The organism is Pectobacterium versatile, from assembly GCF_020166435.1.
GTDB classification, from domain to species: Bacteria; Pseudomonadota; Gammaproteobacteria; order Enterobacterales; family Enterobacteriaceae; genus Pectobacterium; species Pectobacterium versatile.
The window spans coordinates 519042-576712 of the sequence record NZ_JAINZP010000001.1 but is presented as its reverse complement, the minus strand read 5'-3'; the positions used below and the strand labels follow the sequence as shown (position 1 = coordinate 576712).

Genomic DNA, 57671 nt, shown 5'->3' with positions numbered 1-57671 from the left:
CCGAAATTAATCGGCAAATCGCTTCCCGAATCGCAAACGGAGCGCCAGCATCCCACAGTAGCACCCGTGCGTCGATAGCGCCTTTGCGTGAATGTCCCGGTTGACCAATCTGACCCGTTACCGGGTCAATTACCGTCGTGCGGTACTTTGCAACGTCATGCAGCAACGCAGCAAAAAACAAGATTTCCTGTTGCTCACGCGTAGCGTTCTGGTAATCGGGAAGCTGCAATAGCGACTCGACAACCATGATGGTGTGTGTCCAGACATCGCCTTCGCCGTGGTAGCGCGGCTCCTGCGGCGTCTCTTTGGCGCGTTGAAGCACCGGGAACGCATCCAGACAATCAGCAAAATCTGGCTGTGTGCCAGAGGCAGGGACCAATCCCCTGATGTTATTCCAATCCATGATAATCATACTCCTTACTTATCGGGCATGGCGGCGGCGAGCGCGTCCAAAGAACGCAGCGTATTCAGCCCCAGCATTTCCCAGGATACTTGTGGACAAGGCGCGTACAGATCAACGCCTTCAGCCAGTTGGTTCGGCAAAATTGGGCGTCGGGAATGATGCGATCCGCTGTCCAAAATGGTCTGGATGAAGTCATGACGTACCAGCTTGTAGCGTGCCAGTACCTGTTCATCATCTTCAACCTTCAGATACAGGCCTTCCGAACGATCCGATTTATCGGTTTGTTGCCAGCACAACGCGAGCGGTAAACCTTCACGCTGTACGGTGGATTCAAACGCTGTCTTCCAGTTCTGGCTTTTCGCCAGCGAACGGAACACCAGCTTCCACAGCCACGCCGGATTCGTTGGCATTTCCCCAGCATAGAGCACCGGAACGGACAACACGGGTGAACCGGCCAGCATCGCGTGTCGGCGCGCCGTCGATAAAAAAATGCCGTCACGACGATCGTAAAGATCAAATTCGTGAAAGTAGTGCGGCAACCGGTCATAAAACACGGAATGCTTGCTGTACGCCCATTCGCCGTACATCACGAAGCGGTCTTCCAGCAGCTCAAGAAAACGCATTTCGTGCGCGGTGGCCCAGAGCTTGAACTGATTGAACTGCCGTTCCCGCGAACCGCCAGCCAGATAGTGGCCGCGCGATTGAAGCAAAAGCTCTGCCGTTTCATTGAAGGATACGCCGCTGTTTGCGCCATCGATCTTTTCTTCGATCACGACGTAACGGCCTGCCAATGCTTTCAGTGCAATTTGATCCGACGCATCATCGCCGGGCTGTAAACGCGAACCTTCCAGATGAGGAGTACGCGGGTACTTTACTAACGGTATTGAATGTAAATACATGTTTTTCGCCTGCTGCGTTATTGGCGCAGCTAGGCTCATCAATGAAAAAAAGAGGGCCGACGAACGTGTTCTGGCGCGAGTCTATAGGCTGTCCACTGGTATTCCAGAGGTCAGAGTCGCGGGGGGAGGAAGCGGGAGGTTCGTTTTCTGCTCCGCACAATAGCGGGGAAAACAGGGGACTCGTACCGCAGCCAACGCTGGCGCAGACTGCGCCGAATCGAGGCTGCTTAATGCAGTCGTCGGCGGTTAGAGGGGGGCTGACGTAAAGGGCACTTTGGGGGCTCCACATGACACATTGGGGGGGTGAGTAAACGGCGCGATTTTAGCGAAGGAACCTTACGAAGACAAGCTTTTATATAAAATGTGGCTGTGTTATGAGTAGGGGGACTGTCATTACTGGGTGATGCCTTAGAGTGCGTTGTTTAAAACGCTAACGTTTTATCATGTAACTAAATAGCTTCGCACATTGATGCTTCACCTCTCATCGTGCGAGGCCACCTCTGGCGGGCGGTCGCAAATGTCCAAGTGTAGCGCTATTACGCGAAGCTATTTAGAATTATTTATGGTGTATATATTAAATTGTAAATGATTTAATTTTAATATCATGTTTTTTAAATATGATATTGATTTATGTTAGGTAATGAAAGAGTTTTTTTAATTTACCGATGGTTAAGGGTAAATATAGATTTCTTCATTGATTATTAATTTTATCTATACATAATAATACCAATTAAAGTTGTTGTGTATTTTATGTCAAATCAATGAGTGCGAGGGGTTTATATGAATGAGTGTTTTACAAATTTAAATTTTTTAAATGGAAAGGATATAGCGCAATCATAACTAAATGATGCATTGAACGTAAATAATTACATTTATATTGATTTATATGATGCACACTGGTCTCCAAATATCTTCATTCCAGATGAAGTACCATTTAGTGGCGGGATTATACATCTTACGAGTAAAGAAAAATACAAATCAACTCTATATGTGTATAACAAACAATACATTATATCTGAAAATGAAGAATTAGTTGTTTTAGGTAGCCCAACTAAGGAGTGGTCTGTCGTTATATCAGCACCTTAATATCTGGTAAAAATCTAATAAATAAAATATGAATCATTTTGATTTGCAAACGATAATGCTTAGCCACACTTACGCAATGCATCCTTCTGCACGAAGGTTTTTTTTATGATCTTAGAAGCGACATACGGCGTAAAGGATTTTAAGAGCAACGAGGCCTCAACGCATATAATAGGGCTTCAAATGGCTACAAAATTTGGGGTCTCCGGAGACGTGCTGCTGCTTGGCGAGAACGATACAGCGGGGTATTTTCGCTGTAACGGTTTTACGCCGGATGGGGTAAGCATCTGGGGTGGCAATTGCCTGACAATTGTGTGACTTCATTATTATGATTAGGCGTCTACCTTCTCGCCAAATTCACATAAATCCTCAATCAGGCAGGAGCCACAGCGCGGTTTACGGGCAATACAGGTGTAACGACCATGCAGGATTAACCAGTGATGGCAGTCGACTTTAAATTCTGCCGGAACGACTTTCAGCAGTTTTCCCTCTACCTGTTCGACATTTTTACCCGGTGCGAATCCTGTCCGGTTACTGACGCGAAAGATGTGAGTATCAACGGCAATCGTCGGCCAGCCAAATGCGGTATTCAGAACGACGTTTGCTGTTTTTCGACCTACGCCGGGTAAGGCTTCCAGCGCGGCGCGATCTTCAGGAACCTGCCCCTGATGCTTTTCCAGCAACAAACGGCAGGTCTTAATGACGTTTTCCGCTTTGCTGTTAAACAGGCCAATCGTCTTGATGTAGCCTTTAACGCCGTCTACACCGAGTTCAAGCAGGGCTTCCGGCGTGTTGGCGACAGGATAAAGTTTTGCAGTTGCTTTATTGACGCTGACATCGGTTGCCTGTGCGGAAAGCAGTACGGCGATCAGCAGTTCAAACGGCGTGCTGAAATGTAATTCAGTCGTCGGATGGGGATTGTTGTCGCGTAAACGCGTTAATATCTCAATCCGCTTTGCCTTGTTCACAGCGATTCCCCTACGGCACCCGTCACCGGTGCGGTTTTCCCTTCGGCAACAGCAGCACGGGCTCGGCGTTGTTTCATTTTCTCATCGATCAAATATTTCACGGCCAGCAACAGTCCCAGACCGATAAAGGCGCCCGGCGGCAGCATCGCCAGCAGGAAAGGGGAATCAAGGTGGACAACCTCAATGCGGAGAACCTTAGCCCAACTGCCCAGCAGCAAATCTGCGCCATCGAATAGCGTGCCGTTACCCAGAATTTCACGTAAAGAACCGAGTACCACCAGTGCGCTGGTTGCTCCTAACCCCATTGCCAGGCCGTCGATGGCGGAAGGGAAAACCGCACTCTTGGAGGCAAAGGCTTCTGCCCGACCGATAACGATACAGTTCGTCACGATCAGCGGGATAAAAATTCCCAGCGACTGATATAACCCGTAGGCATAGGCGTTGATCAACATTTGCACGGTACTGACCACCGAAGCGATGATCATGACGTAAATTGGAATACGGATTTCCGCGGGTACCCAGCGGCGTAACGCGGAGACAGCCATATTGGTACAGGTGAGAACCAGCGTGGTTGCCAACCCTAATCCCAGCGCGTTAGTCGCGGTTGATGACACGGCCAGCAGGGGACACAGGCCCAGCAATTGAACCAGTGCTGAGTTGTTTTTCCATAACCCTTCAACGAAAAGTGCTTTGGTTTGACTCATTGGTTCTCTCCACAGGCGGACAGCGTATTGATTTGTGATGGCAGCGTTTGCAGGTAAAGGGCGCTGCGTTTTACGCTATTAATAACGGCGCGCGGCGTAATGGTCGCGCCGGTAAATTGATCAAACATTCCGCCTTCCTTTTTCACTGCCCAGCGGGCGTCATGCTCGCCCTGTACCATTAGCCCATTAAACCGAGTGATCCAGTCAGAAATTCGCACTTCGATTTTATCACCCAGCCCCGGCGTTTCATGGTGTTCGGTCACGCGGACGCCGAGTACCTTACCGTGAAAATCGGCACCGACCAGCAGCCGAATAGCACCAGAATAGCCATCTGGTGCGGTACTTTCCAGTGCGGCGGCGACCGGTTCACCATTCTGACGGGCGATGAAAACGCGGTGCGGTGCTGACGATCCCAACGCCGGATTGGTGACAACGTAACACTCTTTCTGAATGTCACTATTGTATAACTCGGCGGGAACGACCTGATCCAACAGCATCTTTTGTTGCAGCATCGCCTGATGCGAAATTGTGGGTTCCGTTAACATGTTCACGATGGCTGTGATTGCCGTCGTGAATGCCGCAAACAGAGCCAGTGTCATCGCGTGGCGGCGCATAGTGGTAAACATTATCTGCTCCTTAGCGATGATGGCCGTAAGCGCGAGGCTTGGTGTAATAGTCGATCAGCGGTACGGTGATATTTGCCAGCAGAACAGCAAACGCGACGCCATCTGGGTAGCCACCGTAGGTACGAATCAGCCAGACCAGTAACCCAATCTGCGCCCCGAAAATCAGACGACCCTGGTTTGTGGTTGACGCGGTAACGGGATCGGTCGCAATGAAAAATGCGCCAAGCATGGTGGCCCCGGACAGCAGATGTAGCATCGGTGGCGCGAATTTCTCCGGTGCGATGATCCAGCTTAGCGCGGCGCAGAACATCAGCGACAGCAGGAAACTGACCGGAATATGCCAGCGAATGGTGCCGCGCATCATCAAAAACAGTCCGCCGATGAGAAAACCGATATTCACCCACTGCCAGCCAATACCGGACAGTGATTGGGCAAACATCGGCTGTTGCAGAATGTCCTGCGGCGTTTGTCCTGAGCGCTGGTTGGTTTTAAACGTATCCAGCGGGGTAGCTTGACTGACGCCATCAACATTGTGCATCAGTTGCTGCATGGTGTGTCCGTCAGGCGTGTGTCCGGTAAAGATGATCGCTAGCGCATCATGAAAATCGACGGAAATGGTTTGCAGCGGCACAGGTGGCAGCCAGCTTGTCATCTGGACAGGGAAAGAGATCAGCAGCACCACATAGCCAATCATCGCGGGGTTAAACGGGTTTTGCCCTAAACCGCCATACAGCTGTTTGGCGATAATGATAGCGAAGACGGTTGCCATGACCACCATCCACCAGGGCGCAAGCGGTGGCAGACTGATGCCGAGCAGGACAGCGGTCAATAGTGCGGAATTATCAGCCAGCGTGGTGCGTACGGCGAACTTTCTCAGTGACAGTGTCACGCCTTCTGCGATAAGCGCGGTGGCGGACGCCAGCCCGACCTGAATCAGGTTACCGTAGCCAAAGAAGTAATACTGCGCCAGCATACCCGGCAGACAGGCCAGAATGACCAGCAGCATGATGCGTTGCGTGCGCTGCTGGTTATGTGTGAACGGTGAACTCGCAATTCTAAAAGCCATTTATTCCTCTTGATATGACGATGCCTGCGCGGCTTTACGGGCTTTAACGCGAGCGATAGCGGCAGCCACAGCAGCCTTACGCGGATCTTCCGGCTCTTGTACTTCAACGACGGCGACAGGCTCTGCCACCGCGTCAGGGACAGCCGACGGAACAGGCTCCTCCGTGTTTGTTGCAGGCTGCTGCGCTGCTTTACGGGCTTTAACGCGCGCGATAGCGGCGGCAACGGCAGCCTTACGTGGATCTTCTGGCTCTTGTACTTCAACAACGGCAATCGGTTCTGCCACCACGTCAGGGGGAGCCGATAAAACCGGTTCTTCCGTATTTGTTACAGATTGCTGCGCGGCTTTACGGGCCTTAACGCGCGCGATAGCGGCAGCTACGGCAGCCTTACGCGGATCGTCCGGCTCTTGTGCTTCCACGACGGCGATCGGTTCTGCCACCACGTTGGAAACGGTAGGCGTCGCCGCTTCTTCCGTACTTTCCGGGCTAACCTCAGACTGCTGTGCAGCCTTACGCGCTTTAACGCGTGCAAGGGCGGCAGCCACCGCCGCTTTGCGTGGGTCATCAAGCTCGGCAGAAGGAACATTGGCCGCAGGCGTTTCCTGCTGCGCCCGTTCTTCACGTGCTAAGGCTTTGCGGGCAGCGCGCGCGGCGATGGCCGCGCTGTTATCCGGCTGTGCATCGGGGATTACCTCGATTGGCGAACCGACCTCTGTTGCGGCGGTTTGCTTACGGCGTACGCGCTCCAGTGCGGCCTGAACAGCATCTTTATCCGTGGTTGATACGCCAGCCGCCGCCTGTTTATGGCGCAACTCGCGAGCGGCTTTTTCTCGTTCCAGACGGGCTTGTTTAGCGTCAAAGCGCACTTTGGCCTGTGCAGCACGCTGTGCCTCTTCATCGATGGCCCGAATTTCAGCCTTTTCCTGACGGTAATACTGCACCAGCGGAATATTGCTAGGACAGACATAAGCGCAGGCACCGCATTCGATGCAGTCAAACAGATGGTGATTGCGGGCTTTTTCGTGTTCCTGCCCGCGGCTGAACCAGTAAAGCTGCTGCGGCAAGAGTCCCGCCGGACAGGCATCGGCACATTTGCTACAGCGAATACAGGATTGTTCTTCAGCAACTGGCTCCATTTCTGCATGTGACGGCGCGAGCAGGCAGTTGCTGATTTTGACGATAGGCACATCCAGCGACGGCAGGGTAAAGCCCATCAGCGGACCACCCATCACCACCATCGGCTGCTTATTGACGTGGAAGCCACCCTGTTTGAGCAGGTGGCGTACCGGTGTCCCTAGTCGTGCCCAGATGTTGCCGGGCTGGCGCAAGGCTTCACCGGTCAGCGTCACCACGCGTTCGGTGAGTGGTTCGCCGTCGATCACGGCACGTTTGATAGCAAAGGCCGTGCCGACGTTCTGCATCAGTACGCCAATGGCGGCGGAGTGTTTACCGAACGGGACTTCCTTGCCAGTCAGAATCTTGGTGAGCTGCTTGGCACCGCCTGACGGATACTTGGTTGGGATGACGCGCAACTGCATGTCGCTGCGTTTACCCAAGGCCAATCGCAGGGCGCTGATGGCTTCCGGTTTGTTATCTTCGATCCCAATCAGAATGCGTTTTGGCTGCAACAGGAATGACAAAATCTCGACGCCCTGAATAATCTCCTCGGCGCACTCCTGCATGAGTCGATCGTCGGCGGTGATATAGGGTTCACACTCTGCGCCGTTGATAATCAGGGTTTCAATCCCGCGCATCCCGCCTTGTAACTTGGCCGCGGTAGGGAAACCGGCGCCGCCCAATCCCGCAATGCCAGCCTGATGCAGATGGGCAAGCAGGGTATCGATGCTCTGTGCACGGTAATCCGTAAAGGTTTGGCGCTCGCACCAGCGATCGTCGCCATCCGGTACGATGATGATACTTAGTTCGGACAGACCAGACGGATGTGCCGTCGTGTGCTGGCGAATCGCGTTCACGGTTCCCGATGTCGGTGCGTGAACAGGCAAGGTGCGGCCTTTTCCCCGCGTTAACGGCTGACCGCGCAGGACTTTATCGCCGACGCTGACGCAGATCTCGCCTTCCGGCCCAAGATGCTGCTTGAGGGGAATAATGAATTGTTCTGGCAGCGGGATCTGGCGCAGTGGTATCTGGCTGGACTGCGTCTTCATTTCCGGCGGATGAATGCCTCCGTCGAAATCCCAGATCCTGTCTTTTTTAAAGGCGGAAAACAGCTTAAGCATGTCGTTCTACTTGAATAACGCGTACTGGAATCGTATCGAGATCCCATTTCCAGTTAGCGGGAGTCGGCGCGATAGGACGTAATTCGATACAGTCCGTCGGGCAAGGGGAGACGCAGAGATCGCAGCCGGTGCACAAATCGCTGACGACGGTGTGTACCGCTTTGGTACTGCCGATGATGGCATCAACCGGACACGCTTGAATACACTTGGTGCAGCCGATGCAGTTGCTTTCATCGATCCAGGCAACATGGCGTGCGGGAGCTTGAATGTCGGCATCACCTTCCAGCGGCTGCGGATCGACGTTGAGTTTTTGAGCCAGCTTCAGCATCATCGCTTCGCCGCCGGGGCCGCATTTATTAATACTTTCGCCATTCAGCGCGACCGCTTCGGCGTAGGGCCGACAGCCAGGGTAACCGCACTGGCCGCACTGGCTTTGTGGCAGCATGGCTTCCACTTCTTCCACGATCGGATCGTTTTCGACTTCAAACCGGCGGGAGGCGTAGCCGAGCACCAGACCGAATGCCAGCGCGAGAGCGCTTAATGCCGCAATGGCAATCCAGATAGCGATCATCAGAATTTCACCAGTCCGGTAAAGCCCATGAACGCCAGCGACATGAGGCCCGCGGTGATCAGCGCGATAGACGATCCTCGGAAGGGCGCGGGAATATCCGACACGGCGAGACGTTCCCGAATGGCGGCAAAGAGCACCATTACCAGCGAGAAGCCCGCGGCACCGCCAAAACCATAAATCGTCGATTGTAGAAAACCGTGTGACAGATTGATGTTGAGTAAGACAACACCAAGTACCGCACAGTTGGTCGTAATCAGCGGCAGGAAAATCCCCAGCAGGCGATATAGCTCAGGGCTGACTTTGCGCACGAACATCTCGGAGAACTGCACCACCACGGCGAGCACCAGAATAAAAGCCATGGTGCGTAAATAGAGAATATCGAGCGGAACCAGAATAAATTCGTTGATCAGCCAAGAGAACATGGAGCCCAACGTCATAACAAACGTGGTCGCCATTCCCATGCCAATCGCCGTCTCCAGTTTTTTAGACACGCCCATAAAAGGGCACAGCCCAAGAAACTTCACTAAGACGAAATTATTTACCAGAAGGATGCTAACAAAGAGCAATGCGTATTCGGTCATTACGGTGCCTAGAAAACAAAACCGGACTATTATCAGGCATTATTGGGTTTTCGACAACATACCTAAAGTAGGGTTATCACCGTCCCCTTCAAGAGGGAGAGGGTTGGATTCTCTTAATTAAGGGCAACGCCGAGCGACCAGGCAGCAGCACGTGGTGCATTTTGAGCAATAGTCAAAAAGGGGATTGTTGCATAATTATTCTTTTTGTCGTAGGTACTTTATTGCTAATAACTACAGAACATGACGCCAGATGGATTTCGGCACGCAGCCCAGATCAAACAGACGTCCGCCAGATACCAATTCAGCACGCCGATGGTCAGCAGCTCGATACATGTTGATGATTTCCTGACTGTCTGTCAGAGAGTAGTTGAGGTGATCGAAAAGTTTTTCCAAACTTTCTGTTGAGCTGACTTTCCTGAATTTGAGCAAATAGTCATGAGCGGTCATGGTGATTAATCTAATAGTTATGTGATTGAGATGACTAAGTATATTCAAGCGAAATTCCCTGTCTAGAGGGGGATGGGAAAAGTACGCTTATTTGTTAATAACAAACGAAAGAAGATGAAAAATTACGGATTGACAGGAAAATACCGATATTTTTAAGACGACGTCAGGTCGCAGGGGATGATAAGTTAGAGGCTAGGAAAGGTTGAATCCTATAAGAAAGGGCAAGTTATGCGAGGATGGTTAACGCATAATCTGCCCCTGAAGATGGTGTCTAGCGACTACACAGTTTGTAGTACATCTCGTTCCAACGCAGAGCATCTTTGAATTCGTGGAGCCGGGTTTCGTTGTCGATCACCAGCAGTTCAATGTTCTGCATCTCGGCGTAGAGCCGCATGTGTTCGAGATCCAATGCCTGACTAAAGACGGTGTGGTGCGCGCCGCCAGCCAGAATCCAGGCTTCTGCCGCTACTTCCAGCGACGGTTGCGCTTTCCAGATGGCACGGGCAACCGGCAATTTCGGCAGCGGGCGCGGCTGTTCGATGGTATCCACCAGATTAACCAGCATCCTGAAACGGTCACCCATGTCGATCACACTGGCGTTGAGGGACGGCCCAGCCGGCGTTGAGAAAATTAAACGGGCAGGGTCAGCTTTGCCGCCAATGCCGAGGTGTTGCGCATCCAGAATCGGTTTCTGCTCTTTCGCAATCGTCGGACAGACTTCCAGCATGTGGGAGCCGACGACCAGATCGTTACCGTTCTGGAAGTTATAGGTGTAGTCCTCCATGAAAGACGTACCACCCGACAACCCGCCGGCCATCACTTTCATAATGCGCAGCAACGCGGCGGTTTTCCAGTCGCCTTCACCACCAAAACCATAGCCTTGCTGCATCAGACGCTGTACCGCTAGGCCCGGCAGCTGTTTCAAACCGTACAGGTTTTCAAAATCGGTGGTGAACGCGTGATAGCTGCCTTGCTCCATAAAGCGTTTCATCCCGAGTTCGATCTGGGCCGCATCCAGCAGGTTCTGGCGGTTAGCGCCGTTGAGTTTCACCGCGTCCGTTAACTGGTAGCTGACTTCGTATTCTTCGACCAGCGCATCGATATCGCCTTTGGATACGGCATCGACCACGGCGGTTAAATCGCCCAGACCCCAGGCGCTAACAGAGTAGCCGAACTGGATCTGTGCGCCGACTTTATCGCCTTCGGTGACGGCGACTTCACGCATGTTGTCGCCAAAGCGCGCAACTTTCAGCTGTTTACTTTCCTGAATGGCGGCGGCAACCCGCATCCATTTGCCGATACGGGCATGGGCGTTCTTATCCTGCCAGTGGCCGACCACCACCTGATGCGCTTGTCTCATCCGGGCACCGATGAAACCAAATTCACGTCCACCGTGCGCAGTTTGGTTCAGGTTCATGAAATCCATGTCCATGGTGTCCCACGGCACTTCGGCATTGAACTGCGTGTGGAATTGCAGCAGCGGTTTACTGAGTACGCTCAGGCCGCCAATCCACATTTTGGCAGGAGAGAAGGTATGCAGCCAGGTCAGCAGGCCGATACAGTTATCCTGATAGTTAGCATCGCGACACAGCGCCAGAATTTCGTCCGGCGTTTTCACCAGCGGTTTCAGCACCAGCTTAACCGGCAGGTTGGCCTGTTGATTCAATCCGGCGACGACTTTTTCTGCGTTCTCTTTTACCTGACGTAGCGTTTCCGGCCCGTAGAGATGCTGGCTACCGATGACGAACCAGACTTCAAGCTGCTTAAAATGATCCATGATGACTCCTGTAACGTGATCCCTAGAGGGATAAAAATTAGTTTTTTGCCGTAGACGCTGGGCTATAGGCCGGTTCCGCAAGGCGGCACCATTGCTGATAGCGTTCATAAAGCTGCTGATAACGGGCGACGCGCTGGCTGTCCGGCATTAAGGTGCGCTCTATGCCGCTGGCCATATGCTGCTGTGCCGTTGGGATATCGCCGTGAACGCCAGCGGCGACGGCGGCAAAGATCGCGGCACCCAGTGCACAGCACTGATCGGAGGCGACAATCTGCAAGGGGCGATTCATCACGTCGGTACACACCTGCATGATGACGGGGGATTTCCGCGCGATACCGCCCAGCGCCAGCACGTTCTCGACGGGAACGCCCTGATCTTCAAAGCACTCCATAATGGCGCGCGCGCCAAAGGCCGTCGCAGCAATGAAACCGCCGAACAGCGTGGGGGCATCGGTGCCCAGATTGAGATCGGTAATCACGCCTTTAAGTCGCTGATTGGCGAACGGCGTTCTGCGGCCGTTGAACCAGTCCAGCACGACAGGCAGGTGATCCAGCGTGGGGTTTTCCGCCCAGCTGTGCGTCAGTCGCTCCAGCAGTTTGGCTTCCATCGCCTGTAATGACGTTTTGAGTTCAGGATGGTCTTTCGCTGCTTCCTGTAACGACCAGCCCAGCAGCCGTCCAAACCAGGCGTACATATCGCCAAAAGCGGACTGCCCGGCTTCGAGGCCGATATAACTGGGAACAACGCTGCCGTCGACCTGCCCACAGATACCGGCGATAGTGCGATCGGCAATGCGAGCGTCGTCGGCGATCAGAATGTCGCAGGTGGACGTGCCAATCACTTTAACCAGCGTATACGGCTGTGCGCCCGCGCCGACGGTGCCGACGTGGCAGTCAAACGCGCCGCCCGCCAGAATGACCGTTTCGGGGATGCCGAGCCGCTGCGCCCATTCCGCAGTGATGGTGCCGACTGGTTGTTCGGCAGTCCAGGTATCGGTAAACAGCGGGTACTGCAATGTTTCTGTCAGGCAGGGATCGAGCGCGTGCAAGAAATCTTTTGGCGGCAGTCCGCCCCAGCTTGGATGCCAGAGTGATTTGTGTCCGGCGCTGCACCGTCCACGGCGAATATTTGCTGGCGCTTGCGTACCAGAAAGCAGGGCGGGCACCCAGTCGCACAGTTCTATCCAGGAAACGGCGGCCTGACGCACCGCCGCATCGTCGCGCGAGACATGTAGAATTTTGGCCCAGAACCACTCGGACGAATAAACGCCGCCGATATAGCGGGTGTAATCCGGGAACTGGCCGCTGCGGCACAGTGCGTTGATGGCTTCCGCTTCTTCTATTGCCGTGTGGTCTTTCCACAGCACGAACATTGCATTGGGGTTGTCGGCAAACTCGGGGCGTAGTGCGAGGATCTGACCTTGCTCATCAATTGGTGCGGGGGTTGATCCAGTTGAGTCCACGCCAATACCGATGATGCTCTGCCGCTGTTCGTCCGTCAGGCGGGAAACCACGGCCTTAATCGCCTGCTCCAGCGATTCGATGTAGTCCAGCGGATGGTGTCGGAACTGGTTGTTGGCAGGCTGACAATATTTCCCCTCGCGCCAGCGGGGGTAGTAGACCACTTCTGTTTCCAACTCTTGCCCGCTTTGGCAGTCAACGGCTAAGGCGCGTACCGAATCACTGCCGAAGTCGAGACCAATCGTAATAGCGCCCGCACTCATGCTTTGCTCCTCATTAATCCCAGATCGTTGGTGTTTACGATGGCAGGGATAACGAGAGGCGGTGAGGAGCGGTTAGCTGGAAGTATGTATTTTTCTGTCACCAGCAGCCATTTTGTGATGCTGGTCAAAGGTTAATGATTGGTTAAATTCGCTAAATGTATGCACAAACCTGTCATTGTTCCGGACTGTGATAAAGCTCTACATTCTTACCGAGAATAACGACTAAAACATAAAGCGTCTGAATGCTACTGAGTAAAGGAATCGTGCTAAGTCTGTGTTTTTCCTTTATCCAGACCGGAAATACCCTACCAGGAACTCGAACTCGTTTCAGCGTCGCTGACGAATGAAAAGATAATTACACCGGAGAACATCATGCATAAATTCACTAAGGCGCTGGCAGCAATCGGGTTGGCCGCTGTTATGTCACAATCAGCTATGGCAGAGAACTTAAAGCTGGGCTTTCTGGTTAAACAGCCGGAAGAACCCTGGTTCCAGACGGAATGGAAGTTCGCTGATAAAGCAGGGAAAGACCTTGGTTTTGATGTGATAAAAATCGCGGTTCCTGATGGTGAAAAGACCCTGAACGCGATCGACAGTCTGGCGGCCAGTGGCGCGAAAGGCTTCGTTATCTGTACGCCGGATCCGAAGTTGGGGCCAGCCATTATAGCGAAAGCGCGCAGCTACGATCTGAAAGTGATCGCGGTTGATGACCAGTTCGTGAATGCCAAAGGCCAACCGATGGATACCGTGCCGTTGGTGATGATGGCGGCCACCAAAATTGGCGAGCGTCAGGGTCAGGAACTGTATAAAGAGATGACCAAACGCGGCTGGAAAGTAGAGGAAACCGCCGTGATGGCGATTACCGCTGATGAGCTGGATACCGCACGTCGCCGCACGTCTGGCTCCATGGATGCGCTGAAAACCGCAGGGTTCCCAGAAAAACAGATCTACAAAGTACCGACCAAATCTAACGATATCCCCGGAGCGTTTGACGCCGCTAACTCCATGTTGGTTCAGCACCCTGGTGTGAAAAACTGGCTGATTATCGGCATGAACGACAACACCGTGCTGGGGGGCGTGCGTGCAACGGAAGGTCAGGGCTTTAAAGCCGCAAACGTCATTGGTATCGGTATCAACGGTGTGGATGCGGTGAGCGAGTTGTCTAAAGGTCAGGCAACGGGCTTCTTTGGTTCACTGCTGCCAAGCCCGGATATCCACGGTTACAAGAGTATCCAGATGTTGAACGACTGGGTCACCAAAGGCGTGGAGCCGGAGAAATTCACCGAAGTGACCGACGTGGTGCTGATCACTCGTGACAACTTTAAGGTCGAACTGGAGAAAAAAGGCCTGATGTAATCACGCCTGATTTCGTAAAGACGCGGATAACGCCGGTCAGCATGACGCTGGTCGAGGTTATCCGCGCTCTACCTGCATCGTTATGAGGAAACAGACATGACAGCACAGTCACCCTATTTGTCGTTTCATGGGATTGGTAAAGAATTTCCCGGTGTTAAGGCGCTTTCGGATATCAGTTTTTCCTGCCATGCCGGCCAGATCCATGCATTGATGGGGGAAAACGGGGCGGGCAAGTCGACGCTGTTAAAGATCCTGAGCGGTAACTATTCACCGTCAGCAGGCGAAATTCATATTCAGGGCAAACCCGTGCAGTTCAACAACACGATGGATGCCCTGAATGCGGGCGTTGCTATCATTTATCAGGAACTGCATCTGGTGTCGGAAATGACGGTCGCCGAGAACATCTACTTAGGTCAGCTGCCGCATAAATACGGCATGGTGAACTATTCGCTGCTGCGTTATGAAGCCAAACTTCAGTTGCAGCATCTGGGGTTAGATATCGATCCTGATACCCCGCTGAAATACCTCTCTATCGGGCAATGGCAGATGGTGGAAATCGCCAAGGCGCTGGCCCGTAACGCCAAGGTTATTGCTTTTGATGAACCGACCAGTTCACTGTCTGCCCGTGAAATTGAGCAGCTTTTCCGCGTGATTAAGGAATTGCGCAGTGAAGGCCGGGTCATTTTGTACGTTTCGCACCGGATGGAAGAAATTTTTGCGCTGAGCGATGCCATTACCGTGTTTAAAGATGGCCGCTATGTGCGCACGTTCGACGATATGCAGCAGGTGAACCATGAGTCGCTGGTACAGGCGATGGTAGGGCGTAACCTGGGGGATATCTATGGTTATGCGCCGCGTCCGCACGGCGAAGAGCGTCTGACGCTGAAAGACGTGAAAGCGCTGGGCGTGAAATCCACAGTTTCCCTGAACGTGAAGCGGGGAGAAATTGTCGGGCTATTTGGTCTGGTGGGGGCGGGTCGCAGCGAACTGATGAAAGGGCTGTTTGGCGCGACCAAAATCACCAACGGTCAGGTGCTGCTGGATGGCAAACCGCTGGTAGTGAATTCCCCCATTGATGCGATTCGTCAGGGGGTGATGCTCTGCCCGGAAGATCGCAAGGCGGACGGTATCATTCCGGTGCACTCGGTGCGTGACAATATCAATATCAGCGCAAGGCGTAAGAGCCTGAAAGCTGGTTTTATTATTAATAATCAGTGGGAAGTGGATAACGCCGCGAAGCGCATTGCGGCGTTGAATATCAAAACACCGTCCGATGAACAGTTGATTATGAATCTTTCCGGAGGAAACCAGCAGAAAGCCATTCTTGGCCGCTGGCTCTCCGAAGAGATGAAGGTCATTTTGCTCGATGAACCTACGCGCGGCATTGACGTCGGCGCGAAGCACGAAATTTATCATGTCATCTATGAACTAGCGAATCAGGGGATCGCGGTGCTGTTTGCCTCCAGCGATTTACCAGAAGTGCTTGGGCTGGCCGACCGGATTATCGTCATGCGCGAAGGTGCCGTCTCCGGCGAACTGCTGCATACCGATGCCACAGAGCAGAAGGTGCTCAGTCTGGCTATGTTACGAACCCCCGATATCGAATCTGCGGTTGCCTGACCGCGAAGGAGCAAAATAATGTCAACGGTTACGTCTGCAACCTCAGAAAAGAAGAAAAACGGCGCGGGGTTATCTCGCATTTGGGATAACTACGGCATGCTGGTGGTGTTTGCCGTGCTGTTTCTTGGCTGCGCGATTTTCGTCCCCAACTTCGCCTCGTTTATCAATATGAAAGGGCTGGGACTGGCGATCTCCATGTCCGGCATGGTGGCCTGCGGAATGCTGTTCTGTCTGGCTTCCGGTGATTTTGATCTGTCGGTCGCGTCTATCATTGCCTGTGCTGGCGTGGCGACGGCGGTGGTGATCAATATCAGTGAAAGCCTGTGGATCGGCGTCAGTGCTGGGCTGCTGCTGGGTGTGGCGTTCGGCTTGCTCAACGGTTTTGTGATTGCCCGTCTGAAGATTAACGCGCTGATCACCACGCTGGCAACGATGCAGATTGCACGCGGTCTGGCATACATCATTTCCGATGGTAAAGCGGTAGGGATTGAGGATGAGCGCTTCTTCGAACTGGGCTATGCCAACTGGTTGGGTTTGCCAGCGCCAATCTGGATCACTATCGGCTGCATGATTCTGTTTGGCCTGCTGCTGAACAAAACCACCTTTGGCCGCAATACGCTGGCGATTGGGGGCAATGAAGAGGCGGCGCGTTTGGCTGGGGTGCCCGTAGTTCGTACCAAGATTATCATTTTTGCCTTGTCCGGTCTGGTCTCGGCGGCGGCAGGGATCATTCTGGCATCGCGTATGACTAGCGGCCAGCCGATGACCTCCATCGGGTATGAACTGATCGTGATTTCTGCCTGTGTGCTGGGTGGCGTGTCGCTGAAAGGCGGGATCGGTAAGATTTCTTACGTGGTGGCTGGCGTGCTGATTTTAGGTACGGTAGAGAACGCGATGAACCTGCTGAATATTTCTCCGTTTTCCCAGTATGTGGTGCGTGGTCTGATTCTGCTAGCAGCGGTTATCTTCGACCGCTACAAACAGTTGGCGAAGAAAACGGTATAAATGCCCGTGCGGCAGATGAATAACTCTGCCTCTTTCCCTCATTACTCACGTGTACCGGAGGCTCGATGTATCACCGTATGGCGCATGAATCTCAGTCTAACCCGCTGCTGCCGGGATATTCGTTCAACGCTTATCTTGTGGCAGGTATGACACCGATTCTGGCAGAAGGGCCGCTCGACTTCTTTATCGATCGTCCCGATGGCATGAAAGGCTACATCATTAACCTCACCATGAAAGGTCAGGGTCAGGTCTTTGATGGAGATGAGACCTTTTTCTGTAATCCCGGTGACCTGCTGCTGTTCCCGCCGAAATCGAAGCATTTTTATGGTCGTTCATCTGGCAGCGACTGCTGGTATCACCGCTGGGTCTATTTTCGCCCGCGTGCCTACTGGGCTGACTGGTTAGAATGGCATACCAAAAGCAGCGGTATTGGTCGCATGAGCCTGCCGAATAACCAACTGCTGCTGGAATTCGACAGGCTGTTTGCCAATATCGAGCAGACGCAGCGTTCCGGGCGTCGTTTTTCAGAAGAATTGGGGATGAATCTACTGGAGCGGTTGTTGCTCAGAGCTATGGAGGAAGATCCACAGAGCCCGCAGAAGATCATGGATCCGCGTGTGATAGAAGCCTGCCAGTTTATTACCAGCAATCTGGCTGGAGAGCTGCGTATTGACGAAGTGGCGCGGCACGTTTGTCTGTCGCCTTCGCGGTTGGCGCATCTGTTCCGTGAACAGGTGGGTATCAATATTTTGCGCTGGCGTGAAGATCAGCGCGTGATTCGCGCCAAGTTGTTATTACAGACGACGCAGGAATCCATCGCCAATATTGGTCGCGTGGTGGGGTATGACGATCAGCTGTATTTCTCACGCGTGTTCCGTAAGCGGGTCGGCGTCAGCCCCAGCGATTTCCGCCGTCGCAGCAGTGAAATCAACTATCCGGCGGCCAAAACGCTGCCTGTCACGTGGGGGGAGTGTATGCACAATGCGGTGAGCGGATGATATATCAAAATACGTGACAAATTCCCCTTGGCTATTATCCCATCAGTACTCTGACGAATAGTGGGTATATAATGAACAAGAAGCTATAAATAAAAAAACCAAGGGAATCGCATGAATAAAGCCTTTGTATTGAGCATACCATTATGCCAGTAAGACCCCATTGATGCTTCACCTCTCATCGTCTGAAGTCCTGTGCTGATGACATACCAGACTATTAAATGTAGCGAAGGGCACAAATTAAGTATGTTCAAAATTATGGGCTGGTTATTGTTAACTCTGCTGTCTGGCTGCGGGGTGATAGCCTACTTTCTGCATCAGCAATACGAAGAGAAAAGTGCAGGTTTTCGCATTATCTACCGCGATGTAACGGTGAAATTATCGCAGCATGACGCGATAATGCCACTTTTGTCAGTGAGCCGACATGGTTGGGAAGTACAGAACATTTTTCCACAAATCATCCGCTGGCGGCCGCACTCAAACATTGAGCCGCGGCGACCGATCGTCATGGAGCAGAATGGTCGATATTGGCTCAATGCAGATAACCAATCGTTGTTGATCGATCTGAACAAGCTGATTGGAGATGTAGCGGAGAAAAACGCTTTCAGCCACCTGACCATACTGTGGAACAACAAGCCATTATTCGAACGAGGTGTAGCAAACCGCACGTATTATTGGCAGTGGAATAAGGTAATCGCCAGCCAGTCGCAGCCATTTATGTTAGTGGCAAGCGATAACCCTAACTGGGTGGCGCTGCCTTGGATTATTATTGTGTCACCTGCGCTGTTTTGGGGAGGGGCGCTGTACCTGATTGGTCAATACCGTGCTAATAAACGCCGGCACGATATTGCTGATTTACGTGCTCATTACGCCGAACTAACACGACTGAATACTCTGGGAGAGTTGACTGCCGGTATAGTGCATGAGCTTAACCAACCCCTCACCGCCATTTTAAGCTATAACCAAACCGCTTTACGCTTGCTGCAGCAACAGCGCACCGAATCGTTGCCGCTATTGCTCGAATCCGCAGTTGTACAGATTAAACGCACAGGGGCGTTACTACAGCAATTCCGCCAGAAATTGGCTAGTGAGCAGGCAGACTATCAACCCGTTGCGCTGAACCAGCTTTGGATTCGTGTACTGATGTTACTGGACAATGAAATTCGCCGCGCAAAAGTTAAAGTCAGTTGCCGCATCCCAAATAACCTACCCGTGTTGGTTGTTCCTCCGCTATGGGTAGAACAAATTTTACATAATGTTGTTAATAATGCGCTGCAGGCGCAACTTAGTAATAGCCCCAACACCGCATGGATCAGACTAGAGGCTGATGCGACAGATAACGGTATAGCATTAACCATCACTGATGGCGGCCCAGGGTTATCAGAACAGGCTTTACAACAGGTATTCATGCCATTTTTCACTACGCGTGCCAATGGTATCGGGTTGGGAATGGCTCTGACTGATTCGTTGGTACAACGCCTTAACGGTACGATAGATGCCTCCAATAGTACGAAGCAGGGCGCCTGCTTCAAGATCTGGTTGCCGATACCTTCTCAGGAGTGATAATGACACAGTATGTTCATTTGGTTGATGATGAGCCGGAGATCTGTTCTTCGCTTAGCGTGTTATTAGGTACTGTCGGTTGGATGACGAAAACCTATGACAATGCCCAATCCTTCCTACAGAGCACGGAGGAATTGCATACGCTTACTGGCTGCATGTTACTTGACATTAGGATGCCTGGTAAAACAGGGCTCATGCTGTTGGACGAATGGAAACAGCAGGGACTGGAAATTCCAGTGATTATCATGACGGGGCACGCTAATATTGATCTCTGTCGACGAGCCTTCAAAAATGGGGCTTTCGAGTTTCTAACCAAGCCAATTGATGCGGATTTACTGTTTGAAGTAGTCGGTAGTGCATTGGAACAGCAAGAGAGATTACAGGAAAGACTGCAAAAAATGCGGTTGATGCAAAGTCGGCTCGTCACGTTGACTACCCGTGAGAATGATATCTTCGAGCTGATTATGCAGGGGCGTTCAAGTAAAGAGATTGCTCGAATATTTTCGCTTTCACCGCGTACTATTGAGGCGCATCGCGCTAATCTATTTGCCAAGCTCGAAGTTAATTCATTGCCTAAATTGATGAGTATCTATGGAGAGCTTGCGTTGCTGCAAAAGGCATAACGTTGCTCGGTCACTGCGTCACTTAGGTATAATCACCTAGTTCGATGAGTAATCACACTAATGGTCTGTCGAGGTTGTACCTTCTATTATTCTTAATTCCCGTAAGGAATAAATAAGGATCAAACTCAAGTGAAACGCATAATTTCAGTAGCCATTTTAATTGGTGGCATGATGTCATTTTCCAGCGTGGCCAGTGGCGTTCTAACCCAGAAGAATCTTTCCCTTGATGTAGCAGATAAGCTGGCGCAAAGCGCTATTCAGGCATGCAGCGTGAATAATTATAATGTCGCGGTGACTGTCGTCGATCGCGCGGGTATTCCTCTGGCCATCAAACGAATGGACAACGCTGGTCCGCATACGGTGGAAGCCAGTCGATTGAAAGCATTTACCGCACTCACTATCCGCAATACTACCGAAAATGCCATGAAGAGCGCCCAGGCCAACGCCGGTGCAGCCAACTTGCGTGACATCCCTGGTTTTTTGCTGCTGGCTGGCGGTGTACCAGTGAAATTAGGCGAAGAAACCATTGGCGCGATTGGTGTGGGTGGTGCGCCTGGCGGAAATTTGGATCAACAATGTGCACTTGATGCATTGAAAAATAACCCGAATGGCCTAAATGCTGGTTAATAGTGATCACTTTTTTTAGCGAGAAACGAATGAATATTAAACCTATTTTACTGGTATTCCCGCTGGTTTTAACCTCTGGCAGTGTAATGGCTGACAATTTCTCTGCTGGCTATTACGCTACAGCGAAATATCTGCAGTTCGAACAGCGTGCTAAAGAAATGGATACTAGCAGCCGGCCAGGCGTCGGGCAGTTTGTCAGCGGTGAGGAAAAGGAACATTTGGGTACAGCCGCCATTGCCGCAGGGTATCAGTTTGGTAATGGTTGGCGAACAGAAGCTGAGTATGCCTTTAAGCAAAAAACAGAGTACACCAGCGGCTCTACCACATTTTCTAACAGTTTCAATCATTTGAAAACCGATGCCGAACGTATGATGTTCAATATCTACCGTGATTATTCGTTGGGTTATAATATTTCTCTGTATGGCACGCTAGGGCTTGGTGTCAGTAAAATCAAAGCAGGTGGCTGGCAGGGGACTACGGCACGCGAATATGCCTCTAGTACTAATAGCAACCTGACCTATGCTATTGGTGCGGGTGTAAGCTATGCACTGTTGGAGAGTCTTAGTATCGACTTGGGCTATCGTTATGTCGATATGGGAAAAATCGAAAGCGGCTACAACAACTTCACCAATGCTCGAGGTTTGAAAGACGAACAAATGAAAGCACGTCTGGTCTCCAATGAGTTCGCCTTGGGTGCGCGTTATCTATTCTGAATAAGTCAGGAGTCTGAAGCTGCTGTAACTAAATCCTCCCCCCGCTTTTAGAAGCGGGGGGGGCATAAAATCAACTGAAAAACCAACTAAAATAGAAAGTTGCGCTCAATGGCGTGTTGCTCTGTCATTACACTAACCGCCTGCTAAGTGACAAGCATGACAACATCTGAATGGTACGCGCTTACTGCACTCTGATAGATGATAAGTATATACTGAGTGAGAAATCACAAAGTCAAATAAGCTAAGGGGAATCGTCATGAGTGAGACCGTTCGTGTTGGGCTACTGGGTTACGGTTATGCCAGTAAGACATTCCACGCGCCGTTAATTACCGGTACGGCAGGTATGGAACTGGTGGCTGTGTCCAGTAGCAATGCTGAAAAAGTGCATGCGGATTGGGCAAATCTGCGAGTAGAGCAAGAACCTCAGACGTTATTTAACGATCCCGATATTGACCTCATCGTTATTCCTACCCCCAATGACACACACTTCCCGCTGGCGAAGCAGGCGCTGGAAGCGGGCAAGCATGTCGTCGTCGATAAACCTTTTACGGTGACGTTGTCACAAGCATACGATTTGGGTGCCATAGCCGACCGCGTCGGAAAAATGCTTTCTGTTTTCCATAACCGCCGTTGGGACAGCGATTTTCTGACGCTGAAACAGCTGCTGGCGGCGGGAACGTTAGGAAATGTGGTGTATATGGAATCGCATTTCGATCGTTTCCGTCCAGAAGTGCGCCAGCGCTGGCGGGAAGACGGCAGTGAAGGTAGTGGGATTTGGTACGATCTTGGGCCGCACTTGCTGGATCAGGCGCTGGAGTTGTTTGGCTTGCCTGTGGCGATTCAGGTAGATATGGCACGGTTGAGGCCTGGCAGTAAGGCAATAGATTATTTTCATGCGACGCTGATTTACCCGCAACGTCGAGTTGTCCTGCATGCCAGTATGCTGGTGGCGGCCGCGTCTGCACGCTACACCGTGCATGGCACGCGCGGCAGCTTTGTCAAATACGGTCTCGATCCACAGGAAGATCGCCTGAAAGCGGGCGAACGTCCACCGCTGGCCGACTGGGGGCAGGATAAGCACGATGGCGTGTTGACGCTGTCTCGTGACGGCATAACGGCGGAACAAACCATCGCCACGATTCCGGGTAACTATCCGGCTTACTATGCGGCAGTGCGCGATGCGCTGCTCGGCAAGGGGGAAAACCCCGTCAGCGTGCATCAGGCGATTCAGGTGATGGAACTGATCGAGCTAGGGCTGCTTTCCCACGAACAGAAAAAAGCCGTCACGCTGAAAAATAGCTAGATTTACCGCGTTTTATTCCAGATAGTTAATGGCTTGTTTAAATGGGCGATCTTAGGGTCGCCCGTCTTGTTAGGGTGTTAATTCGGCTGATAACAGACTAGGGGAAAGGTGTTGGGCATGGGGTGGTTACAACGGTTACGCATTGATAAGTTCTTATTGGTTCTGATTCTGGTGGTGGTGACGGCGTCGATTCTTCCTGCTGAAGGTTCCGTGAAGGTTTTCTTTGAGCACCTGACAACCGCGGCCATTGCTCTGCTGTTCTTTATGCACGGCGCGAAGCTATCGCGTGAAGCGATTACCACCGGCATGGGGCACTGGCGTTTGCACCTGGTGGTATTTGCCAGCACGTTTATTCTGTTCCCGCTGTTGGGAATAGGCATGAGCCTGCTGTCGCCCGTGGTGCTGACGCCGACCTTGTATCTGGGTTTTCTCTATCTGTGTGCGCTACCGGCGACAGTGCAGTCGGCGATTGCTTATACCTCAATGGCCGGTGGTAACGTCGCGGCGGCGATTTGTAGCGCCTCGGCATCCAGTATTTTGGGCGTATTTCTCTCGCCGATTCTGGTCGGTTTGCTGATGCATACGCAAGGGGGAGAAACGGATACGCTGCACGCTATTGGCTCTATTATCATGCAGTTAATGGTGCCTTTCGTGATGGGGCATCTGTCTCGCCCATTGATTGCCAAGTGGGTTGAACGTAACCGTAAGCTGATTAATATTACTGACCGGTCATCGATTCTTTTGGTGGTGTATGTCGCCTTCAGCGAGGCGGTTGTGCAGGGAATTTGGGGGCAGATCAACGTCTGGTCATTGCTTGCCGTCGTTGGTTGTTCGATAGTGCTGCTAGCGATTGTGCTGGTGGTGAATACGCTGGTTGCTCGTAAGCTGGGCTTTAATACGGCCGATGAAATCACTATCGTATTCTGCGGTTCGAAGAAGAGCCTGGCGAATGGGATTCCGATGGCAAACGTGCTATTTCCTGCCGCGGCTGTCGGTGCGATGGTGCTGCCGCTGATGATTTTCCACCAAATTCAACTGATGGTCTGTGCTGCGTTGGCGCAGCGTTATGCGAGATCTGAAAACCAGTTGAACGAAAAAAAATGTTAAGCACGCTCGGGTGGGAATAGTGTTTATAACTGCGGTTGCTTTGCAGCCGCATTTTTACTGTAGGTATTCGATTGTGAATTTTTGAATTTTTTACCTATAATTTCTACTTTATCGAGAGGTTCGGATGCTTGTCTTGGTGCCATTATCTGGACTCATGATGAGACCGGAACACTGGTCAAAGGTGGTTTCAAATAATCCTGATCTTTCATCACTCATACATACAATTTATAAATTTTCTGGCGTCCAGCAAATGGGGTACGGATGCGCAGGTCTCCACTGTGCGGCCCGAATCTAACTGATTGTTAAACAATACCCTGATTTCAGCAGGTTTTGCATCAAACTGCGCTACCATATCCTTCAGTCGATAATCATGTTGTGTGAGCGTCAGTTTCAGGTCATGCAACTGACGTAACAGCACGGATTTAATCAGCGTGGCGGTAATCGGTTTTTCACCTGCCTAATGCCCTACTTCCATCGCCAGCGTCAGGTGCAACTGGACCTGCAGCAGTGTCCTAAGTTTCATTGCCCGCAGGTCGAATTTGAAGTACATGAAAAAATCAGCAGTACTTACATTAAAAAACACCATTACAATGCATTTGCGCCATAACCTAAAATTGTTATTACTCAATGCGTTTTAGAATCATTTAATAGATCGTAATTAAATGTTTAATCATAGAAAAGTCAAATAAATCACAAACTATCATGACAAGGGGGAAATGATGTTATCAATCCTGAGTAATTATTCTTTATCTCAAACTTTAAATCAACCAATACATACTGTAAATTCTGCTTCTCCGCCCCTTAGTAATATCTCTCGAGATATAAGAAGCATTCGAAATACTGACACCCATTGTGTAACAGTTTCTCACCTAGACAAATCATATGGTTCTATCTCTCATGGTCGTGGACGAAAAATACAAAGTGTAAAAATTCACGTTAAAGACAACCTAAAATCTTTAAAAAAATACAATGTAAGCATCAATACAAAATATTATACGCAAGTAGGTCCATCTGGGCAGAAAGAAATAGAAAAAGCTATAAATAAAGGAAACTTGTTTTTTGAGAACGGCTCCCAAATTGGAAAAAAACATGAGCACGCTTTACGTTTTAATCTTTTAAAATATGAAGATAATTTCAGAGTCGAGCTTGCGCATAGAAATAATTTGAATATGAACACCGATTCTATTTATGGCTTTCAGATGAAAGTAGATTATGCTGCCAATAGTGTTATTTTTTTTCAGGTAAAAGAGAGCGGAGGTAATATGAAGATCAGCGGTCGAGGACGACCTCCAGTCTCTTTTAGTTTAAAGAATGAGAATGAAATATATATTTCAATTAACTCGGAGAATGGGAATGTGTTAAGGAAAAAAATAGCGACTCTTAGTTGCCCTCAAGAATGGTATAAATTCAAAATCAGGATTGTCTGGAACAGACATCACCCGAATATTCAGGTGGCTATCAATGGAGAAATTTTGTTTGAGACAAATGTTTCATTTGGCGCACATAATTCTAAAAACCATTATAGCAAGTTTGGTATATATATACCTCAACAGAAAAGTAAGGAAGGGGTGAAAAATACATCAATATTATTTAGAAATGTTAAAGAGAATCATCGCGTTTTCAGCGCTAAGACTCAGCCCAATAAGGTAAAAAAATCATGATTAATTTAATCAATGCATCAACTTATGATAAATAATTTTTATTCATTATTGAGCACGATTAAGAAAGTTTTTTGAGTTGCGTGCAGTTACTGTGAGCCCAGCGAAATGGGTAATGCATCCAATTAGTTGATTGTGATATATAATGCTCGCTTTTAAGGTTTTCTCATGGCCTACGTTAATGTTCATTGTCCCCGTTGTCAGTCTGCTCAGGTTTATCGCCATGGTCAGAACCCTAAAGGTCGTGACAGATTTCGCTACCGTGACTGCCACCGCGTGTTTCTACTCACTTATACCTACGAAGCCCGCAAGCCCGGCGTAAAAGAGCAGAGCTCCGAAATGGCCTTCAACGGCGTGGGAGTTCGCGATACCGCAAGGACGCTCAACATTGGCATAAACACCGTCATTCGCACGTTAAAAAACTCGCGCCAAAGCGAATAACGTCCTCATCGGTCGCTCATGCTGACGTGGCACTTATCTGCGAACTCGATGAGCAATGAAGTTTTGTCGGCAGTAAAGCGCGCCAGCACTGGCTCTGGTACGCATACAATACCAAGACCAGTGGTGTACTGGCCTATACTTTTGGCCCCCGAACTGATGAAATTTGTCGTGAGTTATTGGCACTCCTTACGCCGTTTAACATCGGAATGGTAACCAGCGATGAGTGGGGTAGCTATGCTAGAGAAGTGCCGAAGGATAAGCATCTGACAGGAAAAATCTTCACTCAACGTATTGAGCGTAACAACCTGACATTGAGGACGCGCATTAAACGTCTGGCCCGGAAAACAATTTGCTTCTCACGCTCGATTGAATTGCATGAAAAAGTCATCGGTGCGTTCATCGAAAAACACATGTTCTACTCATTGGAGGCACTACCAGAGAGATTTCCAAGCTTTAAATAAGTGCCACGGCCTGGGCTGGAACTTAGCCCGACTGTACGGAAACGAATGCTATATTTATTTTGACAGACTAGGGCTTTAAATCTTTTTGCTATTAAAATATGAATTGCCTCCATCTAAACGGCTAACAAGGGTTAGCCGTTTTTTCGTGCGCTATCGGTTTGACGCTACTGTACGGCACCGCGTTTACGCAGAACCTTTTCACGCAGCAGTTGCTTTTCCTGCTCGCTGATAAACGCAATGTTCAGGCCGTTTTCCTGCGCTTTGCGAGTTTCTACCGCTGTCAGGCCAGCAAGTGGGGCCGCGACTTCATATTCGTGACGGATCTCTATGCCCTGAACGGCAGGATCGTCCGTGTTGATGGTGGCGGGGATTTCATAGCGCAGGAAGTGGACGAGCGGGTGCTTATCCAGTGATTCCACGGTGCTGGTTTGAATATTAGAGGTCAGACAGGATTCAATGCCGATCCCATGCTCCGCCATGTGTGTCATGAGGCGGGGATCGATAATGGCGGTTACGCCGTGTCCGATGCGCTCTGCGCCCAGATGGTTAATCGCCTGCCAAATACTTTCCGGCCCGGCCGCTTCACCTGCGTGAACCGTGATGTGCCAGCCAGCATCGCGGGCTTGTCGGAAATGAGAAGTAAACTGTGCGCCGGGGTAACCCAATTCATCACCTGCCAGATCGAGCGCGACGATGCGATCGCGCTGGGATAGCAGGGCGTCCAGCTCTTGCTGGCAGGCCTCGGTGCCGAATGTCCGGCTCATTATGCCAATCAGACGAATGTCGGTATCGAAATCACGGCTGCCAGCGGTAATGCCATCGATCACGGCCTCAACCACGCCAGCAATCGGAAGCTTATGATTCATCGCCATATAGTAGGGAGAGAAACGCAGTTCTGCGTAATCCAGCCCGGCTTTCATGGCATCTTCAACGTTCTCGTAAGCTACGCGGCGGCAGGCATCCAGTGAACCGAGTACGGCCACGCCCCAGTCGAGTTTTTGTAAAAAACTCAGTAAGTCAGGTTCGTTTTTGGTGACCTGAACGTGGGGACGGAGCGTTTCAATGTCGCTGGCAGGTAACGCTATATTGTACTGGCGCCCTAGATCCAGAATACTCTGGGCGCGGATATTACCATCTAAATGGCGGTGGATATCCGTCAACGGCAGGAGTGAATCAATCATCATGTTATTGTCTGATTATTGTTTTTCATACGACAAAGTATAAAAAGAAATCGTGGTAAATAGCCAACGGTTACCGCCGAAACTCACCACACTGAACAAGCATTGAGCAAAAACAACCTGTTATTGTTTTTCTTGGCCTATAGAACGGGCGTTCAACTTAGGGATCGCTCGGATATAAATGAGTTCGCTGAGCAATTCTACTAACGTTTGGCTGACGATCACGGCCGGAAGTAGCGGCAGTGCGCCCGGAATTGCCAACGCCAGCGGCAGAATAACCAGAGAGTTGCGCGTGCTGGCACTAAAGGCCACGGCGCGCCCACCAGCCGAATCCAACCGGAATGCACGGCCAGTGAACCAGCCGAGCAGCGGTGCCAGCAGCGCGAAGAGCAGGTAAAACGGCACCGCGAGTAACACCGACGCCCAAGTGGTGCGCAGTTGGGGAATGACCGCCGCAACGACGATAAACAGCACCAGAGCGGTAGCCGGAACGGGAAGATAGCCTAATGCATCCGCAAATGTTGCCATCGTGCGCTGTCGCGCAGCTAGCCATTGCAGAAGGGCGGCCAGCGCTAAAGGTATGGCAATGAGCCAGATAAAGGCATCGATAAAGGGCGCAAAGGCGATGAGTCCGGCGGCGTCGTGGCCGAGAAATAGCGTCAGGTAGAAGGGCAAGACCAGCATTTGCAGCAACAGTAAAATAGGCGTTGCGGCCAACAGGCGGGCGGCATCGGCCCGTCCCAGATGCGCAAATGTCACTACGTAGTCAATACAGGGGGCGAGTAACACCAATATGATGCCCAATTTCACCAGTGGATCGGCGGGGAGGAAGGGCAACAGCGCCGCGACCAGCAAGGGAATCACGATGAAATTGGCAGTCAGCAACGCGCCGATGAATCTGACCTGAGTGATGCTTTTTCCGAGCGTGGTCAGCGGCACTTGCAGGAACGTGACAAACAGCATCAGCGCCAGCGCCGGATTAATCACGACATCCAGTTGCTCCGTTCCCGGCAGCGCCAGAGCTGTTGCTACTGCCGCTATCACAGCAACAAAATAGATCGCGGCCTGATGGGCTTCCATGAAGGATTTCAACGCGGACATGGTGTTATCTCAAAATTAAACTGGAGAGGTAGGGCAGGAAAAACGGTGGCGGCAAGTGCGGCCACCGTGTGTGTTAGCACGTCATACGATGTACCGACTTATTGCGCCGGTGGTGTGACGGGTTCTTCCTGTGCGCCAGGCAGAGACTCTTCACCTTGTTCCGTTGGAACGGAGAAATACGGTGCGATGAAATCAGCCAGCGCTATTTTGTTACCGTTGAAATCAATTTGACCATCGGCATAGTGCAGTGAACTGGTAATGGCGTTGTCTTTTGTGACGCTCAGTTGGTTACCCTCACCAATCTGGGCCATCATTTCAACCTGTTGTTTCGCCATGTCAGCGAGCTGCTTTTGCTCTTCATCGTTCGCCGGTTTCGGTCCTGCTTGTATCATTAGCTCTGCCAGCATATCCAGCGGAACATTGAGTTTGGCATCGAGTTTTTTGACCGACTGACGAATAATTTTTTCTTCATCCGACAGCGTTGCATCGTTCGCTTTATCGGTGCTCTGCAACGGATCGGTTAAATCCAGCGCCAGCGTGAACGTGCCTTCGCCTTTACTGTTTTTCCAACTGATCGGGGAGATGGCAATGCTTGGGTTGCCCTTCAGCAACTGTGGCAGATATTGCAGAACAGACATGGCGATATCCTGCTGATAAGCGTCAGGATCGATAGCGGTCGGATCCTGCAACAGTTTCTGCACTTTTGCCTGATAGGCGGTGAGGAACTGTTTGGTGCCCGCGCCGTCAAGCTGTGAAATGGACATGCCGACGTTACCAGAACCCAGATTGCGGTCGCCGATGATTAACGATCCCAGCGTCACGGCCATTTTGCCTGCCAGATTTTTATCATCTTCCGTTGCGCTACTTTGCAAAGAGAAATCATTCAACGTAACGGGCTCGCCACCTTCTACGGTAAACGTCATCGTCTTGAAGGACAGATTGCCGTCGCCTAAATCCAGATCGAATTTGCCTTTTTGATTGGTACCCTTGATGGAGAAATCGGTGAGATCGACGTTCTCTGTTTGGCCCCAGGCATTTTTCCTTTCCATCTTCACGCTACTGATGGTGGTATCCAGCTTGCTGCTGCGCAGGTCGTGTCCGATGTCCACCAAGGCTTGCGCACCGCTGAAGGAAAATTTCTGTTCTGGCGACTGATGGTCGATAGGGGCCAGCGTAACGAGCGACTGCGTATCACCGCTGTAAGCGACGCGAGTTTCGGCCGTAAAGAACGGTTTATCTTTCGTCAGCTCAAACCAGGCTTTGATGGCGGGTGTGTTGGCCAACTCGGTATGGACAGATGCCATCGCCGGTGCGAGGTTGAATTTCTTGAGCTGTGCTAGCGGGAACGGCCCGTGAGACACGGTTTCGTTGAAGACCAGTTCTTCGCCAGGCGCAAGGAACTGCGCGCCTTTTGCTGTGCCGTCTGTCTGTAAAACATAGGCCAGGGTGCTGCTGAATACGCCACCCTTATAGTCGCGATAGACCACTTTCAGCCCCGCGTTCGGGTAGGCTTGTTTGAGCTTGGTATTCAGCGTATCGGTAAAACCATCAATTTGCTGAGCCATCTGTTTGCCGGTGTACCAGGATGCGCCGGTCCAGACAGCACCCAGAGCAACAATAACGCCTACGGCGACTAACGACTTCTTCATTTTTATTCATCCTTTAGTAAAAAAATTCTCGTTTTCAACGCGAAACGCTGGCAGCTTACCCAGAGATAACTGCGGCGTATGGAACAAGTTATCGGTTAAATACGCGAGCGAGACGCCCCTGTCCCTCAACCGTTATCGGTGACTCACTGGCTGAAATGAAGCAGGACTCTCCCGGACGTAGCGAGAGCCGCTGCTCATTTTTTTGCAGGACGGCATGGCCGTCAATACAAAATACAATGGCGGCACTATTCTGGCTGAGCGTCTGTGGGCTCTGGCTCAGTTCGTGCAGCGAAAAAGCAAAATCTTCAACAGGAATCGGGAAGCTGAGTTCATTACCCTGTCGGTGTGGCGTCGTGAGTAACTGGTTTGCGGGTTTGGCTTCAAACACGACATTACCCAGCAGCTCTGGAATATCAATGTATTTCGGCGTTAACCCAGCACGCAGCACGTTATCCGAATTCGCCATGACTTCTAATGCCACGCCTTTCAGATAAGCATGCGGCGTTTGCGCAAACAGGAACATGGCTTCGCCGGGTTGAAGCGTAATGACGTTCAGCAGCAGCGGGGAGAACAATCCGCTGTCGTCGGAATAATATTGTGTGATCGCGCGGATGGTCGCCCAAGGCTCGTCATTTTGACTATTTAGCGCGGCCTTCAAGACGCCGAGTGCGCGCGATTTTTGCTCACCTTCCATACTCAGCAGGTTGGTGAACAGCATGGCGAGATTCTTCGCGTCGGGCTGTTGTAAAAAGGCGGTGATTGACGGATGTGCACCGGCAACTGGCTCCAGCAACTGCACAATTTCAGATAATTCCCGGAACCCATTCATGGCCTGAAAGGGCGTTAATGCGTAGACCAATTCCGGTTTGTGGTTGGCGTCTTTGTAGTTTCTTTCCGCCGCATCCAGCGGGATGCCCGCGGCATTCTCTTTCGCAAAGCCTTGTTCTGCCGACGATTTACTGGGATGAACCTGAATGGAAAGCGGCTGTTCCGCGCACAATACCTTAAACAAAAAGGGCAATTCGCCAAAACGTTGCGCGATCGTTGCGCCAAGATGGGCGGTCGCGTCTTCTGCAATCACGTCACGCAGGCTGCGGGTGTTGCCTTTTTCATCAATAATCGCCGAACTGCTTTTAGGATGGGCACCCATCCAAAGTTCTGCCATCGGTAAATCGTTAGGGTTATCAATGCTATATAGCTCAGTTAAGGCGTGTTTGCTGCCCCAGGCGTAGTGCTGGACGCAATTGAGCATTTTTTGCATGTCGGCTCCCTGCTATTACATTAATTGTTAATTTCTGTGATGCTGGCTGTTAATTACCTGAGTGATTATGAATACACTGCATCTTCTTCGCTTCATGGTAATGTTTTATGTAGCGCGATACCAGACAGTGTTAGTAGACCAATAAGCGTGATAAGGCCAGCGAGTGTTATCAGAATAGGCCCAGCGATGTGATTCGATGTCTTCTACTAGTTGAATGTGTATTTTAAGGAGGAAAGGTAATGAGCACGACGCGTAGTGAAAAAGACTCAATGGGACCGATTGATGTTCCTGCTGAACGGTTATGGGGCGCACAAACGCAACGATCGCTGGAACACTTCCGTATTTCTGAAGAGAAAATGCCCCGCGCGCTGATTTATGCGCTGGCACAAACCAAGCGAGCGGCAGCCCGCGTCAATATGGATCTCATGCTTCTGCCTGCCGATCGGGGAAATGCGATTATTCAGGCGGCGGACGAAGTGTTGGCAGGCCAGCATGCCGGGGAGTTCCCGTTAGCGATCTGGCAGACGGGGTCTGGCACGCAAAGCAATATGAATATGAACGAGGTGTTGGCGAACCGCGCCAGTGAACTGCTGGGGGGAGAGCGGGGCAACAATCGGCTGGTTCATCCCAATGATGATGTCAACAAAAGTCAGAGTTCCAACGACGTCTTCCCGACGGCGATGCATGTCGCCGCTGTTGTCGCGATCAACGAACACCTGATTCCTGAATTGAAAGCGTTACACGCCACGCTGGCGTCCAAGGCGGAGCAGTTTAAGGATATCGTCAAGATCGGTCGTACGCATTTACAGGATGCCACGCCGCTGACGCTGGGGCAGGAAATCTCCGGCTGGGCCGCGATGTTGCAGCATAACCTGAAGCATATCGAGAACAGCGTGCCGCACATTTGTGAGCTGGCGCTGGGCGGCACCGCGGTCGGAACAGGGCTAAACACGCATCCTGAATATGCGGTGCGCGTGGCGGCTGAGCTGGCGACGCTCACCGGTCAACCGTTTGTCACCTCGCCGAATAAATTTGAAGCGCTGGCAACCTGTGATGCATTGGTTCACGGGCACGGTGCTTTGAAGGGGCTGGCCGCATCGTTAATGAAGATTGCTAACGATGTACGCTGGCTGGCGTCTGGTCCGCGCTGTGGTATTGGCGAGCTCAGTATTCCTGAAAACGAACCAGGCAGTTCCATCATGCCGGGCAAGGTCAACCCGACCCAGTGTGAAGCACTGACGATGCTGTGTTGCCAGGTGATGGGTAACGATGTCGCGGTGAATATCGGCGGGGCGTCCGGTAACTTTGAGCTGAACGTGTATCGTCCTATGGTGATTCATAACTTCCTGCAATCAATTCGCCTGCTGGCTGATGGCATGAAGAGCTTCGATGAGCACTGTGCGGTGGGGATTGAACCGAACCACGATCGCATCACTCAGTTGCTGAACGAATCGCTGATGCTGGTGACCGCGCTCAACACGCATATTGGCTATGACAAAGCAGCAGAAATTGCCAAAAAAGCGCACAAAGAAGGGCTGACGCTGAAGGCGGCTGCGCTCAAACTGAACTACCTCACAGAAGCACAGTTTGATGAGTGGGTTCGACCGGAAGAGATGGTCGGTAGCCTGAAAAAGTAATAGCGCGGTAGTCAGCGTTTTATCCTATAGCCTGCCGGTGTTTACCCGCAGGCTTTTTCTTTTTCATTCCGGTGCATCGGTATACAGGTGCAAACGTGGAATGAGCAGGCGAAGCTCGGCCGCTTTAGGTTTGTGCTTATGCTTGATGTTGTTGGCGTCATAAGGGTTGAGTTCGCCGATAATGGGCACGTCGCAGCCATATTCCTGCTGACAAAGCACGAGCAGAGGGGACGGGCAGGGATGCTGAATCTGTTTCTGCTGTTCGGGATACCACACTCGTGCGATGGGTTGCACTTTGACTGGACGTTTGATTTTCAAAACGGCGTCTTCCGGCAGCGACAATACCGCGTCTCTCTCCTGCTCGACATGTTCAATCCACTGCACTTTGGTATACGGTGCGGCGTTTTTTGCCGCATTCAGGCTTTTGGTCAATTTTTCCAGTAGCTCCACACGTGTCATGTTCTTAATGATGTGCTTGTTCGCCCAGCCAAAGCGTACCGATGCGGGGTTGGTTATGAGCGTCAACGACCGATAAGCACTCAGCGTGATCAACCCTTTCAAATGCGTGTGGACGAACTCAAAGCGTTGTTCCGGTTCTAGCCCGGATTCGACGGTAATAATCAGCTCCAGCTCTTTTTTCAGCGCATTAATTTCCGCAATGAGTGAGTCTGCCTGCTGATATTGTACTGCGTTGACGGAAAAACAGAGTGCGCCCGGCAAACGGATCGCGCTTTTGCTGCTGAGCGTTTCTGGATAGTGGTGAATGAAAAGACGCTGAAAATGGGCTAGCCCTTTATCGCGAGCCTCTTGTCCAACGTACTGCGTGACGGCGATATGCTCGATAGGGTCATGCTCCGTTCCTTTTTCCACATGGGGAAGGGAATAGACGCGACCAACTAGCAGCCGATATTCGGAAAACTGTTGTTGCATCAGAACCAGCTTGGTTTCTAACGTTTGAAAACAGAGGTTCATGCGATCGATTAGCGTGTAGCTATTCATAGCTAGATTCAATTTAGTTACAACATACTTGTATTTATACTGATAAACGAACACTTCAGCAATCGCGATCGTCATTATTTCAGGCAGGGTTTACGGGGGAGGGAACAACGCGGAGTTTACCTGAATCAGGCAAACTCCGGTAAGAAAGGCGTTTAAAGGCGCTGTTTGAGTATCAGGCTGACTGCCAGTGCGAGAAATAAGAGGGCGCTCAGAAACACGGTGATCCCCATCCAGCCGAATGAATACCAGAAAAATCCCCCCAGCGTACCGGCCAGACTTGAACCCAGATAGTAAGAAAAGAGATACATTGATGACGCCTGACCTTTCGCGCGCCGCGCCCGTTGGCCAATCCAACTGCTGGCTACCGAGTGAGCGGCGAAGAAGCCGGCGGTAAAGAGCATCATCCCGCCAAAGATCGCGAATAGCGGGCTCAGTGCCGTCATTCCCAGTCCCGCTAGCATCAGAAGGATCGCAATGCTTAGCACAAGGCCACGTCCGTAGCGGGCAGTTAATGCTCCGGCTTTTGGCGAACTATAACTTCCTGTGAGATAAACCACGGAAAGTAAGCCAACCACCGCCTGACTGAGTAAATAAGGCGGTGCCAGCAACCGATACCCAATGTAGTTAAACAGGGTAACGAATGCGCCCATCAGCAAAAATCCCTCAAGGAACAGCAGCGGCAAACCCGCGTCGCGCCAGTGCAGTTTGCTGTTCAGCAGCAGCGTTTTCGGGCGCAGCGAACCGGGTCGGAAATGACGTGATTCCGGCAGGATACGCCAGAACGTGATCGCGGCTATGAGTGCCAGTACGCCGATTGTGCCGATAGCAACCCGCCACGGGAAATAGTCCGTTAAAACGCCGCTAACCAGACGCCCGCTCATGCCGCCAATCGAGTTGCCGCTGATATATAACCCCATTGAAAACGCCAACACGCTGGGGTGAATTTCTTCACTCAGGTAGCTCATGGCGACGGCCGCAACACCGCTTAACGACAGGCCCATCATCGCCCGCATAATCAATACGCCGTTCCAACTGGTCATAAACGCGCAAATAACGGTGCAGATTGCAGCCAGCATCAGCGACACAACCATCACATTCTTACGACCGATCGTGTCAGAGAGTGGGCCAGTGAACAGTAGCCCAAACGCCAGCATCACGGTCGATACGGAAAGCGACAGGCTGCTGGTCGCTGGCGAAATACCGAAATCCTGAGATAGCACCGGCAGCAGCGGCTGAACACAATACAGCAGGGCAAACGTCGCTAAACCAGCAGAAAACAGCGCCAGCGTGACGCGCATAAATTGTGGCGTACCACGCGTGATATAAGGCATTTTACCAGAAGATTTAGGGGCAATATCATCCGCATCATCGACCGTAGAAGTAGGCCAGTCGTTCGGTGCAGAAGATGGCAGGTTACTCACAATAATTCCTTACCGAGAAAGGTAAATCAGGCGTAAAACAACAATGAGAGGATCATAGAAGAGTGATATTATTTTGTATAATATATTAATAATCATGATTGATATGTTTAAAGTATGAATATCGAACTACGTCACCTTCGCTATTTTATTGCGGTCGCTGAAGAACTGCATTTTGGCCGAGCCGCAGAAAGATTACGCATTTCTCAACCGCCACTGAGCCAGCAGATTCAAATTTTGGAGGAGCAGGTGGGGGCAAAGCTTCTGGCGCGCAATAACCGGAATGTCCAACTCACCCCCGCAGGCGAGATGTTTCTGAAAGAGGCTTGGTCGATTATCAGTCAGGTCGATCAGGCGGCGGAACGAGCGTCCCGCATTCAGCGCGGCGAAATCGGGGAATTAACGATCGGTTTTACGTCGTCCGCGCCGTTTATCAAAAAGATCTCCAGCAGCCTGCTGCGTTTTCGCCAAACCTACCCGGAAGTGCATATTCAGATGATGGAGCTTAATACCAAACAGCAAATTGAACCGCTGCTGAACGGTAAGCTTGATATCGGCATTATGCGTAACAACCCGTTGCCAGACGCATTGGATCATCAGTTGCTGCTGAGTGAACCGCTGATTGCCGTCGTGCAGGAGTCCCATCCGTTAGCGCAGCAGGACGCAGGGCGTGCCATCAGCATTACACAGCTGGCAAATGAGCCGTTCGTTTTCTTCTCCCGTGCGGTTGGAACGGCGCTGTATGACGATACGCTGACGCTGCTGAAACGCTATGGCATCAGCCCCTACATTACGCAAGAAGTGGGCGAGGCGATGACCATCGTTGGGTTGGTATCGGCGGGATTGGGCGTGTCCATCTTGCCTGCGTCGTTTTTGCGTATTCGGGTCGATGGCGTGAAATATTTGCTGCTGGAAGAAGAGGACGCCACAACGGAAGTTTGGTTGGTGACGGCACGACATCAGCCACAAAGTGCTGCTGCGAAAGTACTGATGTCGCTGATGCTGGAAAAGTAACAACTAAAACCGTCTTTCCTACGTTATTTTCTCATACTCCCTATCATGTTGTATGGAGTATGACGAACTTCAGGTAATGCTTTCTTTGAATATTCACCATGTATATAGACATCTTCATCCATGTTATTCTTTAAACCATTACGCATAAAAACGGGCTCTTTGTTTCCATAGCATATTATTTGTCTATTTGTTGCAATTGACATTGCAGCCGCTAATGTATCTCGGCTTACTCCACCCGAATAGCAGGAAATTAAATGCAATGGTTTCGCATTTCTATCTCCATTACTGTGTAAGTCTAAGCCAAAATCTTTTTTAATGCGAGCGACAAATTCAGTTGCGTTTAAACTAATATAAGGGTCATTCCCTTCGATGTCTTTATGGTTTACCGTATTTCCTTTGTAGTATGCAAATTTACCCTCTGAAGAACCATGTATAAAGATAGCCGGTTCTTGCCTAGGACCAAAATGACTTACATATCCCGTTTGTTGTATGCAGCGATGCTCTGAGTTGTGATTGTTTGAAAAAACTTTTGCAACTTTTGCAGGTTGTTTATTGACATTAACATTGACATTTTTCGCCCTGCTAAAATGGGATAAAAACCCAAATAATGTTTTTTTCACTCCATTATCAGGTGTGGATTTGTTGACATTCATGATAGTTGGTATTTTTGTGTAACTGATCTTCATAATAATATTTTAAATTTTCGGCTATTCTGGATTGGAGAAATTATTAAAAACCAATGATAACCATTGGCTTTTAATGCATCTATTATAATTCGCTCTTCATTGAAAAGTATTCGCAACGCGCCAAGTGGCTATAGGGTGACTACTACGAAGTAGGGCATAGACGGCAATGTCTCACGGATATTGAGAAGAGAATATTTTCAATATGTGAGAGATGTCACATAACGAATCAAATATTTGACGGCTTTAGTGAAAAGCCCCACCATACCCGCAGTTTTTTTATTTTGCAGCGTGAAAAATAGTCATGCAGCGGTAGTAAAGATGAATTTTTCAACAGCAGTGCCCATTATACCCAAGATCCTCCGGGGTGCAGGACAAAACGTATTCGTTTTGAACAACGCGAAGCGTTAGCCCTTTAGGGCGATGCTCAGTCATGAGCATCGTAACGCGGTAAGGGAAGGTCAAATTCGTCGGGAACGAATTTGACCAGCCAACGGCTGGCCTTCGGTGAGAGACAGGATGTCTCTCAGCTTTCATCCCGATGAGCTTACTCAAGTAAATGATTCGGGTGACTGACAAATCTGCCAGAGGCAGGTTTGAACGCTGCTTGCAGCGGCCCTTTAGGGCGAGGCCTACGACGGGCCGAGTAGTGAAGCCAACGCACATGCAGCTTGAAGTATGACGGGTATATAATGAGTAGGAGCTAGGTTTGTGATAGCCGACGGTCAACCAGGACACATCGATCAAATCAAACAAATGAATGCCGGTGCAGTGTATCGGCTGATCGATAAGTACGGCCCGATATCACGTATCGAACTGTCCAAACGCGCTCAGCTCGCGCCCGCCAGTATTACCAAAATCGTCCGCGAACTGCTGGAAGCCCATCTGGTACAAGAAACTGAATACCAGGATGTGGGCAGCAGAGGGCGTCCCGCTATTGGCCTGATTCTGGATACCGAGGCCTGGCATTATCTTTCTGCACGTATCAGCCACAATACCCTGTTATTGGCGCTGCGCGATCTCAGCAGCAAGCTGGTTGTGGAAGAAGAAATCCCGCTTCCCGCTGTGTCGCCACAGCCACTGCTCGACCGTATTTTGAATGAAATCGACCAGTTTTTTATTCGCCATCAAAAGCGGTTGGAACGGCTAACGGCAATCGCGATTACCGCACCGGGCATGATTGATGCCAGTAAGGGCATTATTCACCGGATGCCATTTTATGACGTTGAGGAAATGGCGATTGGCCCAGCACTGGAACAACGCACGGGGTTGCCGGTGTATTTGCAGCATGATATCTGCGCCTGGACGATGGCCGAAGCGCTATACGGCGCATCGCGCGATTGCCAAAATGTGATTCAGGTGGTGATCGACCATAACGTCGGTGCGGGTGTGATTACCGGCGGTCGCATCCTCCATGCGAGAAGCCGGAATCTGGTCGAAATCGGGCACACGCAAGTCGATCCTTATGGCAAGCGTTGCTATTGCGGCAATCACGGCTGTCTGGAAACGGTCGCCAGCACGGAAAATATGCTGGAACTGGCGCAACAGCGCATGAATACGTCCATGAGCTCGCTTCTGCATGGTTCACCGCTTAGCGTTGAGAATCTGTGTGACGCTGCGCTCAAGGGCGATCAGTTAGCCAAAGATATCATTAACGATGTCGGTCATAACGTCGGCCGCATTGTCGCCATCATGGTGAATCTCTTCAATCCCGATAAAATTCTGGTGGGATCTCCCCTGAATAAAGCGGCCAGCATTTTACATCCCGCCATTTTAGGCTGTATTCAACAGCAATCATTCCCGCCCTATAGCCACAACCTCCAGGTGGAAGCGACCCAATTCTACAATCAGGGCACGATGCCTGGTGCCGCACTGGTGAAGGACGCGCTCTACAATGGATCACTGCTGGTTAAACTGCTACAGGGATAACCATAAAGGCGTAGAGCAACAAAACATTGCGCTAACGCAAACTGCCCGAATGAGGCATAGCCTAGACTTTCACGCTTGGAAAGCATTTTAGCTGTGCTTGTTTTTTGGTATTCAGGTGGTCTGGAGTTATCCCATGTTGAAACGTATTTTTGTCACTGGTACTGATACCGCCGTTGGCAAAACAGTGGTATCCAAGGCGCTACTGCAAAAACTGGCGCTGGCAGGCAAATCGGTTGCGGGCTACAAACCGATAGCAAAAGGGTGCGAAGAGACGGAAGCGGGGCTGCGTAATAAAGACGCACTGCTGCTACAAGCCGCCTCCACGCTCGAATTGCCCTATAACATGGTTAACCCCATCGCACTCCGAGAAGATGAAATCAGCGCCAGTGAAGGAACCATTGATTACTGCACGATGACGCAAGGCCTGCGTCACATGGGCGAAACCGCTGATATCGTAGTCGTCGAAGGCACGGGCGGATGGCGGACTGTCATGAACGATCTACGTCCGTATTCCGAATGGGTAGTGCAGGAACAACTCCCTGTCGTGCTGGTTGTTGGCATCAAACTGGGCTGTATAAGCCATGCGCTGCTGACGGCACAGGCTATCATCAATGATGGTTTGCCGCTGGTTGGCTGGGTCGCTAACCGTATTAACCCCGGACTGGCTAATTACGCAGAAATCATTCACGTTCTGCGGAAAAAAATTCCGGCACCGCAACTGGGCGAACTGCCTTACTTACCACGCGCCGAACAGCGGGATCTCTCGTCTTATATCGATCTTTCTGCCGTCAGCTATTAATTTCTTTCGTCTTCTATTCCCGCTTCTCTGCGGGAATAAATTTTCTCCGTCACGCCACCTGTTATACTCACAGGCAGTTTTTCTTCTTATCCTGAAAATATAATGAAAACAGAGAATAACCAGAAACAAACACCTGTTCCACATCGCCATTGGATTTTAATTGCCTGTATGCTGGCCATGTTCACGGCCGCGATTGAAGTGACAATTGTCGCCACCGCGTTGCCCACCATCATCGCGGATTTAGGCGGTTTTTCCCTATTGGGCTGGGTCTTTGCTGGTTATTTGCTGACGCAGTCGATCAGTATTCCAATTTATGGCCGCCTGGCCGATCTGTATGGCCGTAAAAAGATATTCTTCTTCGGCATGATCGTGTTCCTGCTCGGGTCGATTCTGTGCGGATTCTCGACGCAGATGGGCTGGCTAATCGTCTTCCGCACCTTACAAGGGCTGGGTGCGGGCGCGATTACTCCGATTGCCTTCACTATTGTTGCCGATGTGTACAGTTCGACCGAACGCCCCAAAATACAGGGCTATTTGTCCAGCGTGTGGGGCTTTTCCGCGATTATCGGCCCGCTGTTGGGGGCGTTTATCGTGCAACACTTCAACTGGGCGCTGGTCTTCTGGGTCAACGTGCCGATTGGACTGTTCTCCATCTTCCTGCTGGCTCGTTATCTGCCAACGATGAATACCGTGCGCCAGCATCAGTTGGACTGGATGGGGGCGTTCTATCTGATTGTGTCCGTCGCCAGTTTGCTGATGGCGCTGCTACAGGCTGAGGTGTTTGGTTACTGGGTGATCCCGCTGCTTGCGATCTCTGCCGTGGGCAGCATTCTGCTGGTTAGACAGGAAAAGCGCACGCCGGAGCCGCTGTTTCCGCTGGCGCTGTGGCGCAATCGGGTCATTATCGCCGGTAACCTCGGCGGGTTAGTCGTCGGGGCAGCCATGATGGGTGTAAGCGCCTTTTTGCCAACGTTTATTCAAGGCGTAATGGGTAAAACACCGTTGGAAGCAGGCAGTATACTGGCGATGATGTCGATTGGCTGGCCGCTGGCCAGCACGCTGAGCGGGCGCTTAATGCTGTGGACGTCTTACCGGTTTACGGCAATGCTCGGCGGTATTGTGCTGCTTATCGGCAGCCTGACGCTTCTGACCGTTCAACCGGACAGCAACCTTATGTGGGCGCGGCTAGCGGCATTTCTGATCGGCTCGGGAATGGGGTTGAGCAGCACCACATTTCTGGTATCAATACAAAACTCGGTGGACTACTCCATTCGCGGCATCGCCACGGCTTCCGCCATGTTTACCCGCATGCTAGGTTCCGCGTTGGGAACGGCAATCCTTGGTGCCACGCTGAACATCAGTCTGCACTGGCGATTGCCGGAAGTGAGCGATCCACTCCAGACGCTCATGGATCCGGCTAAGCGCATCCTGCTGAGCGTAAACCAGCTCGATACGCTGGCATCGCAAGTCGCCTCGTCAATCCACGGGGTATTTATCGTTTCGGCACTCATCGCGGCCATCACGCTGCTTTCCGCCAGAATGATCCCAGCAAGCCAGCGGCCGGGGCAGGCTGAAACCAGACAAAAATAAGGCAAAAGAAAAGGCGCGAAAGCGCCTTTTGAACATCTATGCTAGAACATCTAGAGGAAGGGCTACGGTGTGGTCGTCGGCTGGCCTTCTGTTGGCGCTGGCGCACTTTCCGTATTGGCGTCGCCCTCAGCATGGCTGGGTGTAAACAATCTTGTGAGAATCACTCTCGCAGTGACCAACCACCTGACCACCGGCCTGATTCACCTGATCGTTCGGGACGATATCCAGCGTAAAACCAGATTCTGGTACGCCATTGGCGATGATTTTCTGGGTAATATCCGCTTTCACGCTTTCGCAAGATGCCTGTGCAGCCAACGGAGCAACCAGGAATAACGCGAAAAAGCCGCGAAACCCGGCCATCAGTGATGGCCGGAGAAAGCTAAACGCAGGGCCCAGTGGCGCAGCCATACATCATAAAGAGTGGGAAAAGGATAACAGCCGGAACCATGAGGGGAGCAAGTAGCACTTCTTCGCCGGAGTTATCGCTGTTATTGATAACCACAGGAATGGGCTGCGGTAGGCGGCCCTGTGTTGTCGGGCTGACCAGTGAGCCGTCTTTTTTACTAAATGTGCCGCTCGCGCTAAACGTAACTTCGCCTTTTCCCATTGCTGAAGGAATTCTCGCCGCGTAAAGCTCGCGTAAATCGACCAACTGCTCTTTGGTTAGTTGGCGTGTGTCGATCATGTTTTTATAGCTTGCATAGACTTGACCATTATTACGGAGAGAAAAATCGACCCTCACGCCAGTGATGATGTCTTTGTAATCACGATAAAACGCGTAATAGTCCTGATACTCTTTTTGAGCGCGGGCGTCAGAGAATTTATAAACGTAGGTAGCAGACTCCGCGATAAGCGTCCCGTTGTCATTGGTGATCGCCGTGATGTTATCCGTCTTCGGATAGGTACTTGCGCACGAACTGACCAATAGACACATGATAAACACGCCCCATAGCTTTATGTGAAAAGGGCGTGAAAATAATCGGGCTAAATCCATATTCATCCTGATGCACTCCATTTTGGATAAAAATGCGTGTTGCTACGATATAGCGATAATCGTTGAGTGTAACGGTGATGTCACCTTCGGATACAGGCTAATTTGCTGCACTATTTTGTTTGCTGCACTACAAAGAGAAAAGGGGAAACCCACGCCAGAAGGCGTGGGTGAAAAATCAGGGGGTAACGGGGCGGCCAGTACGACGATCGAGGCAACGATCGGTGGTGTTTTCCCAGTAAGCATTGACGTTGTAGCTGGCGTTGCATTTTTCACGCCCATCAATCGCTTTTTCAGTTTTATCGAATTCCTTCTCAACGCGGTTATTGACTTTATTACGCAGCGAGCGGGTTGAATCCCATTGCTCTTTGCTTTGACGCGCGGCTTCTTTTGATAACGCGCTGTCGCCGGAATCGACAATGATATGGCGTGTATCTGCCAGCGCGGCAGGCTGCCAGGCAGCAGAAGCGATAACCAAAGAAAGTGGGATTAAGGCCCGAATCAAAGAGGAAAAAGAGTAGTGGTTCATGTTTCACCTTGACAGAACGAATGATAAAAACAAACGCCAGTGCCGCAGAACGATAACAAGCTCACGGCACGCGGTAGACAACAAAAGGCGACCGCCGTTCCTGTAACCTTCGCGCTTCGTGAAAAACGAAAGGTTGCCTATAACGGGAAGTATACATCCTTCGCTTCAATGGCACTATAACTGTACCGCACAGCGCTGAAAGGGCGCTGACAAAAGAAAAGGGCATGAAACAGCGTTCATGCCCTTAATTCTTGTGTTTCAGTAATGATTAACCTTCGCGATGTACGCTTAGCCCAGCAAAAGATTGGCTGACCGGCATCATTTCCAGCGTGTTGATGTTGACGTGTGCTGGCAGCGTGGCCACCCAGAAAACGGCTTCAGACACATCTTCAGCCGTCAGCGGCGTCGTGTTGTCATAGGTTTTACTGACTTTGTCGTCGTTACCCTTGAAGCGCACGGCCGAGAACTCCGTTCCACCGACCAAGCCCGGTTCGATGTTTGTTACTCGGATTCGGGTACCAAACAGATCGGCACGTAATCCCAGGCTAAACTGCTGCACGAACGCCTTGCTGGCACCGTACACGTTACCACCTGCATATGGCCAGTTTCCTGCGGTAGAACCGATGTTGATGATATGACCGATATTACGTTCCACCATGGCTGGCAGCAGCGCGCGCGTCATGAACACCAGCCCTTTGTTGTTGGTATCGATCATGTTTTCCCAATCGTCTACCGATGCTTTATGCGCAGGCTCCAGACCCAGCGCCAGTCCGGCGTTGTTCACCAGCACATCAATTGTCTGCCATTCGGCTGGCAGGGCAGCAACAGCCTGTTCAATCGCCTGACGGTCGCGCACATCCAGTTTTAACGGATACAGTGCACCGCCCAGTTCCGCCTTCAGTGCATCCAGACGTTCCTGACGACGGCCCGTCGCGATCACTTTATGGCCCGCACTAATAAATTTACGCGTAATTGACTCACCAAACCCAGCCGTTGCACCGGTAACAAAAATAATCATGCTCTTTTCTCCCTGACCGTTTTCATGTTCTGCTTGTGCCTGATATCACTATAAATAATGAAAGGCATGCGATCATTTAGCCGCGCAATTCCCCGTGGGTCAAGCGTTACTCCGGTTTCAACGATGTGGTTTTGGAAGAATCGCCCCTCAGAACGAGGGGCGGATGTCGAGCCATAGCGGTATGACGGAGGATTAAATCCAGTTTTTGTTACGGAATTCACGCATGGTATCTGCAACCCACTGCATTTCTTGCGGTGTCCCTAACGAGATGCGACACCAGTTATCCGCAGGAGGAAACGCACGGCCAATCAGCACACCTGCGTCTGCCATATGCTTTTGGTAATCCTTGAGCGGCACGACCAATTGGTGGAAAACAAAGTTTCCCTCCGACGATAAGTAAGGCAGTTTCAGGTCATCCAGCGCTTTCAGCAGGATTTGGCGCGACACATCATTACTCTTTTTGCTGTAGGTAATGAATGCCGAGTCGTCCATAGATGCTAATGCGGCATCCACGCCGCTAAAGTTGATTTTTTCGCCCGCGACATACTTTCCCATCAACGCAATCACGTTGGGATGGGCGACGGCATACCCAACGCGCATACCGGCCATCGCGTGTATTTTGGAGAAAGTTTTGAGCAGAATAATGTTCTCTGCGCCTTGGGTAATCATCGGCGAAATAGAACGAAAACGCGGGTCATTGACGAACTCGGCGTAGGCCTCGTCAACGATAAACATCGTATTGGCTGGCTTGCTGGCAATCCACGGTTCAATTACATCCGCAGGCGTAATCGTGCCCGTTGGGTTGTTGGGGTTGACCAGATAAACGATGGAAGGGCCGCTGTAACCGGCAACGGCCGCCTTTAGCCCTTCAATATCGAACGCCCAATTGTCGAGCATTTTGACTTTCGTGACTTTAATGCCGGCAATTTTGGCAAAATGTTCGCCATCGCCATAGGTTAATTCAGGAATCACCAACTGTGCATCCAGCGATGCGTAGGCTTCAATTGCCGCCCGGATGCCCTCGGACGATCCGGCCGTCAACAAGATGGAAGGGGCCTCGACCTGATGATGCGCCGCCAGTTTATTGCCAAGCAGTAAAATTTCATTCTTTGCATAGCGGTTGGCTTTCACGACGGCCTCGCGTGCGGCGGCCTGTGCCTTGGGTGACATACCCAGTGGATTTTCATTAAAGTTAATATGGATTGGATTAGCGGCCGACGGTGCGGTAAATGCAGCATTCTCAGGCTGTGTCTCGGCAAAAACCCGTGAACTTAACCCTGTCGTTACCGCCGCCGTTCCCAGCAGGGCGCCAGAAAGTTTTAATAATGCTCTGCGTTTCGGGTTTAACACGTCGCTTTCATTGATTAAAAAATTCATCAAAACACTCTCCTTAGTTACATAATGACAGGAGAGCTAAAGCATAAAACGCGCCAACTTCCTTAATCGATGGAACGCTAATACCTTGTCAAATAGGTGAAATAATATTTTCTTACGGCAAGCATGCCCGTCTGGCGGGAAATGCTGCGCTTTCTGATGCGCTGATTAATGGTAAGAAAAACTGGTTGATTCATCAGGTGATTAAATCTAATGATATGAATTACTTATGCAAGAGACCCACTATGACACATGCAATGATGCATCATGATGCGTTTGCCCTATGAGATAGCGAGTGCATAGCAGAGGGCATCACGTTTCTTGATTATCGGCTTCTACCGCTGCATATAACCGCTCAAGAATATCGGGAAACGCAGACTGCACGCGGTTCCAGCTCGGCACAAACGGTTTATCCCCCAGGACATCGCTATAGGCATGGCCAGAAAAGGTAATCACATCCGAAAATAGCTCCACCGCCGACTCCTCTTTATGGCGGTCGAAACTCAGGCCATTCATGCGTGCGTCATGTTCGAAAGCATCAATCATATCAAGCGCGGTCCGGTAGTAGGTCGCCCGCAGGACGCGGAAAGAGTCCGTGGTGATATTCACGCCGAGAATCACCAGCTTGTGATACAGCGCTTTTGTGATGTCACCCGCCATACGTTGCAATCCCGCGTTTGGATCATCTTCAGACATCGGCTGATGTTTATGGTCATAGCGATCCGCGATATCCACCTGACAAATGCGGCGGATTGCGGTTCCGCGATAGATTTCTGACAGCACGCCAATTTCCAGTCCCCAATCGCTCGGGATACGCAGGTTGTTCAGAATGGTGGGGCGCATTGCAAACTCGCCGGAAAGCGGATAACGGTAGCTGCGCATGTAATCCAGATAGTCGGAATTGCCGTAGACCTTTTGCAGCGATTTCAGTAACGGGTAAACCAGCAGACGCCCCACGCGGCCATTCAGTTTTCCCTCTGCAACACGGGCGTAATAGCCTTTGCAGAAATCATAATTAAAGTGCGGATTTGCCACGGGATAGAGCAGGCGGGCCAGCATTGCCCGGTCATAGGTGACAATGTCACAATCGTGTAGGGCGACACAGGAAGAACGACGCGATGCCAGCGTGTAGCCGACACAAAACCAGACATTCCGGCCCTTGCCGGGTTCCTCCGGTGCCAGCGACTTTTCTGCCAGTTCGTCGCTGAGTGCTTTCAGGCGCGGACCATCGTTCCATAGAATGCGATGTCGGTGCGGCAACCGAGAGAAAAATTTATTAGTGATTAATTAGTATATAAATGGCCATTTAAAATGTCCGCTTAAAGGTGTTTACTGTTCCATTACTCCCCAACTCCCCCTATGAAAAAAATAGTTTGAGATCTTTTTCTGTGCAGTTTAAACAGCATTTTAGCGTGAGCCCGACCGGCTGGAATAGGCCGTCTCCCAGACCAAGCGTTGTGATGTCAGTGTCACACTTCTCGATATACTGTGTTTTTATCCAGTTTGTCGTAAATCCCTTACTCGTTTGAGCACTCATGACGTGATAGAAGCGGCCACCTTGCGTCAGAGACAGGCCTGCGTCTGCCAATAACTGGCAGAAGCGCGGTAGGGCATTTTGCTCGTCCAGCCACAGCAGCGGTTCAGAGCCTTCACGCTGTTGTGCTCGTCGGGCATCTTGCACGGTTAACCCCGTCATCTCTGCTATTTCCTCGCTGTTCATATCGCCAAAGCCTTTGAAGCGGAAACCGGATGCGCGCAACTGAGCCAACCGAGCACGGATAACAGAATATTCCATGCCAATCCGCTTCCTTGGATAATCAGGATGTGATTGCCATGTCGGCGGTAGCACGGCAATGGCACCGTTTTCCGCAATATAGGGATACGGTTCCAGCCCGAGCGCCCGCTGTAAGGGCTCAACTTCAGCCGCCGTTTTACTGGTGGTGATAATCAGTGGAACGCCAGCCGCGTCAGCCACGGTTTCGCGGCATCCCACCGATAAGTCTCATGATCGAGCAACGATCCGTCGAGATCGCTGAAGATAATCAGCTTCGTATTACGCGTTTACATGGGTTCTCCATGTTCGTGGATAAACATAAACAGAGTGTCACGAGGGCGATTAACGTTAGTCAGAAAGGGGCGTATCTGTCAGTGAGGTGTTGTGTCCGTGGTATTGATGAATGTGATTATAGTCACATTTAAAGGATAGGCGGTGATACATATCTTCACCAATAATATAATGATATGGCTATTCTCTGACGGACTGATGAACATCAGCGTGTACGACTTTTATCCTGAAACGTTTTATTCCAGCCGGTCGGGCTCACGCTAAAATGCTGTTTAAACTGCACAGAAAAAGATCTCAAACTATTTTTTTCATAGGGGGAGTTGGGGAGTAATGGAACAGTAAACACCTTTAAGCGGACATTTTAAATGGCCATTTATATACTAATTAATCACTAATCTCCGTTATGACACTCTAAGATCCCCTTTGCCCGCAGGCTGTCGTACAGTGAATAAATAGAGCATCTTCATTTGAACATGGCTACAGAAGCAGCCGCACTTTTAATGTGCGGCCATTATTTATTATTTTATTCCTTTTAGAGTAATGTCCCAGCCACCAGTACTTTCCTCTGTATTAAAATCAACAAATTCTTTACATTTCCCGTAGGTGTAGGGTTTTTTTAGCGTTCCTGATATATATGAATTTGACACGGGGGAACCAAAGAATACGCTTGTATATGGTATCTTCGAGCAAGAATTAATTTGAGGGTAATATTCCACAAAGCCAACCTCGGAATTTTTTATTCCTTCTGAACCATCTCTAGGTTGCCATGCCCCTATTTCATTGATTTCACCAGTTACTGTATCCTCCACATATCCTCTCCATACTTTATCGTTTTTATCATCTCTCTTGACGGTTAAATTATATTTATGTCCAAAAACTAAATTTATCGTTTTTGAGCAACTGGAGCCTTCTCCACCATCCGCCGAGCCCGTACAGTGTGGGGCTATTGGCTTCACGCCACTGCCAAATACAGAGAATATAGCCAAACCGGAGTCTTTACCTCTCGGCTGCAAACCAATATAGCCTAAATTACCATTAATAAACCGATATTGCATCGCATAGTAAAAACCTCGTTCTTCAGGAGATATTACAAAAATATATGTGCAGCGCTGTTACGCGCCAAACAGAAGCAGTATAAGAATCTGGCAGATCGCTAACAGTGGCCTGAATGACACATTTCGATGAGTTTAGGCCAATTTGTCTCAAACGGATTGTTTATCATCGGGTGAACAACCCTATTGCCGTCTTCATGCACACTAGCTATCTTAACTAACTGGCTATCTTAACCAACATGCTGTTTCAGCACTGAAAAGGACCATTCCATGCCCCATATTGATGTCAAACACTTCCCAAGGAACCTGTCTGAAGAAGAGAAGAAAGCCGTCGCGGAAGATCTTGCTTCGGTTCTGAAAAAGCATTTCGGTTCTTCCGACGAATCACTTTCTGTCGCGTTAAACGAAATCCAGCCGGAGCGCTGGAAAGATGACGTTTACGACCCATTCATCAAACCGCAGTTGAATACGTTGCCGAAAAAGCCGGGATATTCTTATTAATATTCCCCGCATCCTGGCGCATTAATTGGCCTGCTCCGAGACATTTTTCAATGTAGCGGAGCGGGTAGACCACCAACACAGCAGCGATCCCAGACTAACCATTACCGCACCTTGCCAGAAAACAACGGTTAACGTCGAGTTGAGAATAAATGCCGCAAGCGCAGCGGAAATGACGGGAATGAAATAAGACGCGGTCGCCAGAACGGTACATTACCGTGCAGAATACCGATATTCCACGCCGCGTAACCAAACCCCATAGCACCAGCGGCGAGAATCAAACTGATGATGACGGGCGTACTGATAATAAATTCAGGTTGAGGGGCGAGTAGATAGTGAACCCACAGCGTTAATGCCGTTAGGATAAAGAAGAGAGTAATACCGTTCGCGCCGTTAGCGATTCTAGTGTTTCTATTTATTCCGTATGCCGGTGCAATAATACGGTCAGAAAACTCAGTAATAAAAAAGCCGATAACCTGTTAAGTGTTATCGGCTTTTCACCGTGCGGTAAAGTAGGGGGATTACGCGGTCAGCAGAGGCTGTGCCGTGCTTTCAACCAGTGCCAGCAGAACTTTGACGTCGTCCAGGCTGACCGTTGGGTTCAGTAGCGTCAGTTTCAGGCAGGTAACACCGTTAAATTCGGTGACGCCTACGTTGGCACGACCTGATTCCAACAATGCATCGCCAATGCGTTGGTTCAGCAAAGCGATAATCGCATCATCCGCTGTCGCCAGCTGTTGCGGGCGGAAACGGAACAGAACGCTTGCCAGCTGTGGCTGCATCACCAATTCCAGTGAAACATGTCCATCCACATACTGTGCAACCTGCTGTGCCAGCGTAACGCCGTGATCGATGATCGCGGCGTACTGCTGTTGGCCTAATGCTTCCAGACCCATCCACAGTTTCAACGCATCAAAACGACGCGTTGTCTGCAATGATTTCGACACCAGATTAGGGACGCCCTGTGCTTCATCGAACTCAGAGTTCAGGTAAGCCGCTTGATAGCGCATCAGCTCATAGTGGCGAGCTTCTTTCAACAAGAAAGCGCCGCAGCTGATGGTCTGGAAGAATTGTTTGTGGAAATCCAACGTGATGGAATCCACCAACTCAATGCCGTCCAGATAATCGCGATACTTCTCTGACAGCAGCAGTGCGCCGCCCCAGGCTGCATCAACGTGTACCCAAATCTGGTGTTCTGCCGCCAGTGTTGCAATCGCCCGTAAAGGATCAATCGCACCGGCATCCGTGGTACCTGCCGTCGCCACAATCGCCAGAATCTGCTCGCCGTTAGCCTTGGCCAGCGCCACTTTCTCTGCTAAATCGTTCAGATCCATCCGCGCGAAGCGATCGGTTTTCACCAGCGTAACGCATTGATAACCCAGCCCCAGTAAAGCCATGTTCTTTTGCACCGAGAAATGGGCATTTTCAGAACAGAACACTTTAATTTTCTTCAGGTTACCAACCAATCCATCTTGCTGGATCGAATGTCCCTGACGGGCAAAGAAGGCATCACGCGCCAGCATCAACCCCATCAGGTTACTCTGGGTGCCACCACTGGTGAACACGCCAGCGTCACTAGATTGGTAGCCAACCTGAGTACGCAGCCACTCAATCAGCTTCATCTCGATGATGGTCGCAGATGGGCTTTGATCCCAGGAGTCCATGCTCTGGTTCGTGGCATTAATCAAGACTTCCGCCGCCTGACTGACCACCAAACTTGGGCAGTGCAGGTGAGCGACGCACTGTGGGTGATGCACCGACAGGCTGTCTTTCAAAAAGTACTCGATCGCACGCTCGATAGCGGCCTGGTTACCTAGGCCCTGAGGATTAAAATCCAGCGTGATGCGCTCACGCAGTTCAGCAACAGTTTTCCCCTGATACATCTCAGGCTGTTGCAGCCACTGCATGACGGCTTGACTACTCTGCGTAATCGCGTCCTGATAGGCCTCTATGCTTTGTGCCGAGGAGGCCAGAATCGGGTTGATTTTTGTTTCCACTGCTTCTGTTTTCACTAATTGGGACATCGTGGTCATTCGCTCCACTCAGACTGGCTTCACGCCAGCAGACAGCAGGGCGTTTTCAAATTTATCCAGGAAGATTTCCAATTCAGCATTGCTGATCAGCAGGGAAGGTAGCAGACGCAGAACGCAACCATGACGGCCACCACGCTCCAGAATCAGGCCCGTTTCAAAGCATTTTTTCTGCAACAGGGCAGACAGCTCGCCGTCAGCCGGGTAGCAACCCATGTGATCCTGCGCTTCATTAGGCTTAACAATCTCAATCCCGATCATTAATCCCAGACCGCGAATGTGACCGATCACCGGATAACGTTTTTGCAGCTCAGCCAGTTTGGCTTTCAGCCATTCACCTTGCTCAGCGACTTTATTGGCTACCTGATTGTCTTTGAGGTGCTTCAGCGTCGTCAGGCCAGTTGCCATTGCCAATTGGTTACCGCGGAAGGTACCGGTATGGTGACCCGGTGCCCAGGCATCGAACTGCTTCTTGATACCCAGTACGGCTAATGGCAAGCCGCCACCCACTGCTTTAGACATAACGATGATGTCTGGCTCAATGCCAGCGTGTTCAAAGGCGAAGAATTTACCGGTACGAGCAAAGCCCGCCTGCACTTCGTCGATGATCAGCAGAATACCGTGTTCCTGCGTGACTTTACGGATGCGTTGCAACCACTCGACAGGTGCCGGGTTAACGCCGCCTTCACCCTGAACCGCTTCCAGAATTACCGCTGCTGGTTTGCGTACGCCACTCTCAACGTCATTGATCAGGTTTTCAAAGTAGTAGGTTAATGCTTTCACACCCGCTTCACCGCCAATACCCAGCGGGCAGCGGTACTGATGCGGATAAGGCATAAACTGGACTTCAGGCATCATACCGTCGACCGCTTCTTTCGGTGACAGGTTACCCGTTACCGACAGCGCGCCATGCGTCATGCCGTGGTAGCCACCGGAGAAGCTGATCACACCAGCACGACCAGTGTATTTTTTTGCCAGTTTCAGAGCGGCTTCGACTGCATCGGCGCCAGAAGGGCCCGTAAACTGGAGGCAGTACTCTTTGCCCTGACCAGGCAGTAAGGAAAGCAGATACTCAGAGAACTGATCTTTCAACGGCGTTGTCAGATCAAGTGTATGTAACGGCAAGCCGCTAGTAATGACACGTTGGATGCTTTGCAGCACGTCAGGATGGTTATGTCCAAGCGCCAGCGTTCCCGCCCCGGCCAGACAATCAAGATATTGATTATTCTCAACATCGGTGATCCACACGCCTTCGGCTTTCGCAATTGCCAAAGGCAATTTGCGTGGATAACTCCTCACGTTCGATTCAAATTCAGCTTGTCTTGCCAAATAGGTTTCATTGTTTCCGTTTAATGAATTCGCACCTAAACTGTCAATACGGACTTTATCCGTCATCATATCTCTCCTACAACCGTGAGCTCGCAGGCAACCACAGTTGAATAAATGAATTAAACACGTAACTACTATAAGAAAAACGCGGCCAATATAGGGTTTTTCAGTCATCGACTCAATAATTTATTTCGTTTCGGAATTTTTATTTTTTCACATAAAAATCAATAACTTAAATAATTACTTACTAATCATGATGCCATGGGGATTTTACATGCTTATTAAATAAGCAAAAAAAATCCTCCTACTGCAGAATTCTTGAACCAAAAAAGCGGCAATAAGAGGGGTAAACAGCACGTTTAGCTATAGCGATCAGAGAGAAAGCCACAAGAGAGAAGTATGATGATGCTTTACATATTGTTTTCAGTCTATATAAAGACTAAATTAAGACTGGAATCGATATCAGGAGGAAAGCATCATGAAGATCGAGACGATTAGCTATATAAAGAAAAACGCTGCCACGCTTGACCTCGCTGAACCCATTCTGGTGACTCAGAATGGCGTTCCTGCCTACGTTATTGAATCCTACGATCAACAGCAAGAACGGGAAAATGCCATTGCACTACTGAAACTTCTAACGCTGTCTGAGAAAGACAAAGCTGACAGAAAAGTGTTCAGCAGGAAGCAATTGCTGGATGGGCTGAAATTCTGAACTGACAATGTCATCAGGAAGGGACGCTAAATGGAAGAACCGAGAGTAACGATAGAATACACCTCGACGGTTAGAGTCTGTATCAGCGATATTGTCAGCCATCTCCGCCGTGTTGACGTAGAACTCGGCCCAGTGATCAATGAAATTCTGGACCAATTTGAGAGTAAAATCCTGCAGTTTCCTTTGAGCTGTCAGATCAGCCCAGAACTGTTGAAAATTGGGTGCGGAAAATACAGGGAATATAATACTTCAGGAGGATATCGAGTCCTCTATTCAATCGAAAATAATCTGGTTACCGTCCATGCTCTTCTTGCTCACCGACAAGATATTCAGCAATTATTATTTAAGCGCTTGATTCAGACGTGAATCAGCACCAGAGGAAGGTGCAGAGGTTTTGTAGCCTCTGTAGTTCGTTAAATCGGATTCCAGCGATTTCTAAGGTAATTAACCGCTTCTTGGGTCTGTGGTTGATTGAGATAGTTTTCTCTGAACAGAATCGTACCGTTAATTTGCGGCATAGACTCGTTCAAATCGAGCTGCTTTTTCAGTTCCGGCACGCCGCCATTTATCGTCCAGTCAGGTTCATTCTTTGAAGGTTCACCCACTTTATACAATGCAACGCCAATATAGAGGCGCGTGTTCGTCGGCTTCACCACATCCGCCCACCATTTTGCCAATACGTCATAGCGAGCCGCATCACGCGCGAAGGGCCAGTATATCTGCGGGGCAATGTAATCCAGCAACCCTTTCTGCACCCACAGGCGAGTATCGGCATAAGCTTCATCGTAAGCCGACGCGCCTCGCGTGTCAGAGCCTGCCGCGTCGTGTGAGCGGTTACGCCATACGCCTGCTGGGCTGACGCCAAATTCAACCTCGGGTTTCAACTGCTTGATAGTTCGCGACACCTGTTCAATCAATAGCTGTGTATTATGCCGCCGCCAGTCCGCCTTTGAGCCAAATCCCTGACCATATTTCTTAAAAGTCTCACCATCGTTAAGCATCGAACCGGATGATTCAGCATAGAAGTAGTCATCAAACTGCACGCCGTCAATCGGGTAGCGCGCAACGACTTCGGCCACGATACTGGTGATCCAGTTTCGCGCTTCTGGGATGCCTGGGTCGAGCACAAAGCGATCGCCTGCCGTGCGGATCCAGTCACGATGCAACACAAATACGCTGGCCGGATTTTGCGACAAGGTGCGATTGAGCTCCGCCACGGTTGACGGCTTAGTGTTAACGGAGACGCGATAGGGATTAAACCAGGCATGGACTTTCATACCGCGTTTGTGCGCTTCATCCAGCATGAACTGTAGCGGATCGTAGCCCGGATCCTCACCAATATTGCCCGTTAACATATCTGACCAGGGCAATATTTTAGAAGGCCAGAGCGCAGTACCATCAGGCTTAACCTGGAAAAATACAGTATTGATGCCGAGGCTTTTTAATTTATCCAGCTTGCCTTTCAATGCTTCCTGCTGCTGAGTCATGCGGATAGCTGGGTTTCTGGCATTGACGGATGCAACCGGCGGCCAATCCAAACGGGAAACGGTCGCCAACCAAACGCCGCGCATGGGTTCCTGCTGCTGAAGTTGTGTCGGCAGCGGTTGCTTAGCAGGAGGGAACGGGGTGACAAGCGAGCTCGGTGGTTTAGACGTGCAACTAACTAGTAGAAGTGCAGTAGCAATAAGGAAAACTGGCTTTTTCACGTTGGTTAACTCTTGTTTTTACGGCTGTTAGCCCATGGGTCGACAGCACTATCGTCTGATTTTGTGGACGCGACACCATCCAGAGAATCAAGATACAGTGCTTCAACTTCAGCACGTGCCCAAGGCGTTCTACGCAAAAACGTTAAACTGGATTTGACGCTTGGATCGCTTTTAAAGCAATTGATGTTGATCCGTTTACCCAACTCAACCCAGCCAAAACGGGCAACCAGCGCATTGACTTGCATTTCAAGCGTGACGCCATGCAAAGGATCTTTAGAAATATGAGCAGTCATGTAACGTCCGGTAGTTTCAGATCTTATATTCAAAATTGATTTTTAAACGAGAAGGTTACAAGAAAGCAGGGCGATCAGCAATGTTATGCGGTTGACACAAACACTCAATCCAGTCGATGCCACACCTGAGAAACCTGGAAAAAATTGTCTGAATTGTCAAATATACCTACCGGACGGGATATATTGGCTCCCATTTTTTCCCTAATGCCTTTTCTGCAAAATTACGATATTCCTGTCAGAGTCGCACAATGTCCAACGTATTCTTTTGAATGGAATAACCGAACTTTCACAGTAGATGCGCATTGTACTTTATTAGAGAAGTTTCGGAATTTGATACAACTGTTTGCTTCTATTCTCTGGTCGTTTTCAGCTTTGAGAATTATACTCAGTGCATAGGTGAAATTATGTTTGGCATTCTTATCTTGGCGTTGAACTCTGTTCTTGTCTGGCTATTTAAAAGCATCGTTATTAAATTCGTTTTTTTTACTGCAATTTACCTTTTTGTTTCTGAAGCGATTCCTGTACTTCAGGAGCAATTACCTATTGACACAAATATTCGAGAAATTTTTGCACAATTCCCTGATTCAGTCTGGTATTTCGCCAATCTGATGATGTTGCCATATGGGATTAAAATCGTGCTTTCGACCTGGCTAACCCGTTTTATTATTCGCCGCATTCCACTGATAGGTTAAATTATGTCGATTACCGCATACATTGGCATTAACGGGTCAGGAAAAACATATGAAGTGGTTCGCTCGGTCATGTTGCCTGCTTTTCTCAATGGTCGCCGTATTGTGACGAACATTGAGGGAGTGACCCATGAGAACTTCATTCTTAATGATGAAAAATTAAAAGATGTCATACCTGGTATTGTTATTCCGGTTTCTGATGATGATGTCAATAAGGAAGACTTTCTGCCTTATAAAGGGGCAGGTGATACGTTTTGCAAATCTGGTGATTTAATCTGTATTGACGAAGCATGGCGCTTCTGGGAAACAGATAAAATGTTGCTGAAAGGGCATCGTTCGATGTGTTGGTTTTTTATGGCACATCAAAAAACATTAAAATATTACAATAAGTTATTCCATCGATTGATACCCCCAGTGATGAAATTTATGTCGGCGGTTATGTCTATGAAGTCCAGACCACAGAGCGTAACGGCTCTGGTTTGGCGATTGCGGCTAAAATGTTAAATCAGCGTTTTTCGATCCAGATAGGATCATCCAGCAACAACGCCAGCATGGATAACTTTGTGAAGTTTTCTTCTGGCAATCTCAATGCGTTATATGAATTATTCAACACTGACAGTCGATTCAGGGTTGTAATTTCGCCATCGCTCAGGGCACGTTCTGGCAGCACAGCCAGCTTCTCATTAGTTCGCATAATGTATATTATGTTAAATGACCTACAGTGATAAATAACTTCATATCCCACCATCGCTTTCCAGCAAATCAACATGTTAGTAATTTCTGACAGCCCTCCCGTTTCTTGCGTTAGGTTCTGAGTACACTTACTTCATATCCATATAAAGTATCAGGTTAATTTCATGTACTCACTTTACCAGTTAGTGATCTCTGACTCCAAGCGGCAATGGGTTCTGATGGATACTGAAACCTGCTTACCATCGTTGTACCCCCTTAGGTACCACATTGATCATTTAGCTTTTCGTTCTTTGTCCACGCAGTCTGCTTCGCTACAAGCCATTAAGTTCTTTTACGAATTCTGGTTGCAGAAGCATGGCGTCACATTTTGCTATAGCTTTCATTCCTCTGGTCATAACCCGTACATTGCCATTGAGGAAATGGCAGCATTTACTCACTATTTGGAGGCCAGTCGCGTACTCCATTCAAATTTATTGGCATTCACGCCAGCCTCTATTTCCCATGGTTTTACCAATGCTGCCCGATTTCGTGCAGTGATTCAGTTTGTTTCTTTTTTGATTAATACATATGTATCACCAGCATATCGGGACGATTCACCCAAAGCATTATCACTTCTCGCATCACGTTTGCATGCTCGCTTGCGTCTTTGCCGGGACGGCTATCGAACATTGACACCAAGGCAACAATCTCAACGCAGTCGAGTTTCTCAAGGCTTTCAGAGTATGACCAGAGAAATGGTGGTCAGTCTGTACCGGATTATTGCTCCCTGCTCTACTCAAAAACATAACCCATTAAACCCATTTCCTCTTGGTAATATACAGTTTCGTAATTTTTTGATTGTTCGCTTATTGCTCAACTATGGCTTGAGAGTAGGCG

General features: G+C 50.2%; 53 protein-coding genes and 4 pseudogenes (2 of these 57 cut by a window edge). 23 read left to right on the top strand and 34 right to left on the bottom strand.

Annotation, left to right across the window (positions count from 1 at the left end):
- The 12 genes from K7X24_RS02560 to K7X24_RS02505 all read right to left on the bottom strand — a co-directional run.
- On the bottom strand, positions 1–412 hold the 5' portion of the coding sequence (locus K7X24_RS02560) for an AAA family ATPase (RefSeq protein ID WP_318013118.1). 734 nt of this gene lie to the left of the window's left edge; only the first 412 of its 1146 coding nucleotides appear in the window; it begins with the start codon at positions 410–412; its stop codon lies off the left edge, out of view.
- A 5-nt stretch (positions 413–417) separates the two neighbouring features.
- Entirely contained in the window at positions 418–1302 is an 885-nt protein-coding gene (locus K7X24_RS02555) for an RNA ligase family protein (RefSeq protein WP_224552729.1), read from the bottom strand.
- A 1415-nt stretch (positions 1303–2717) separates the two neighbouring features.
- Positions 2718–3353 (bottom strand): endonuclease III, encoded by a 636-nt coding sequence (gene nth / locus K7X24_RS02550; RefSeq protein ID WP_224552727.1) that lies wholly within the window; start codon positions 3351–3353, stop codon positions 2718–2720.
- Positions 3350–4057 (bottom strand): electron transport complex subunit E, encoded by a 708-nt coding sequence (locus K7X24_RS02545; RefSeq protein ID WP_224552725.1) that lies wholly within the window; start codon positions 4055–4057, stop codon positions 3350–3352. Before K7X24_RS02545 ends, nth begins: the two co-directional genes overlap by 4 nt.
- Complete coding sequence (gene rsxG, locus K7X24_RS02540; protein ID WP_039531578.1) at positions 4054–4683, bottom strand: electron transport complex subunit RsxG; 630 nt, start codon at positions 4681–4683, stop codon at positions 4054–4056. The genes K7X24_RS02545 and rsxG overlap by 4 nt, the downstream gene beginning before the upstream one ends.
- A gap of 10 nt (positions 4684–4693) precedes the next feature.
- On the bottom strand, positions 4694–5749 hold the full coding sequence (gene rsxD / locus K7X24_RS02535) for an electron transport complex subunit RsxD (protein ID WP_224552723.1): 1056 nt from the start codon (positions 5747–5749) through the stop codon (positions 4694–4696).
- Positions 5750–7987, bottom strand: a complete 2238-nt coding sequence (gene rsxC, locus K7X24_RS02530; protein ID WP_224552721.1) for an electron transport complex subunit RsxC — start codon at positions 7985–7987, stop codon at positions 5750–5752.
- A complete protein-coding gene (rsxB, locus tag K7X24_RS02525) occupies positions 7980–8558 on the bottom strand; it encodes an electron transport complex subunit RsxB (RefSeq protein ID WP_224552719.1) in 579 nt (192 codons plus the stop codon). The genes rsxC and rsxB overlap by 8 nt, the downstream gene beginning before the upstream one ends.
- Positions 8558–9139, bottom strand: coding sequence for an electron transport complex subunit RsxA (gene rsxA / locus K7X24_RS02520; RefSeq protein WP_011093834.1), 582 nt, complete (start codon positions 9137–9139; stop codon positions 8558–8560). The genes rsxB and rsxA overlap by 1 nt, the downstream gene beginning before the upstream one ends.
- 231 nt (positions 9140–9370) lie before the next feature.
- A complete protein-coding gene (gene ydgT, locus K7X24_RS02515) occupies positions 9371–9586 on the bottom strand; it encodes a transcription modulator YdgT (RefSeq protein WP_224552717.1) in 216 nt (71 codons plus the stop codon).
- 271 nt (positions 9587–9857) lie between these two features.
- Positions 9858–11363 carry an L-arabinose isomerase gene (gene araA, locus K7X24_RS02510; RefSeq protein ID WP_224552715.1) on the bottom strand — a complete coding sequence of 502 codons (1506 nt, stop codon included), beginning with the start codon at positions 11361–11363 and terminating at the stop codon, positions 9858–9860.
- 37 nt (positions 11364–11400) lie between these two features.
- Positions 11401–13086 carry a ribulokinase gene (locus K7X24_RS02505; RefSeq protein ID WP_224552712.1) on the bottom strand — a complete coding sequence of 562 codons (1686 nt, stop codon included), beginning with the start codon at positions 13084–13086 and terminating at the stop codon, positions 11401–11403.
- Positions 13087–13458: 372 nt separating this feature from the next.
- Here K7X24_RS02505 and K7X24_RS02500 point away from each other — a divergent pair, with 372 nt between their 5' ends.
- From K7X24_RS02500 to K7X24_RS02455, 10 genes are all read left to right on the top strand, one after another.
- The gene (locus K7X24_RS02500) at positions 13459–14442 is read left to right on the top strand and encodes an arabinose ABC transporter substrate-binding protein (protein WP_010275180.1); all 984 of its coding nucleotides are present in this window, start codon (positions 13459–13461) and stop codon (positions 14440–14442) included.
- 96 nt (positions 14443–14538) lie between these two features.
- Complete coding sequence (gene araG / locus K7X24_RS02495; RefSeq protein ID WP_224552710.1) at positions 14539–16062, top strand: L-arabinose ABC transporter ATP-binding protein AraG; 1524 nt, start codon at positions 14539–14541, stop codon at positions 16060–16062.
- Positions 16063–16080: 18 nt separating this feature from the next.
- Positions 16081–17067, top strand: a complete 987-nt coding sequence (gene araH, locus K7X24_RS02490) for an L-arabinose ABC transporter permease AraH (RefSeq protein ID WP_224552709.1) — start codon at positions 16081–16083, stop codon at positions 17065–17067.
- A 65-nt stretch (positions 17068–17132) separates the two neighbouring features.
- Positions 17133–18065 (top strand): arabinose operon transcriptional regulator AraC, encoded by a 933-nt coding sequence (gene araC, locus K7X24_RS02485; RefSeq protein WP_224552706.1) that lies wholly within the window; start codon positions 17133–17135, stop codon positions 18063–18065.
- Positions 18066–18308: 243 nt separating this feature from the next.
- A complete protein-coding gene (locus K7X24_RS02480; RefSeq protein WP_224552704.1) occupies positions 18309–19625 on the top strand; it encodes a sensor histidine kinase in 1317 nt (438 codons plus the stop codon).
- Positions 19626–19627: 2 nt separating this feature from the next.
- On the top strand, positions 19628–20248 hold the full coding sequence (locus tag K7X24_RS02475) for a response regulator transcription factor (protein WP_224552702.1): 621 nt from the start codon (positions 19628–19630) through the stop codon (positions 20246–20248).
- Between the two features lie 129 nt (positions 20249–20377).
- Positions 20378–20875: a GlcG/HbpS family heme-binding protein gene (locus K7X24_RS02470; RefSeq protein WP_224552701.1), complete on the top strand. Its 498-nt coding sequence runs from the start codon at positions 20378–20380 to the stop codon at positions 20873–20875.
- 29 nt (positions 20876–20904) lie between these two features.
- The gene (locus K7X24_RS02465; protein WP_224552699.1) at positions 20905–21588 is read left to right on the top strand and encodes an outer membrane protein; all 684 of its coding nucleotides are present in this window, start codon (positions 20905–20907) and stop codon (positions 21586–21588) included.
- 256 nt (positions 21589–21844) lie between these two features.
- A complete protein-coding gene (locus K7X24_RS02460; RefSeq protein ID WP_224552697.1) occupies positions 21845–22891 on the top strand; it encodes an oxidoreductase in 1047 nt (348 codons plus the stop codon).
- A 117-nt stretch (positions 22892–23008) separates the two neighbouring features.
- Positions 23009–23998 (top strand): bile acid:sodium symporter family protein, encoded by a 990-nt coding sequence (locus K7X24_RS02455; protein WP_224552695.1) that lies wholly within the window; start codon positions 23009–23011, stop codon positions 23996–23998.
- A gap of 208 nt (positions 23999–24206) precedes the next feature.
- Here K7X24_RS02455 and K7X24_RS02450 read toward each other — a convergent pair.
- A pseudogene (locus tag K7X24_RS02450) lies at positions 24207–24533 on the bottom strand (hypothetical protein); the annotation flags it as partial.
- Positions 24534–24717: 184 nt separating this feature from the next.
- Here K7X24_RS02450 and K7X24_RS02445 point away from each other — a divergent pair.
- Together K7X24_RS02445 and K7X24_RS02440 are read left to right on the top strand one after the other, a co-directional pair.
- Positions 24718–25659 (top strand): polysaccharide lyase, encoded by a 942-nt coding sequence (locus tag K7X24_RS02445; RefSeq protein ID WP_224552693.1) that lies wholly within the window; start codon positions 24718–24720, stop codon positions 25657–25659.
- Between the two features lie 165 nt (positions 25660–25824).
- Positions 25825–26558, top strand: a pseudogene (locus K7X24_RS02440) (IS1 family transposase).
- Positions 26559–26722: 164 nt separating this feature from the next.
- On the opposite strand, the gene add reads toward K7X24_RS02440, so the two are convergent.
- The 4 genes from add to manA form a co-directional block, all read right to left on the bottom strand.
- Positions 26723–27739, bottom strand: coding sequence for an adenosine deaminase (add, locus tag K7X24_RS02435; protein WP_224552837.1), 1017 nt, complete (start codon positions 27737–27739; stop codon positions 26723–26725).
- 120 nt (positions 27740–27859) lie between these two features.
- Positions 27860–28837, bottom strand: coding sequence for an arsenic resistance protein (locus tag K7X24_RS02430; RefSeq protein ID WP_224552692.1), 978 nt, complete (start codon positions 28835–28837; stop codon positions 27860–27862).
- A gap of 98 nt (positions 28838–28935) precedes the next feature.
- On the bottom strand, positions 28936–30486 hold the full coding sequence (locus K7X24_RS02425) for a YdgA family protein (protein ID WP_224552690.1): 1551 nt from the start codon (positions 30484–30486) through the stop codon (positions 28936–28938).
- An 88-nt stretch (positions 30487–30574) separates the two neighbouring features.
- Positions 30575–31747, bottom strand: coding sequence for a mannose-6-phosphate isomerase (gene manA / locus K7X24_RS02420; RefSeq protein WP_224552688.1), 1173 nt, complete (start codon positions 31745–31747; stop codon positions 30575–30577).
- A 239-nt stretch (positions 31748–31986) separates the two neighbouring features.
- Between manA and fumC the strand changes: the two genes are divergently transcribed.
- The gene (gene fumC, locus K7X24_RS02415) at positions 31987–33384 is read left to right on the top strand and encodes a class II fumarate hydratase (RefSeq protein ID WP_201878291.1); all 1398 of its coding nucleotides are present in this window, start codon (positions 31987–31989) and stop codon (positions 33382–33384) included.
- A 63-nt stretch (positions 33385–33447) separates the two neighbouring features.
- Here the strand turns inward: fumC and tus are convergent, their stop codons facing one another.
- Both tus and K7X24_RS02405 read right to left on the bottom strand, forming a co-directional pair.
- Positions 33448–34383: a DNA replication terminus site-binding protein gene (gene tus / locus K7X24_RS02410; protein ID WP_224552686.1), complete on the bottom strand. Its 936-nt coding sequence runs from the start codon at positions 34381–34383 to the stop codon at positions 33448–33450.
- Positions 34384–34535: 152 nt separating this feature from the next.
- Positions 34536–35804: an MFS transporter gene (locus K7X24_RS02405; RefSeq protein WP_224552684.1), complete on the bottom strand. Its 1269-nt coding sequence runs from the start codon at positions 35802–35804 to the stop codon at positions 34536–34538.
- A gap of 114 nt (positions 35805–35918) precedes the next feature.
- Between K7X24_RS02405 and K7X24_RS02400 the strand changes: the two genes are divergently transcribed.
- Positions 35919–36815, top strand: coding sequence for a LysR family transcriptional regulator (locus K7X24_RS02400; RefSeq protein ID WP_224552682.1), 897 nt, complete (start codon positions 35919–35921; stop codon positions 36813–36815).
- Between the two features lie 23 nt (positions 36816–36838).
- On the opposite strand, the gene K7X24_RS02395 is transcribed toward K7X24_RS02400, so the two are convergent.
- Positions 36839–37501 (bottom strand): hypothetical protein, encoded by a 663-nt coding sequence (locus K7X24_RS02395; protein WP_224552680.1) that lies wholly within the window; start codon positions 37499–37501, stop codon positions 36839–36841.
- Between the two features lie 708 nt (positions 37502–38209).
- Between K7X24_RS02395 and K7X24_RS02390 the strand changes: the two genes are divergently transcribed.
- From K7X24_RS02390 to K7X24_RS02380, 3 genes are all read left to right on the top strand, one after another.
- Positions 38210–39427, top strand: a complete 1218-nt coding sequence (locus tag K7X24_RS02390) for an ROK family transcriptional regulator (RefSeq protein ID WP_095994551.1) — start codon at positions 38210–38212, stop codon at positions 39425–39427.
- A 133-nt stretch (positions 39428–39560) separates the two neighbouring features.
- Positions 39561–40226, top strand: a complete 666-nt coding sequence (gene bioD, locus K7X24_RS02385) for a dethiobiotin synthase (protein ID WP_010296067.1) — start codon at positions 39561–39563, stop codon at positions 40224–40226.
- Positions 40227–40328: 102 nt separating this feature from the next.
- Entirely contained in the window at positions 40329–41816 is a 1488-nt protein-coding gene (locus K7X24_RS02380; RefSeq protein ID WP_107332889.1) for an MDR family MFS transporter, read from the top strand.
- A gap of 126 nt (positions 41817–41942) precedes the next feature.
- On the opposite strand, the gene K7X24_RS02375 is transcribed toward K7X24_RS02380, so the two are convergent.
- The 8 genes and pseudogenes from K7X24_RS02375 to K7X24_RS02340 all read right to left on the bottom strand — a co-directional run bounded on the left by K7X24_RS02375 (position 41943) and on the right by K7X24_RS02340 (position 48848).
- Positions 41943–42176, bottom strand: coding sequence for a DUF1161 domain-containing protein (locus K7X24_RS02375; protein ID WP_318013117.1), 234 nt, complete (start codon positions 42174–42176; stop codon positions 41943–41945).
- 19 nt (positions 42177–42195) lie between these two features.
- Positions 42196–42750 (bottom strand): hypothetical protein, encoded by a 555-nt coding sequence (locus K7X24_RS02370; protein WP_224552678.1) that lies wholly within the window; start codon positions 42748–42750, stop codon positions 42196–42198.
- A gap of 235 nt (positions 42751–42985) precedes the next feature.
- On the bottom strand, positions 42986–43336 hold the full coding sequence (locus K7X24_RS02365) for a DUF1283 family protein (protein ID WP_224552675.1): 351 nt from the start codon (positions 43334–43336) through the stop codon (positions 42986–42988).
- Positions 43337–43604: 268 nt separating this feature from the next.
- Positions 43605–44354 carry a bifunctional NADP-dependent 3-hydroxy acid dehydrogenase/3-hydroxypropionate dehydrogenase YdfG gene (ydfG, locus tag K7X24_RS02360; protein WP_224552673.1) on the bottom strand — a complete coding sequence of 250 codons (750 nt, stop codon included), beginning with the start codon at positions 44352–44354 and terminating at the stop codon, positions 43605–43607.
- 192 nt (positions 44355–44546) lie between these two features.
- Positions 44547–45731: a pyridoxal phosphate-dependent aminotransferase gene (locus tag K7X24_RS02355; RefSeq protein ID WP_224552672.1), complete on the bottom strand. Its 1185-nt coding sequence runs from the start codon at positions 45729–45731 to the stop codon at positions 44547–44549.
- A 309-nt stretch (positions 45732–46040) separates the two neighbouring features.
- A pseudogene (locus K7X24_RS02350) lies at positions 46041–47015 on the bottom strand (glycosyl transferase); the annotation flags it as partial.
- Positions 47016–47085: 70 nt separating this feature from the next.
- The gene (locus K7X24_RS02345) at positions 47086–47721 is read right to left on the bottom strand and encodes a hypothetical protein (RefSeq protein WP_224552670.1); all 636 of its coding nucleotides are present in this window, start codon (positions 47719–47721) and stop codon (positions 47086–47088) included.
- Positions 47722–48311: 590 nt separating this feature from the next.
- The gene (locus K7X24_RS02340; protein ID WP_224552668.1) at positions 48312–48848 is read right to left on the bottom strand and encodes a DUF3472 domain-containing protein; all 537 of its coding nucleotides are present in this window, start codon (positions 48846–48848) and stop codon (positions 48312–48314) included.
- A 267-nt stretch (positions 48849–49115) separates the two neighbouring features.
- Between K7X24_RS02340 and pptA the strand changes: the two genes are divergently transcribed.
- Complete coding sequence (pptA, locus tag K7X24_RS02335; RefSeq protein ID WP_205552738.1) at positions 49116–49346, top strand: tautomerase PptA; 231 nt, start codon at positions 49116–49118, stop codon at positions 49344–49346.
- Between the two features lie 21 nt (positions 49347–49367).
- On the opposite strand, the pseudogene K7X24_RS02330 reads toward pptA, so the two are convergent.
- From K7X24_RS02330 to K7X24_RS02320, 3 genes and pseudogenes are all read right to left on the bottom strand, one after another.
- Positions 49368–49747 (bottom strand): annotated as a pseudogene (locus K7X24_RS02330) (EamA family transporter); the annotation flags it as partial.
- 117 nt (positions 49748–49864) lie between these two features.
- Positions 49865–51367, bottom strand: a complete 1503-nt coding sequence (locus tag K7X24_RS02325) for a pyridoxal phosphate-dependent decarboxylase family protein (protein ID WP_411961329.1) — start codon at positions 51365–51367, stop codon at positions 49865–49867.
- Positions 51368–51385: 18 nt separating this feature from the next.
- Positions 51386–52771 carry a diaminobutyrate--2-oxoglutarate transaminase gene (locus tag K7X24_RS02320; protein ID WP_029367562.1) on the bottom strand — a complete coding sequence of 462 codons (1386 nt, stop codon included), beginning with the start codon at positions 52769–52771 and terminating at the stop codon, positions 51386–51388.
- A gap of 409 nt (positions 52772–53180) precedes the next feature.
- Between K7X24_RS02320 and K7X24_RS02315 the strand changes: the two genes are divergently transcribed.
- Both K7X24_RS02315 and K7X24_RS02310 read left to right on the top strand, forming a co-directional pair.
- Positions 53181–53414: a type II toxin-antitoxin system Phd/YefM family antitoxin gene (locus tag K7X24_RS02315; protein WP_224552663.1), complete on the top strand. Its 234-nt coding sequence runs from the start codon at positions 53181–53183 to the stop codon at positions 53412–53414.
- 30 nt (positions 53415–53444) lie between these two features.
- Entirely contained in the window at positions 53445–53780 is a 336-nt protein-coding gene (locus K7X24_RS02310) for a type II toxin-antitoxin system RelE/ParE family toxin (protein ID WP_224552661.1), read from the top strand.
- Between the two features lie 47 nt (positions 53781–53827).
- Here K7X24_RS02310 and K7X24_RS02305 read toward each other — a convergent pair whose 3' ends face one another.
- Both K7X24_RS02305 and K7X24_RS02300 read right to left on the bottom strand, forming a co-directional pair.
- A complete protein-coding gene (locus K7X24_RS02305; protein WP_224552660.1) occupies positions 53828–55120 on the bottom strand; it encodes a glycoside hydrolase family 10 protein in 1293 nt (430 codons plus the stop codon).
- 5 nt (positions 55121–55125) lie between these two features.
- Positions 55126–55413, bottom strand: a complete 288-nt coding sequence (locus K7X24_RS02300) for a VF530 family DNA-binding protein (protein WP_224552658.1) — start codon at positions 55411–55413, stop codon at positions 55126–55128.
- Between the two features lie 404 nt (positions 55414–55817).
- Between K7X24_RS02300 and K7X24_RS02295 the strand changes: the two genes are divergently transcribed.
- Positions 55818–56105: a DUF2523 family protein gene (locus tag K7X24_RS02295; protein ID WP_224552656.1), complete on the top strand. Its 288-nt coding sequence runs from the start codon at positions 55818–55820 to the stop codon at positions 56103–56105.
- Between the two features lie 3 nt (positions 56106–56108).
- Complete coding sequence (locus K7X24_RS02290) at positions 56109–56606, top strand: zonular occludens toxin domain-containing protein (RefSeq protein ID WP_224552654.1); 498 nt, start codon at positions 56109–56111, stop codon at positions 56604–56606.
- Between the two features lies 1 nt (position 56607).
- Here the strand turns inward: K7X24_RS02290 and K7X24_RS02285 are convergent, their stop codons facing one another.
- Entirely contained in the window at positions 56608–56772 is a 165-nt protein-coding gene (locus K7X24_RS02285) for a hypothetical protein (RefSeq protein ID WP_224552652.1), read from the bottom strand.
- A 187-nt stretch (positions 56773–56959) separates the two neighbouring features.
- Here K7X24_RS02285 and K7X24_RS02280 point away from each other — a divergent pair, with 187 nt between their 5' ends.
- Positions 56960–57671: the 5' portion of a site-specific integrase gene (locus K7X24_RS02280; protein WP_411961328.1), read on the top strand. Its footprint extends 689 nt past the window's final position; 712 of the gene's 1401 nt are visible here — the first part of the coding sequence; it begins with the start codon at positions 56960–56962; its stop codon lies off the right edge, out of view.

Coding starts and splice junctions, on each gene's coding strand:
- K7X24_RS02555 (WP_224552729.1), bottom strand. CDS start 1,302: ATGTATTTACATTCAATACCGTTAGTAAAGTACCCGCGTACTCCTCAT.
- K7X24_RS02545 (WP_224552725.1), bottom strand. CDS start 4,057: ATGAGTCAAACCAAAGCACTTTTCGTTGAAGGGTTATGGAAAAACAAC.
- rsxG (WP_039531578.1), bottom strand. CDS start 4,683: ATGTTTACCACTATGCGCCGCCACGCGATGACACTGGCTCTGTTTGCG.
- rsxD (WP_224552723.1), bottom strand. CDS start 5,749: ATGGCTTTTAGAATTGCGAGTTCACCGTTCACACATAACCAGCAGCGC.
- rsxC (WP_224552721.1), bottom strand. CDS start 7,987: ATGCTTAAGCTGTTTTCCGCCTTTAAAAAAGACAGGATCTGGGATTTC.
- rsxB (WP_224552719.1), bottom strand. CDS start 8,558: ATGATCGCTATCTGGATTGCCATTGCGGCATTAAGCGCTCTCGCGCTG.
- rsxA (WP_011093834.1), bottom strand. CDS start 9,139: ATGACCGAATACGCATTGCTCTTTGTTAGCATCCTTCTGGTAAATAAT.
- ydgT (WP_224552717.1), bottom strand. CDS start 9,586: ATGACCGCTCATGACTATTTGCTCAAATTCAGGAAAGTCAGCTCAACA.
- araA (WP_224552715.1), bottom strand. CDS start 11,363: ATGGATCATTTTAAGCAGCTTGAAGTCTGGTTCGTCATCGGTAGCCAG.
- K7X24_RS02505 (WP_224552712.1), bottom strand. CDS start 13,086: ATGAGTGCGGGCGCTATTACGATTGGTCTCGACTTCGGCAGTGATTCG.
- K7X24_RS02500 (WP_010275180.1), top strand. CDS start 13,459: ATGCATAAATTCACTAAGGCGCTGGCAGCAATCGGGTTGGCCGCTGTT.
- araG (WP_224552710.1), top strand. CDS start 14,539: ATGACAGCACAGTCACCCTATTTGTCGTTTCATGGGATTGGTAAAGAA.
- araH (WP_224552709.1), top strand. CDS start 16,081: ATGTCAACGGTTACGTCTGCAACCTCAGAAAAGAAGAAAAACGGCGCG.
- araC (WP_224552706.1), top strand. CDS start 17,133: ATGTATCACCGTATGGCGCATGAATCTCAGTCTAACCCGCTGCTGCCG.
- K7X24_RS02480 (WP_224552704.1), top strand. CDS start 18,309: ATGTTCAAAATTATGGGCTGGTTATTGTTAACTCTGCTGTCTGGCTGC.
- K7X24_RS02475 (WP_224552702.1), top strand. CDS start 19,628: ATGACACAGTATGTTCATTTGGTTGATGATGAGCCGGAGATCTGTTCT.
- K7X24_RS02465 (WP_224552699.1), top strand. CDS start 20,905: ATGAATATTAAACCTATTTTACTGGTATTCCCGCTGGTTTTAACCTCT.
- K7X24_RS02460 (WP_224552697.1), top strand. CDS start 21,845: ATGAGTGAGACCGTTCGTGTTGGGCTACTGGGTTACGGTTATGCCAGT.
- K7X24_RS02455 (WP_224552695.1), top strand. CDS start 23,009: ATGGGGTGGTTACAACGGTTACGCATTGATAAGTTCTTATTGGTTCTG.
- K7X24_RS02445 (WP_224552693.1), top strand. CDS start 24,718: ATGTTATCAATCCTGAGTAATTATTCTTTATCTCAAACTTTAAATCAA.
- add (WP_224552837.1), bottom strand. CDS start 27,739: ATGATTGATTCACTCCTGCCGTTGACGGATATCCACCGCCATTTAGAT.
- K7X24_RS02430 (WP_224552692.1), bottom strand. CDS start 28,837: ATGTCCGCGTTGAAATCCTTCATGGAAGCCCATCAGGCCGCGATCTAT.
- K7X24_RS02425 (WP_224552690.1), bottom strand. CDS start 30,486: ATGAAGAAGTCGTTAGTCGCCGTAGGCGTTATTGTTGCTCTGGGTGCT.
- manA (WP_224552688.1), bottom strand. CDS start 31,747: ATGCAAAAAATGCTCAATTGCGTCCAGCACTACGCCTGGGGCAGCAAA.
- fumC (WP_201878291.1), top strand. CDS start 31,987: ATGAGCACGACGCGTAGTGAAAAAGACTCAATGGGACCGATTGATGTT.
- tus (WP_224552686.1), bottom strand. CDS start 34,383: ATGAATAGCTACACGCTAATCGATCGCATGAACCTCTGTTTTCAAACG.
- K7X24_RS02400 (WP_224552682.1), top strand. CDS start 35,919: ATGAATATCGAACTACGTCACCTTCGCTATTTTATTGCGGTCGCTGAA.
- K7X24_RS02395 (WP_224552680.1), bottom strand. CDS start 37,501: ATGAAGATCAGTTACACAAAAATACCAACTATCATGAATGTCAACAAA.
- bioD (WP_010296067.1), top strand. CDS start 39,561: ATGTTGAAACGTATTTTTGTCACTGGTACTGATACCGCCGTTGGCAAA.
- K7X24_RS02380 (WP_107332889.1), top strand. CDS start 40,329: ATGAAAACAGAGAATAACCAGAAACAAACACCTGTTCCACATCGCCAT.
- K7X24_RS02375 (WP_318013117.1), bottom strand. CDS start 42,176: ATGGCCGGGTTTCGCGGCTTTTTCGCGTTATTCCTGGTTGCTCCGTTG.
- K7X24_RS02370 (WP_224552678.1), bottom strand. CDS start 42,750: ATGTGTCTATTGGTCAGTTCGTGCGCAAGTACCTATCCGAAGACGGAT.
- K7X24_RS02365 (WP_224552675.1), bottom strand. CDS start 43,336: ATGAACCACTACTCTTTTTCCTCTTTGATTCGGGCCTTAATCCCACTT.
- ydfG (WP_224552673.1), bottom strand. CDS start 44,354: ATGATTATTTTTGTTACCGGTGCAACGGCTGGGTTTGGTGAGTCAATT.
- K7X24_RS02355 (WP_224552672.1), bottom strand. CDS start 45,731: ATGAATTTTTTAATCAATGAAAGCGACGTGTTAAACCCGAAACGCAGA.
- K7X24_RS02340 (WP_224552668.1), bottom strand. CDS start 48,848: ATGCAATATCGGTTTATTAATGGTAATTTAGGCTATATTGGTTTGCAG.
- pptA (WP_205552738.1), top strand. CDS start 49,116: ATGCCCCATATTGATGTCAAACACTTCCCAAGGAACCTGTCTGAAGAA.
- K7X24_RS02325 (WP_411961329.1), bottom strand. CDS start 51,367: ATGTCCCAATTAGTGAAAACAGAAGCAGTGGAAACAAAAATCAACCCG.
- K7X24_RS02320 (WP_029367562.1), bottom strand. CDS start 52,771: ATGATGACGGATAAAGTCCGTATTGACAGTTTAGGTGCGAATTCATTA.
- K7X24_RS02315 (WP_224552663.1), top strand. CDS start 53,181: ATGAAGATCGAGACGATTAGCTATATAAAGAAAAACGCTGCCACGCTT.
- K7X24_RS02310 (WP_224552661.1), top strand. CDS start 53,445: ATGGAAGAACCGAGAGTAACGATAGAATACACCTCGACGGTTAGAGTC.
- K7X24_RS02300 (WP_224552658.1), bottom strand. CDS start 55,413: ATGACTGCTCATATTTCTAAAGATCCTTTGCATGGCGTCACGCTTGAA.
- K7X24_RS02295 (WP_224552656.1), top strand. CDS start 55,818: ATGTTTGGCATTCTTATCTTGGCGTTGAACTCTGTTCTTGTCTGGCTA.
- K7X24_RS02290 (WP_224552654.1), top strand. CDS start 56,109: ATGTCGATTACCGCATACATTGGCATTAACGGGTCAGGAAAAACATAT.